At 62.5% G+C, this 57,671-nt stretch carries 50 protein-coding genes (2 of these 50 cut by a window edge); 32 read left to right on the plus strand and 18 right to left on the minus strand.

Going from position 1 to position 57,671, the window contains the following annotated elements; genetic code table 11:
• Window positions 1–126 carry the end of a Crp/Fnr family transcriptional regulator gene (locus QY049_RS26460; protein ID WP_194481528.1) on the plus strand. The gene continues 603 nt to the left of window position 1, outside the view, so 126 of the gene's 729 nt are visible here — the last part of the coding sequence; its start codon lies off the left edge, out of view; its stop codon occupies window positions 124–126.
• 55 nt (window positions 127–181) lie between these two features.
• On the opposite strand, the gene QY049_RS26465 is transcribed toward QY049_RS26460, so the two are convergent.
• The 4 genes from QY049_RS26465 to QY049_RS26480 all read right to left on the minus strand — a co-directional run bounded on the left by QY049_RS26465 (window position 182) and on the right by QY049_RS26480 (window position 3,894).
• Window positions 182–1,471 (minus strand): TRAP transporter large permease, encoded by a 1,290-nt coding sequence (locus QY049_RS26465; RefSeq protein WP_194481530.1) that lies wholly within the window; start codon window positions 1,469–1,471, stop codon window positions 182–184.
• 16 nt (window positions 1,472–1,487) lie between these two features.
• Window positions 1,488–2,003 (minus strand): TRAP transporter small permease, encoded by a 516-nt coding sequence (locus QY049_RS26470; RefSeq protein ID WP_194481532.1) that lies wholly within the window; start codon window positions 2,001–2,003, stop codon window positions 1,488–1,490.
• An 88-nt stretch (window positions 2,004–2,091) separates the two neighbouring features.
• On the minus strand, window positions 2,092–3,096 hold the full coding sequence (locus QY049_RS26475) for a TRAP transporter substrate-binding protein (RefSeq protein ID WP_301270132.1): 1,005 nt from the start codon (window positions 3,094–3,096) through the stop codon (window positions 2,092–2,094).
• A 57-nt stretch (window positions 3,097–3,153) separates the two neighbouring features.
• The gene (locus tag QY049_RS26480; protein WP_301270133.1) at window positions 3,154–3,894 is read right to left on the minus strand and encodes a GntR family transcriptional regulator; all 741 of its coding nucleotides are present in this window, start codon (window positions 3,892–3,894) and stop codon (window positions 3,154–3,156) included.
• Between the two features lie 373 nt (window positions 3,895–4,267).
• Between QY049_RS26480 and QY049_RS26485 the strand changes: the two genes are divergently transcribed.
• Window positions 4,268–5,074, plus strand: coding sequence for an SDR family NAD(P)-dependent oxidoreductase (locus QY049_RS26485; protein ID WP_301270134.1), 807 nt, complete (start codon window positions 4,268–4,270; stop codon window positions 5,072–5,074).
• A 6-nt stretch (window positions 5,075–5,080) separates the two neighbouring features.
• On the opposite strand, the gene QY049_RS26490 is transcribed toward QY049_RS26485, so the two are convergent.
• From QY049_RS26490 to QY049_RS26505, 4 genes are read right to left on the minus strand one after another with little or no spacing between them, the layout of a single operon-like run.
• Window positions 5,081–5,779, minus strand: coding sequence for a substrate-binding domain-containing protein (locus QY049_RS26490; protein ID WP_301270135.1), 699 nt, complete (start codon window positions 5,777–5,779; stop codon window positions 5,081–5,083).
• On the minus strand, window positions 5,776–7,905 hold the full coding sequence (locus QY049_RS26495; RefSeq protein WP_301270136.1) for a molybdopterin cofactor-binding domain-containing protein: 2,130 nt from the start codon (window positions 7,903–7,905) through the stop codon (window positions 5,776–5,778). Before QY049_RS26495 ends, QY049_RS26490 begins: the two co-directional genes overlap by 4 nt.
• Window positions 7,902–8,372 (minus strand): (2Fe-2S)-binding protein, encoded by a 471-nt coding sequence (locus QY049_RS26500; protein WP_301270137.1) that lies wholly within the window; start codon window positions 8,370–8,372, stop codon window positions 7,902–7,904. The genes QY049_RS26495 and QY049_RS26500 overlap by 4 nt, the downstream gene beginning before the upstream one ends.
• Before the next feature lie 13 nt (window positions 8,373–8,385).
• Window positions 8,386–9,360: a tripartite tricarboxylate transporter substrate binding protein gene (locus QY049_RS26505; RefSeq protein ID WP_194481544.1), complete on the minus strand. Its 975-nt coding sequence runs from the start codon at window positions 9,358–9,360 to the stop codon at window positions 8,386–8,388.
• Window positions 9,361–9,593: 233 nt separating this feature from the next.
• Between QY049_RS26505 and QY049_RS26510 the strand changes: the two genes are divergently transcribed.
• The 8 genes from QY049_RS26510 to QY049_RS26545 all read left to right on the plus strand — a co-directional run bounded on the left by QY049_RS26510 (window position 9,594) and on the right by QY049_RS26545 (window position 18,290).
• Window positions 9,594–11,684 carry a molybdopterin oxidoreductase family protein gene (locus tag QY049_RS26510; RefSeq protein WP_301270138.1) on the plus strand — a complete coding sequence of 697 codons (2,091 nt, stop codon included), beginning with the start codon at window positions 9,594–9,596 and terminating at the stop codon, window positions 11,682–11,684.
• A gap of 132 nt (window positions 11,685–11,816) precedes the next feature.
• The gene (locus tag QY049_RS26515) at window positions 11,817–12,599 is read left to right on the plus strand and encodes an enoyl-CoA hydratase/isomerase family protein (RefSeq protein ID WP_258766094.1); all 783 of its coding nucleotides are present in this window, start codon (window positions 11,817–11,819) and stop codon (window positions 12,597–12,599) included.
• A 387-nt stretch (window positions 12,600–12,986) separates the two neighbouring features.
• Window positions 12,987–13,622, plus strand: coding sequence for a hypothetical protein (locus QY049_RS26520; protein WP_301270139.1), 636 nt, complete (start codon window positions 12,987–12,989; stop codon window positions 13,620–13,622).
• Between the two features lie 84 nt (window positions 13,623–13,706).
• Entirely contained in the window at window positions 13,707–14,132 is a 426-nt protein-coding gene (locus tag QY049_RS26525) for a hypothetical protein (RefSeq protein ID WP_301270140.1), read from the plus strand.
• Window positions 14,133–14,527: 395 nt separating this feature from the next.
• A complete protein-coding gene (locus QY049_RS26530) occupies window positions 14,528–15,388 on the plus strand; it encodes a hypothetical protein (protein WP_301270141.1) in 861 nt (286 codons plus the stop codon).
• A 119-nt stretch (window positions 15,389–15,507) separates the two neighbouring features.
• The gene (locus tag QY049_RS26535) at window positions 15,508–16,323 is read left to right on the plus strand and encodes a hypothetical protein (RefSeq protein ID WP_301270142.1); all 816 of its coding nucleotides are present in this window, start codon (window positions 15,508–15,510) and stop codon (window positions 16,321–16,323) included.
• A 255-nt stretch (window positions 16,324–16,578) separates the two neighbouring features.
• Window positions 16,579–16,992 (plus strand): hypothetical protein, encoded by a 414-nt coding sequence (locus tag QY049_RS26540; protein WP_301270143.1) that lies wholly within the window; start codon window positions 16,579–16,581, stop codon window positions 16,990–16,992.
• Complete coding sequence (locus QY049_RS26545; RefSeq protein WP_301270144.1) at window positions 16,992–18,290, plus strand: hypothetical protein; 1,299 nt, start codon at window positions 16,992–16,994, stop codon at window positions 18,288–18,290. Before QY049_RS26540 ends, QY049_RS26545 begins: the two co-directional genes overlap by 1 nt.
• A gap of 131 nt (window positions 18,291–18,421) precedes the next feature.
• On the opposite strand, the gene QY049_RS26550 is transcribed toward QY049_RS26545, so the two are convergent.
• The 5 genes from QY049_RS26550 to QY049_RS26570 form a co-directional block, all read right to left on the minus strand.
• Entirely contained in the window at window positions 18,422–19,978 is a 1,557-nt protein-coding gene (locus tag QY049_RS26550) for an AAA family ATPase (protein WP_301270145.1), read from the minus strand.
• Window positions 19,979–20,139: 161 nt separating this feature from the next.
• Entirely contained in the window at window positions 20,140–21,102 is a 963-nt protein-coding gene (locus tag QY049_RS26555; protein WP_301270146.1) for a hypothetical protein, read from the minus strand.
• Between the two features lie 110 nt (window positions 21,103–21,212).
• Complete coding sequence (locus QY049_RS26560) at window positions 21,213–21,383, minus strand: hypothetical protein (protein WP_301270147.1); 171 nt, start codon at window positions 21,381–21,383, stop codon at window positions 21,213–21,215.
• 506 nt (window positions 21,384–21,889) lie between these two features.
• Window positions 21,890–22,318, minus strand: a complete 429-nt coding sequence (locus tag QY049_RS26565) for a heme-binding protein (protein ID WP_194481568.1) — start codon at window positions 22,316–22,318, stop codon at window positions 21,890–21,892.
• Window positions 22,311–25,316: an FAD-binding and (Fe-S)-binding domain-containing protein gene (locus tag QY049_RS26570; protein WP_301270148.1), complete on the minus strand. Its 3,006-nt coding sequence runs from the start codon at window positions 25,314–25,316 to the stop codon at window positions 22,311–22,313. The genes QY049_RS26565 and QY049_RS26570 overlap by 8 nt, the downstream gene beginning before the upstream one ends.
• A gap of 203 nt (window positions 25,317–25,519) precedes the next feature.
• Between QY049_RS26570 and QY049_RS26575 the strand changes: the two genes are divergently transcribed.
• From QY049_RS26575 to QY049_RS26600, 6 genes are all read left to right on the plus strand, one after another.
• Window positions 25,520–26,719 (plus strand): alanine--glyoxylate aminotransferase family protein, encoded by a 1,200-nt coding sequence (locus tag QY049_RS26575; RefSeq protein WP_194481571.1) that lies wholly within the window; start codon window positions 25,520–25,522, stop codon window positions 26,717–26,719.
• Between the two features lie 25 nt (window positions 26,720–26,744).
• Window positions 26,745–27,542, plus strand: a complete 798-nt coding sequence (locus QY049_RS26580; RefSeq protein WP_301270149.1) for an enoyl-CoA hydratase/isomerase family protein — start codon at window positions 26,745–26,747, stop codon at window positions 27,540–27,542.
• 2,071 nt (window positions 27,543–29,613) lie between these two features.
• Window positions 29,614–30,600: a tripartite tricarboxylate transporter substrate binding protein gene (locus tag QY049_RS26585; protein ID WP_301270150.1), complete on the plus strand. Its 987-nt coding sequence runs from the start codon at window positions 29,614–29,616 to the stop codon at window positions 30,598–30,600.
• 172 nt (window positions 30,601–30,772) lie between these two features.
• Window positions 30,773–31,315, plus strand: a complete 543-nt coding sequence (locus QY049_RS26590; protein WP_301270151.1) for a tripartite tricarboxylate transporter TctB family protein — start codon at window positions 30,773–30,775, stop codon at window positions 31,313–31,315.
• A gap of 11 nt (window positions 31,316–31,326) precedes the next feature.
• Window positions 31,327–32,844: a tripartite tricarboxylate transporter permease gene (locus tag QY049_RS26595; protein ID WP_301270152.1), complete on the plus strand. Its 1,518-nt coding sequence runs from the start codon at window positions 31,327–31,329 to the stop codon at window positions 32,842–32,844.
• A gap of 168 nt (window positions 32,845–33,012) precedes the next feature.
• Window positions 33,013–33,840, plus strand: coding sequence for an outer membrane protein (locus QY049_RS26600; protein WP_258766113.1), 828 nt, complete (start codon window positions 33,013–33,015; stop codon window positions 33,838–33,840).
• Window positions 33,841–33,937: 97 nt separating this feature from the next.
• On the opposite strand, the gene QY049_RS26605 is transcribed toward QY049_RS26600, so the two are convergent.
• Together QY049_RS26605 and QY049_RS26610 are read right to left on the minus strand one after the other, a co-directional pair.
• Entirely contained in the window at window positions 33,938–35,131 is a 1,194-nt protein-coding gene (locus tag QY049_RS26605) for a CaiB/BaiF CoA-transferase family protein (RefSeq protein ID WP_301270153.1), read from the minus strand.
• Window positions 35,132–35,256: 125 nt separating this feature from the next.
• Window positions 35,257–35,604 carry a hypothetical protein gene (locus QY049_RS26610; protein WP_367401201.1) on the minus strand — a complete coding sequence of 116 codons (348 nt, stop codon included), beginning with the start codon at window positions 35,602–35,604 and terminating at the stop codon, window positions 35,257–35,259.
• 154 nt (window positions 35,605–35,758) lie between these two features.
• Between QY049_RS26610 and QY049_RS26615 the strand changes: the two genes are divergently transcribed.
• A complete protein-coding gene (locus QY049_RS26615) occupies window positions 35,759–38,296 on the plus strand; it encodes a matrixin family metalloprotease (protein ID WP_301270154.1) in 2,538 nt (845 codons plus the stop codon).
• A gap of 23 nt (window positions 38,297–38,319) precedes the next feature.
• Here the strand turns inward: QY049_RS26615 and QY049_RS26620 are convergent, their stop codons facing one another.
• Window positions 38,320–39,867, minus strand: a complete 1,548-nt coding sequence (locus QY049_RS26620; RefSeq protein ID WP_301270155.1) for a hypothetical protein — start codon at window positions 39,865–39,867, stop codon at window positions 38,320–38,322.
• A gap of 258 nt (window positions 39,868–40,125) precedes the next feature.
• On the opposite strand from QY049_RS26620, the gene rfbF reads away from it, so the two are divergent.
• From rfbF to QY049_RS26645, 5 genes are read left to right on the plus strand one after another with little or no spacing between them, the layout of a single operon-like run.
• Window positions 40,126–40,896, plus strand: coding sequence for a glucose-1-phosphate cytidylyltransferase (gene rfbF, locus QY049_RS26625; protein ID WP_301270156.1), 771 nt, complete (start codon window positions 40,126–40,128; stop codon window positions 40,894–40,896).
• Window positions 40,893–41,972 carry a CDP-glucose 4,6-dehydratase gene (gene rfbG, locus QY049_RS26630; RefSeq protein ID WP_301270157.1) on the plus strand — a complete coding sequence of 360 codons (1,080 nt, stop codon included), beginning with the start codon at window positions 40,893–40,895 and terminating at the stop codon, window positions 41,970–41,972. The genes rfbF and rfbG overlap by 4 nt, the downstream gene beginning before the upstream one ends.
• Window positions 41,973–42,025: 53 nt before the next feature.
• Window positions 42,026–43,387, plus strand: coding sequence for a lipopolysaccharide biosynthesis protein RfbH (gene rfbH / locus QY049_RS26635; protein WP_301270158.1), 1,362 nt, complete (start codon window positions 42,026–42,028; stop codon window positions 43,385–43,387).
• A gap of 13 nt (window positions 43,388–43,400) precedes the next feature.
• Complete coding sequence (locus tag QY049_RS26640) at window positions 43,401–45,158, plus strand: thiamine pyrophosphate-binding protein (protein WP_301270159.1); 1,758 nt, start codon at window positions 43,401–43,403, stop codon at window positions 45,156–45,158.
• Window positions 45,159–45,175: 17 nt separating this feature from the next.
• Window positions 45,176–46,084: an NAD(P)-dependent oxidoreductase gene (locus QY049_RS26645; protein WP_301270160.1), complete on the plus strand. Its 909-nt coding sequence runs from the start codon at window positions 45,176–45,178 to the stop codon at window positions 46,082–46,084.
• A 15-nt stretch (window positions 46,085–46,099) separates the two neighbouring features.
• Here the strand turns inward: QY049_RS26645 and QY049_RS26650 are convergent, their stop codons facing one another.
• Together QY049_RS26650 and QY049_RS26655 are read right to left on the minus strand one after the other, a co-directional pair.
• Window positions 46,100–47,053: a glycosyltransferase family 2 protein gene (locus tag QY049_RS26650; RefSeq protein WP_301270161.1), complete on the minus strand. Its 954-nt coding sequence runs from the start codon at window positions 47,051–47,053 to the stop codon at window positions 46,100–46,102.
• 162 nt (window positions 47,054–47,215) lie between these two features.
• Window positions 47,216–48,466 carry an acyltransferase gene (locus QY049_RS26655; protein WP_301270162.1) on the minus strand — a complete coding sequence of 417 codons (1,251 nt, stop codon included), beginning with the start codon at window positions 48,464–48,466 and terminating at the stop codon, window positions 47,216–47,218.
• Between the two features lie 208 nt (window positions 48,467–48,674).
• Here QY049_RS26655 and QY049_RS26660 point away from each other — a divergent pair, with 208 nt between their 5' ends.
• From QY049_RS26660 to QY049_RS26705, 10 genes are all read left to right on the plus strand, one after another.
• Window positions 48,675–49,736: a Gfo/Idh/MocA family protein gene (locus tag QY049_RS26660; protein ID WP_301270163.1), complete on the plus strand. Its 1,062-nt coding sequence runs from the start codon at window positions 48,675–48,677 to the stop codon at window positions 49,734–49,736.
• Window positions 49,733–50,197, plus strand: coding sequence for an acyltransferase (locus tag QY049_RS26665; protein WP_301270164.1), 465 nt, complete (start codon window positions 49,733–49,735; stop codon window positions 50,195–50,197). The genes QY049_RS26660 and QY049_RS26665 overlap by 4 nt, the downstream gene beginning before the upstream one ends.
• 28 nt (window positions 50,198–50,225) lie before the next feature.
• Entirely contained in the window at window positions 50,226–51,332 is a 1,107-nt protein-coding gene (locus QY049_RS26670) for a DegT/DnrJ/EryC1/StrS aminotransferase family protein (RefSeq protein WP_301270165.1), read from the plus strand.
• Window positions 51,319–52,737, plus strand: a complete 1,419-nt coding sequence (locus tag QY049_RS26675) for an oligosaccharide flippase family protein (protein WP_301270166.1) — start codon at window positions 51,319–51,321, stop codon at window positions 52,735–52,737. The genes QY049_RS26670 and QY049_RS26675 overlap by 14 nt, the downstream gene beginning before the upstream one ends.
• Window positions 52,734–53,351, plus strand: a complete 618-nt coding sequence (gene hisH, locus QY049_RS26680) for an imidazole glycerol phosphate synthase subunit HisH (protein WP_301270167.1) — start codon at window positions 52,734–52,736, stop codon at window positions 53,349–53,351. Before QY049_RS26675 ends, hisH begins: the two co-directional genes overlap by 4 nt.
• Window positions 53,348–54,130 carry a HisA/HisF-related TIM barrel protein gene (locus QY049_RS26685; protein ID WP_301270168.1) on the plus strand — a complete coding sequence of 261 codons (783 nt, stop codon included), beginning with the start codon at window positions 53,348–53,350 and terminating at the stop codon, window positions 54,128–54,130. The genes hisH and QY049_RS26685 overlap by 4 nt, the downstream gene beginning before the upstream one ends.
• Window positions 54,117–55,247, plus strand: coding sequence for an N-acetyl sugar amidotransferase (locus QY049_RS26690; RefSeq protein ID WP_301270179.1), 1,131 nt, complete (start codon window positions 54,117–54,119; stop codon window positions 55,245–55,247). Before QY049_RS26685 ends, QY049_RS26690 begins: the two co-directional genes overlap by 14 nt.
• Window positions 55,244–56,608: a hypothetical protein gene (locus QY049_RS26695; protein ID WP_301270169.1), complete on the plus strand. Its 1,365-nt coding sequence runs from the start codon at window positions 55,244–55,246 to the stop codon at window positions 56,606–56,608. The genes QY049_RS26690 and QY049_RS26695 overlap by 4 nt, the downstream gene beginning before the upstream one ends.
• A complete protein-coding gene (locus QY049_RS26700) occupies window positions 56,608–57,201 on the plus strand; it encodes a DapH/DapD/GlmU-related protein (protein WP_301270170.1) in 594 nt (197 codons plus the stop codon). The genes QY049_RS26695 and QY049_RS26700 overlap by 1 nt, the downstream gene beginning before the upstream one ends.
• Window positions 57,202–57,428: 227 nt before the next feature.
• Window positions 57,429–57,671, plus strand: partial view of a glycosyltransferase gene (locus tag QY049_RS26705; protein ID WP_301270171.1) — the start only. It continues 600 nt past the right edge of the window; the window shows 243 of its 843 coding nt (coding positions 1–243); it begins with the start codon at window positions 57,429–57,431; its stop codon lies beyond the right edge, outside the window.

Raw genomic sequence — 57,671 nt, forward strand, 5'->3', positions numbered from 1 at the left:
AGCATCAACAAGCAATTGCGTGCCTGGGCCGGCCGTAACTGGGTGCGGCTCGAGCACGGCGCCATCGTCGTGCTCGACACCGATGCGCTGCGCGAACTCGCCGAGAGCGGCCTCGACGGCGAGTGATCCTGCCGGTCTGCTCCAGGGGCGCGCCGACGACGTCAAGCCGGCGCGGCCCGCTTCAGTGCAGGATGTGACGCGGCAGCCAGAGCGAGATTTCAGGCAGGTAGGTGACGAGCATCAGCACGAACAGCATGACGCCGTAGAACGGCCAGATCTTGCGCATGACTTCTTCCAACGAGACCTTGCCGACGGCGCAGCCGACGAACAGGATCGCGCCGACCGGCGGATGGCACAGGCCGATGCCGAGGTTGAGCAGCATGATCATGCCGAAGTGGACGGGATCGACGCCGAAATTCTGCATCACCGGCAGCAGGATCGGCGTCGCGATCAGGATCGACGGCGCCATGTCGAGCAGCGTGCCGAGCAGCAGCAGCAGGACGTTGAGCAGCAACAGGATGACGTATTTGTTGCTGGAGATCGACAGGAAGAACGCCGTCATCTTTGCCGGCATCTGCGTCAGCGCCATGATGTAGCCGACCGCGGAGGCACAGGCGATCAGCGTCATCACCATCGCGACGGTGCGCAAGGTCCGGTGCAGCAACACCGGCAGATCGCGCCATTTGTAGTCGCGGTAGACGAACATGGTGACGAAGAACGCCCAGATGCAGGCGACCGCGCCGGCTTCGATCGCGGTGAAGATGCCGCCCAGAATGCCGCCGAGGATGATGACGAGCGTGATCAGGCCCCAGGCCGCATCGATCGTGATCTTGATGGCTTCCTTGGCCGGCACGGTGCGGCCCTGCGGGTGACCTTCACGATAGGCAATCACCAGGCACAGCATGATCAGCGAGAATCCGATCAGCAGCCCCGGGAAAACGCCTGCCATGAACAGCGCGCTGATCGAGATGGTGCCGCCGGTGGCGAGCGAATAGAGCACGGCGTTGTGGCTCGGCGGCACCAGCAGCGCCTGTACCGAGGAGGAAATGGTGAGGTTGGTCGCGAACACGCGCGGATAGCCGTTCTTCTCCATCTGCGGGATCATCACGGAGCCGATCGCAGAGGTGTCGGCCACTGCCGAGCCGGAGATGCCGCTGAGGAAGGTCGTCGCCAGCACGTTGACGATGGAGAGGCCGCCGCGCAGGCGCGTCAAGCCGACCAGCACGTCGGCAAAGGCGACCAGCCGCCGCGCCATGCCGCCTTCCGCCATGATCGCGCCGGCGAGCACGAAGAACGGGATCGTCAGCATCGCAACCTTGCTGACGCCGTCCGAGATCTTAAGCATCAACGCTTCCAGGGGAATGCCGACCGACAGCGCGCCGGCGATGGCCGCCATCGCCAGCGAATAGGCGATCGGCATCCCGATCAGGAAGCATGCGATCATCGTGCCGAGGAGGATGAAGATGTCCATGGCGATAACTCCCGGCTCACTCGAAGGGGGCGGTTTCGGAGTGCTTGCCGATCGGGTCGGGTGGCACGCCGAGGAAGATCCGTTCGATCACGAACAGGAGCAGACAGACGCCGCCGATCGGAATCGGCAGGTAGGTGACGCCGACCGACAGCGAGGGGAAGTCGGCAATGCTGTTGTGCCAGGTCACTTCGACAAGGCGCTCGCCCCAGATCACCATGAACAGCGCGATCAGCGCCATCAGCAGCTGGACCAGGATGTCGGTTGCCCGCTGCAGCGGCGGCGGAAGCTTCTTCGCGAAATAGGCGACGCTCATGTGCAGGTTGAGCCGGTAGCCGGCGGCGGCGCCGATGAAGGTCAGCACGATCGTCAGCAACACCGCCATCGGCTCCGGCCAGGAAGCCGCACTGTTGAGCACGTAGCGCGTGAACACCGCCCACGGAATCACCGCGGAGATCAAGACCAGTGCGGTGCAGCCGACGAGCACGCACAATAGATAGAGGAAGTCCATCGCTCGGCGAAACAGTGCGGCCATCCGCGTTTCCTGCCCTGTCAGTGGTTCGGATTGTCGAGGCCAAAGCGCGATGAGTGATCGCCGCGCTTTGGCTCCGGTTTGAACAGGCTCAGAGCGCCTGGATGCGCTGGATCATGGCCTGGTACTTCGGGCCATACTTGTCCCAGACCGGCTTGACCGCATCCTGGAATGGCTTCTTGTCGGCGATCTCGACGATCTGGCAGCCGGCGGCCTTGGCCTTCTCCATCGCGGTCGTCTCGTACTTCTTCCAGAGCTCGCGCTCCTCGAGCTGGGCTTCGCGGGCGAACTTCTTGATCAGCGCCTGGTCGTCGGCGGAGAGCGCGGTCCAGGACCGCTTGGAGAAGCAGAGGATCTCCGGAATGATCAGGTGCTCGGTCAGCGAGTAGTATTTCGCGGCGGTGTAGTGGTTGCTGAACACGTAGCTGGGCGGGTTGTTCTCGGCACCGTCGATCACGCCGGTCTGCAGCGACGAGAACACCTGGTCATAGCCCATGGCGATGCCGTTGCCGCCGAGCGCATTGACCATGTCGATGAAGATCGGATTGCCGATCACGCGAAGCTTCAGGCCATGAACGTCGGCGATCGACTTGATCGGGTGCTTGGTGTTGTAGAAGCTGCGCGCGCCGGAATCCATCCAGCACAGACCGACGAGATTGGCGTTCGGGCTCGCGGTAATCTTGTCGAGCAGCTCCTGGCCGACCTCGCCGTCCATCATCTTCCAGGACTGCGCGATGTTCTTGAACAGGAACGGCATGTTGACGACGTTGATCTCGTCGACAATCGGGCCGACCGCGCCGGCGCTGACGCGCAGCATCTGGATCGCGCCGATCTGGGTCTGCTCGATCGTTTCCTTCTCGGCGCCGAGTTGCGCGGAGGGGTAGGTCTGGATCGAGAGCCTGCCCTGAGTTGCCTCGGCGAGCTTCTTGCCCATGTTCTCGACGGCGGCAACCGTCGGATAGCCGACCGGCTGCACGTCGGCGGCCTTGAACACGGCCTTGGTCTGGGCGCGGGCCGACGAGATCGGAGCGAGTGTGGCAGCTCCAAGTCCTGCGCCAAGTCCGGCGCTCAATTTGATGAAATCACGTCGTAGCATGGTCGTCCTCCCTCATTAACTTCTTTCGGTGTGTGTCGTTGTTGACCGGAGATCCGGTCATTCCGTGCTGGCGAAAAACTCCGGATTGGTATGTTGCGTCTCCGAGATGTCGCGGAGCAGCCGGTCGAGATGCCGCTCCATCGCAATCCCTGCACGTTGCGGATCGTGCGCCTCGATCGCCGCGACGATCGGTTCATGCTCGGCGATCACCTGCGTCATGCGCCCGGCGACCGGCAGCGTCAGTTGGCGATAGCGATCGACATGCATCTTCACGTGCAGGATCAGCGTCCAGATTCCGGGATGTCTGGCGACGTCGGCGATGGTCGCGTGGAACAGCTCGTCGGCCTGGTGAAACGCAGTACGGTCTCCGGCTTCATCCGCTTCGCGCTGACGTTCCACGATCGAGTGCAATTGCAGGATCTGACTCGTCGTCGCGCGTTCGGCGGCGAGCCGCGCCGTCGTTTCTTCCAGCGCCTTGCGGATGATGATGGCCTCGGGCAGGGCGGCGAGCGGGATGCGCGACACGAAGATTCCCGATTGCGGAAAAACGTCGAGCAGGCCCTCGTCGGAGAGCTTGAGGATCGCTTCGCGCACCGGCGTGCGGCTGACGCCGTAGCTGAGCGCGATCTCGGACTCCGAAATCGCTTCGCCGGGCCGGCGTCGCATCGTCACCAACTCGCTGCGTAGCTCGCTATAGATGCGCGACGAGGCCGTCGCGCGCTGCGGTGGCTTGCCGCGGCGAGTGCCGGTCATGGCGGAAGCCGCGGCTTCAGTTTTCTTCGTCGAGCGGGCGGTCATGCGTGCTCTGTGAATTGATATATTAGTATACGGAGCGAGCTGCGAGAAGATCAACTAGGAGATTGGGAGGGGGGTCTCTGCTGCGTTGCAGCAAGAAACGGCCGTTCTCGAACCGAAAGCCGAGCGCGAGATTTCTCTTGCGACCATGACGGATATGTCCGCGCCCAAGCGCCCCTCCCTTGAATCCATTTCCCCGTCCGCCTTCCTAAGGGCGCGCGGAGCGCGGAGTCCAAGTTGAAGCGAGCATCGATCGATGCCGTTTTTGGATTGATGCGTCGGCTGCCGGGTGTACGAACGTTGCGCCCGGACCTCTCGTGTCCGGTCGTTTGGCGCGCAACGAGCAGCTTGGCTGCAACAAGAAAAGGATGTGACCGTGACCGACTATCGCAAGCTCTTCGATCTGACCGGCAAGACGGCCGTGGTGCTCGGTGCCGCATCGGGCATCGGCAAATCGTCGGCCGAGGCGCTGGCCGGGCTCGGCGCCCGCGTCGTCTGCGCCGATCGCGCGCTTGAGGCGGCAGAGGCGACAGCCGCGGGCATCCGCGACGAGGGCGGCTGGGCTGAATCTGCCGCGTGCGATGCTTCGAGCGCTGCGGACGTCAATGCGCTCGCAAAAATCGTGATGGAGAAATTCTCGCGGCTCGACATTGCGGTGACCACGCCCGGGCTCAACATCCGCAAGACCATCCTCGACTACACCGAGGAGGATCTCGACCGCGTCCTGAACCTCAACGTCAAGGGCGCGGTCTGGTTCTTCCAGGCGTTCGGCCGCATCATGGTCGGGCAGAAGGGCGGCAGCATCATCGCCTGCTCTTCGGTGCGTGCGGTGACCATCGAACCGGGCCTTGGCGTCTATGGCTCGACCAAGGCGGCGATCGGTCTCCTGGTGAAGGGCTTTGCCTCCGAGGTCGGCCATGCCGGGGTGCGCGTCAATGCGATCGCGCCGAGCATCGTGGAGACGGCGCTGACCAGTCCGTTCAAGCAGCGTCCCGATATCTTCAATCTCTATGCAGGTCACACCGTGTTCAACCGCTGGAGCAGTGCCGACGAGGTCGCGACGGCAGTCGCCTATCTCGCTTCGGATGCCGCCAGCTATGTCAGCGGCAGCACGTTGTTCGTCGATGGCGGCTGGACCGGGGTCGATGGTCCGCCAACCGGCCTGACCCAGCTGCACAAGTAAGCCCATCTAGCTCGCAAAGCCCATGCGCTGGCGCAGGTCCCTTTGATCTGCGCCCGTCAGCAGCGCGATCAGCGCCGCCGCTTCCTTCGGATGCGCGGCCTGCGTGGCGACGCCGGCCGTGTACATCGTCACCAATTCGCATCCCGGCGGCAGCGAACCCGATAGCGCGATGCCGTCGGTCGCGATGATCTCGGTCGCCTGCGTGCATCCGATCGGCCGCGTCGCGGTGGATGCCGCCAGTTCGCGCATCGCCGTCGCACCGTTCGGAAAGATTTTCAGGCGCGAGGTGACCTCATGGGTGATGCCGAGCTGATCCAGCACTCTTGCGACGTGCTGGCCTGCGGTCGAGGCCTTGGTGTCAGGGACGTAGATGGCGTCCGCGGATCGCAGGACTTCGCGCAGATCGGCTTCCGTCTTCACGCTCACCTTGGGATCGCGGTTGCGGACGGCCAATGCAGTCTCGACCCGGCCGATGTCCACAATCGAGGAGGGGACGACGAGCTTTTCCGCGGCGAGCTTTGCAAGGAGGGTCTGCGTCAGGATCACGAGATCAGCCGGCGTGCTCGTGCGCAGCTTGTCCGCCATCGCACCGACCGCGCCGAACTCCCCGTCGATACCGAAGCCGGTCTGCGCCTTGAAGGCCTCGCTGAGACCGCGCACCAATCCTTGCGCCGCGCCGCCGCTCAAGATGTTCACTGCCGTCACGATGCAAGCTCCATGGCTGCGATGATTTTGTCCCGCGTGATCGGCAAGTCGCGGATTCGCACACCAAGGCAGTCATGAACCGCATTCGCGATCGCCGCCGTCACCGGGCCGTGCGCGGCTTCGCCGGCGCCGACCGGCTCGATCTCGGGCCGCTGGATGATCTCGACATCCACAGCCGGCACCTCGCTGAAGGTGAGGATCGGATAGTCCGTCCACGAGGTCGAGGTGATGTGCGTCCGGTCGAAGCGGACGCGCTCCTTCAGCACCCAGCTCGTCGCCTGGATCGCACCACCCTCGATCTGGTTGATCACGCCGTCCGGATTGATGGCCTCGCCGACGTCGACCGCAAGCGTCAGGCGCTTCACACTGATGTCGTCGGCGCCCTCGATCTCGGCGATGGCGGCGCAATAGGCGCCGGTGTTCTTGTAACGGGCGAATCCGACGCCGTGTCCGATGCCAGATCGTCTCTCAGGCTTCCAGCCCGCGCGTCGCGCCACGGCGCGGATCACGTCCTTCGCTCGTTCGTCGCGGAGGTTCCGCAAGCGGAACGCTATCGGGTCTTCGCCGCGCAAGGTCGCAATCTCGTCGAGCAGCGATTCGATCGCGAACACGTTGCCTTGCGCACCGAGGGTCCGCAGTGCCGAGGTGCGTACCGGCATGGTGAGCAGGCGATGGCTCGTGATGGTCCAGGCCGGGAGATCGTAGAGCGGAACGGAGTTGCGGTCGCCACCGCCGCCATTGGCGGCCGGCGGATTCGTCGAGATCATGCGGGGGTAGGGATTTGCGATCTCGCTCGCCGCCAGCAGCGCCGGCTGTGCGGCGCGCCCTGGCCGCGCGGCATGGCCGTTGCTCCAGATCGCATGACGCCAGCCGACAATCTCGTTGTCCGCATCGAGATCGGCCGCGATTTCGATCGCCATCGCAGCACCGAACGGCGCGTGAGACATCTCGTCTTGGCGCGACCATTGCACCCGCACCGGCCGCCCGCCGGCGGCCTTGGCGAGCAGTACGGCATCGAGCGCGACATCATCGGCGGCATTGTGCCCATAGCAGCCCGCGCCTTCCATGTGCTCGACGACGATGTCGTCGGCCGGCAGCTTGAGCACGATCGCGAGATCGGCGCGCAGCAGATAGATGCCCTGGCTGTGCGTCCAGACATGGACGCGGTCGCCGTCCCATTGCGCCATCGCACAGGACGGCGCGATCGAGGCATGTGCGACATAGGGGCGGGTGAATTGCCGGCGGAGCGTGCGCGCAGGCTTTGCCGCGGGCGCTGTCCTGGTGTCGATGATCGTCGTCTCGACCGGCTGGCTTCGCAGGAAGGCGGCCAGATCGTTTTCATCCGGCAGCGGCTCTCCGGCCGACCATGTCGCGCCCTGGCGCAGTGCTTTAAGTGCCGCTTCCGCCGCGGCCTCGGTGGCGGCAACGACGCCGGCAAAGCCAGCGTCGCGGACGATCGCAATCAGCCCCGAGACGGCGCGTGCGGACGCTTCGTCGATCGCAATCAGCCTCGCGCCTGAAATCTCCGGCCTCAGCACGCGTCCGTGCAGCAGCTTCGGCAGCGCGCAGTCATGAATGAACCGCTGCCGCGCAAACACCTTGTCGGGAATGTCGATGCGCTGGGTCGAATGCCCGGCTACGCTGCGCTTGGCGGCGGACTTGGCGACATTGAGCGCCGTCGCATCGTGGTTGAGCGAAACATCGTCCGCCAGTTCCCAATAGCTGGTCCTGACATTGCCTGGACCTGAGATTGTGCCGTCCTGGACATTGAGCAGTGCCGCATCGACGCCGAGACGCTCCGAGGCCGCTGCGAGGAAGCGCTGGCGCACCTCCGCACAGACGTGGCGCAGCGCGCGGCCGGATTGCTGGATCGAGAGGCTGCCGGAGGTGACGCCCTCGTTCGGGCTTGCCACGGTCGAGGCGCGGATCATCTCGATGCGGCCGATCTCGACATCGAGCTCGTCCGCCGCGATCTGCGCCAGTGCCGTGACGATGCCCTGGCCGATCTCGACCTTGCCGGGCGAGATGGCCAGGCGGCCATCGCCCGTGAATCTCACCCAGGACGACAGTCTTGGATTGGCGGCCAGGCTGACCGGCAGTTTCGGGGCAGGGGACGGTGCACTCATCGCGTCGTCATCTCCGATGCCGCCCGGAGCACGGCGCGGACCATGCGGTTATGCGATCCGCAGCGGCAAAGGTTGCGATCGAGTGCCGCTCTGACCTCCATCTCCGTCGGCGACGGATTGCGCTTGAGCAGCGCTGCAGCGCTGATCAGGATTCCCGAGACGCAATAGCCGCATTGCAGCGCCTGTTCTGAGACGAAAGCACGTTGCAGCGGATGCGGTTGCTCGGCCGTGCCAAGGCCCTCCAGTGTAACGACATCCTTGTCTGCCACCGACCACATCGGCATGTCGCACGAGGCCATCGCGCGCCCGTCGACCATCACGCGGCAGGCGCCGCACTCGCCGGCGCAGCAGCCGAAATGCGCACCTGTGACACCGAGGCGGCCGCGAAGCACATCGAGCAGCGTCTGATCCGGATCGGCATCCAGAGAAATCGCCGTGCCGTTGAGTTGGAACTGAACGGTCGGCATGACCGGCGCGGCCTCAGGACTTGCTGAACTTCTTGACGACATCGGCCCATTTCACAATGTCGCCGCGCAGGAACCTGTCGAACTCCTCCGACGTCATCGACATGGGTACCGCACCCTGCTCGGTCCAGAGCTTGACGATGTCGGGCCGCTTCACCAGCGCGTTCACGGCCGAATTGAGCTTGTCGATGACCGGCTTTGGCGTGCCCGCAGGGGCCATCAGGCCGAGCCAGATCGTCGCTTCGTATCCGGGAACGCCGGCCTCGCCTGCAGTCGGCACGTTCGGCAGCACCGCGGAGCGTTGCTTGCCGGTGGTCGCGAGCGCGCGAACCTGGTTTTCGCCGATGTTCGGCGCCATCGCCGGCACCGCATCGATCATCATCTGCACTTGGCCGCCGATCACGCCGCTGCGCGCCTCGCCGCTGTTGCGGTAGGGGACGTGGACGAGGTCGATGCCCGCCATCGCTTTGAACAGCTCGCCTGCCATGTGATACGGCGTGCCCTGGCCGGAGGAGGCGTAGTTCAGCTTGCCCGGTTGCGCCTTGGCGAGCGCGATGAACTCGGCAAGCGTCTTCGCGGGGACCTGCGGGTTCACCACGATGACGAGATCGGAATAATTCACCGGCGCGATCGGTGCGAGGTCGCGCATCAGATCGTACTTGCGCTGCTCCGGCGTCAGTAGCGATTCATTCGCGGTCTGGGTGTTGGACATCATCAGCAATGTGTAGCCGTCGGCCGGCGATTTCGCGGCTTCGACCGTGCCGATCACGCCGCCGGCGCCGGTGCGGTTCTCGACCACGAAGGGCTGGCCAAAGCGCTCCTGAAGCGCCTGGCCGATCAAACGGGCCGCGACGTCGGCCGGCCCGCCGGCGCCGAAGGGAACGACGATGCGGACCGCATGCGCGGGATAATCCTGTGCCGTGGACGGGCTCGCGGAGAATGCAGCAAGCAGGCCGGCGGCCAGCGCCAGCAGAATTTGTCGGGCCGTCACACCCACCTCCCTGGACTCGTTTTGTTTGATGGCACTGTAGCGGCAGCCGGAGCGGGCTGTCGACGCCTCACAAAGTCGATTTCATCAGGAATATCTGGCGCTTTTCGGTGTGGCAGCGCGGCATTTCGCGCTCGCGGGAGGAACGGGCCACACGTACGGCTTGAGCATTATGCATGGGCACTGCCGGATAAATGCCCTCGGCTCAACGGTATTTTGATGTTACCAAATTGGTCATGAACCAGCACGCCAAGATCGAGATCCGCCACTCCACCTGTCCGCATGATTGCCCGTCGGCCTGCGCGCTCGATGTCGAGGTGGTCGAAGGGCGCAGCATCGGCCGCGTTCGCGGTTCGAAAAAGCAGACCTATACGGCCGGCGTGGTTTGCGCCAAGGTCGCTCGCTATGCCGAACGCATCCATCATCCGGAAAGGGTGACGTTTCCGATGCGCCGGATCGGACCCAAGGGCTCCGGGCAGTTTGCGCGGATCACCTGGGACGAGGCGCTGGACGAGATCGCCGATCGCTTCAACCAGGCGGAGCGCGAGTTCGGCGCGGAATCGATCTGGCCCTACTACTATGCCGGCACGATGGGCCTGGTGATGCGCGACGGTCTCAACCGTCTCACCCATGTGAAGAAATATTCGCGCTTCTATCAGACCATCTGCGCCAACGTCGGGCGCATCGGCTTTGCGATCGGCACCGGCAGGATCGCCGGCGTCGACCCTCGCGAGATGGCGCTGTCCGATCTCGTCGTGATCTGGGGCACCAATCCCGTCAACACGCAGGTCAACGTGATGACGCATGCCGCGCGTGCACGGAAGGAGCGTGGCGCCAGGATCGCGGCCGTCGACATCTACGACAACGAGACCATGAAGCAGGCGGACATCAAGATCCTGCTGCGGCCGGGCACCGACGGCGCGTTCGCCTGCGGCGTGATGCATGTGCTGTTCCGCGACGGCTACGCCGACCGCGCCTATATGGACAAGTACACCGACTGCCCGAACGAACTCGAGGCGCACCTGAAGACGCGTACGCCGGAATGGGCTTCCGCCATCTGCGGCGTGCCGGTGGCGGAGATCGAGGCCTTTGCCAAAGCCGTCGGCGAGACCAAACGGACGTTCTTCCGCCTCGGCTACGGTTTCACACGCTCGCGCAACGGTGCGACACAGATGCACGCGGCGAACTGCATTCCCGCGGTGACCGGCGCCTGGCAACATGAAGGCGGCGGTGCCTTCTTCAACAATTATGCGCTGTGGCACTTCGACGAATCCGTCATCGAAGGCCATGACGCGATCGACAAGACGGTCCGCGCGCTCGACCAGTCGCAGGTCGGCCGCATCCTCACCGGCGATGCCGAGGCCCTGCTCGGCAAGGGCCCGGTCAAGGCGATGCTGATCCAGAACACCAATCCGATGACGGTGGCGCCGGAGCAGGCGCTGGTGCGGCAGGGCTTCGCGCGCGAGGATCTGTTCGTCGCGGTGCATGAGCAGTTCATGACCGAGACGGCACAGATGGCCGACATCGTGCTGCCGGCGACGATGTTCATGGAGCATGACGATCTCTATTACGGCGGTGGCCACCAGCACATTTCCGTCGGTCCCAAGCTGATCGACCCGCCTGGCGAATGCCGCTCCAACCACCAGCTGTTGCAAGCGCTGGCGCCGCGGCTTGGCGCGAAGCATCCGGGCTTCGAGATGACGCCGCGCGAGTTGATCGACACGACCTTGAGACTGAGCGACCACGGCGACATCGCCGGGCTCGAGGCCGACATCTGGCGCGATCTGCAGCCGGACTTCCGCACCTCGCACTATCTCGATGGCTTCGCGCATCCAGACGGGAAATTCCATTTCAAAGCCGATTGGGCGCATCCGCCGTTCGGCCAGACCATGGGCGATTTCGACAAGATGCCGTCATTGCCGGATCATTGGGCGGTGATCGAGCACGCCGATCAGATCCATCCGTTCCGCCTCGCGACCAGCCCCTCGCGCAGCTTCCTCAACACCACCTTCAACGAAACCCCGTCCTCGCAGGCACGCGAGGGCAAAGCGAGCGTGATGATCCATCCGCTGGATGCCGCCGCGCTCGACATCGCCGATGGCGACGCGGTGACGCTCGGCAACATCAGGGGCGAGACCACGCTGATCGCGGTGCTGTTCGAGGGCGTACGGCGCGGCGTGGTGATCGCCGAGTCCGTGCATCCGAACAGAAATCATATCGGCGGTCGCGGCATCAACATGCTGACAGGCGCCGATACCATCGCTCCCATCGGTGGCGCTGCGTTCCACGACAACAAGGTCTGGATCAGGAAAGCGGCCGCGGCTTGAGCCGCGCTCGCGTTGTGTTTTCCTGCAAATTTGTGTCGAGGCGCTAAAGCCGCGCCTTCTGACAGATTGCCCTTGCACCTCGCGCCGAAGCTGCCGCAAATGGCGGCAGACCGGGAGCAAGGATTGAGCCGCATGACCGACAGCACAGGCGTCATCACGGATAAGCGCGGCCAGGCGTTCTGGATCACCATCAACCGGCCGGAGAAGCGCAACGCGCTGAACGGCGACGTCATCGCCGGCATCGCGCGCGGCTATCGCGACGCGCATGACGACAAGGACGTTCGCGTCATCGTGCTGACCGGCGCGGGCGACAAGGCGTTTTGCGCCGGCGCGGACTTGCAGAATTCCGGTGCGGCGTTCGCGATGGATCATTCCAGGCCCAATGTCGATTATGCCGATCTGCTGCGCCTTTCGCAGAACGCGACCAAGCCCGCGATCGCGCGTGTCGGCGGCGTCTGCATGGCCGGCGGCATGGGCCTGTTGTGCATGACCGATATGGCGGTCGCAGCGGATCATGTCATCTTCGGCCTTCCGGAGGTGAAGGTCGGCGTGTTTCCGATGCAGGTGCTGAGCCTGTTGCAGCAGATCGCGCCGCGGCGCCTGATCAACGAATGGGCGCTCACCGGTGAGCCGTTCGACGCGAAGGCGGCAAAGGACGCAGGCCTTTTGAATTACGTCGTGCCGACAGCCGAACTCGACGCCAAGGTCGACTGGCTGATCGGCCGCATCGTCGACAAATCTCCGACTGCGATCCGCCGCGGCAAATACGCCATGCGCGCGATCGCCGCGATGTCCTTCGACGAGAGCATCGCCTACACCGAAAGCCAGATCGCATTGCTGGCGATGACCGAGGATGCCAAGGAAGGGCTGAAGGCGTTCGGCGAGAAGCGCAAGCCGGTCTGGACGGGAAGGTAAGAGCGCCCGACGTCGCCTCCTCGGACTACGCGTGCCCGCGATAGCGGCCGCGCAGCTCCGAGCCAGAGAGGGCGAGCGAGCCGAAGGGAGACGCTAATCTTCGGCGATCTGCCTAAATTTTAAACATTTTAACTTTGTGCCTGTTTGCTAATCTGAATTGCGGCCCCGGAGACGGTCCAACCGACTGTGGGCGTATGGACGGCACACACGACGGACCGGGCGGACCATGATGTCGTTGGGGCATTCCAAAAGCGAAAACTTTTCGCATTTGGATTTTTCCCAAACCGTGCCAAGTTGCCATCATTCGGAAAAGATTGACGTTTTTCCGTTTTCGTGTACCGTGGTTCCGGATACATTCAAGCGAGAGAGCGTTGGAGCGGCGCGACCATGATGGGCGGCGAGCAGTTCGACTATGGCCAAATTGAACCCGAGGTGCGGGACAGGCTGGAGGAACTCGCGGGTGTCATCCTGGAGGGCGAGAAGCGGCTGACATGCAGCGCCTTGGTGATCGGCGCCGCGCTGGTCGAAGCCAAGCAGCATTTTGCACACGGTATATTCGCGAGGTGGTGTCGTGTGGTGTTGAAAATCGAGCCGCGGACGGCGCAACTGCGTATGAATGCCGCGCATCTGTTCCAGCGCCACGGCGATGACGTGTGCCTGCTGCCGTTGACCGCCGCGCAGTATCTGGGCGCTGCATCCGTGGACGAGGCTACGGTGCTCGAAGTGCTCGCGCGTGTGCGGCGCGGGGAGCGGGTGACGGTCAAGTGGGTCGAGCAAACGATCCGCCGCGACAAGGGGGTCTCCGCCAAAATGGAGACCGACGAGGCTCAGTCGGCCCAGATCGCGGCGATGATCACGGCGACGTTGGACCTCCGCGGTTGCCGGCTCTTGCACGCCTTTCTCGAGGAGCGGCCGTCGGCTCGTCAGTTCATGGCGGATCTTGCCGACCGTGCAGCCACGAAGATTCGCACGAGCCGCGGCGCACGGGTGACGCCCGTCATGCTCAGCCTGCCCGCACCCTGATCGGGCATTCCAACGTCGTGACGTGCGACATTCAAACGAGCCGGACGACCTGTTTTTCGTTCATCATGTGAGAGCAACGGCGCGATGATCCTCGACGAATTGCTGCAACCGATCGTTGATGCGCTGGCCGCGACCGAGCTGGGCGCTCCGAAAACGCAAGCCGTGATCGACCGGCATATCAAGACGTTCGACGGGATGTTGGAGCTTGGCTTGACCTACAAGCAGATCGCTGAGGGTCTGAACGTCCGCGGAGCGCGGGGGCGCACCGGGGCCAAATTCACCGAGCGATCGCTCTACACCTTCATCAGCCGCGCCAGGGCGAGGAAGGATCGCCCGCCTGCGGCAGAAACAAAGCGGCCGTCCGCTCGAGCAACCGATTTCGGCCGGCCGTCGCCGCCGAGCGCGGCGCAGAATTCGCCGATACTCGACCGGTTCAGGGAATGCATCGAGCAGGCCCGGGCCCACGCCGCCATGGACGAGCTCCTGTTCCGTCGCGGAAAGTCGCGGTAGCGGGCATGCTTGCCGAGGAGGACCGCACCGAGGTTCAGAGGTTATTGCGCCGGGTCCGCCGTCCTACCGTCGACGTCGCGGTTCAGGTCCACGTTCTCGAGCAGGCCGCATCTTCCTTTCGACGCCGAAGTGCGCGGCGCAGATCGTCGGCTCGTATCGGAGAGGTCATCCTGCAATTGTCCGCGCTCGTGAACGCGGCACACCAAGCGGCTCGCACCGGCGCGTGCTCGATTCCGTCGGAGATATTGCCCGAGACGTTCGACGCGCTGGTCGGGCGCTATCCATTCTCGAACGTCGACATGGCGCCGGTCACGGGCGAGACGTTGAAGAATACGGGCGGTCGCGCGGGTTTTGTCCGGACGGCGGTGATATCGGCGCCCGTCGAGCCGCATGTTGTGAATGCGGCGCTGCGCCAGTTCCCGGGTCGACCGCATCTGGTGGCGGTCAGGTCGACAGCCTTTCCGTTTGACGCGGCGCAGAACTACTTCTTCGAGGGGTTGGAAAGGCCGACTGCGGACGATCTGAGGAGGCGGCTCGAGGATTTTATCGTTGGAATGGCGGATGTCGCGCCTGGTTTTCTCGAACATGTGCGCGATCGCGTGTGTCTGGCGACGCGAGATCCGGAACGGCAGAACCGGGGACGGCGAACGCTCTACGACTGGGCCGAGCCGTCGCCCGAAGCCCGTCTGGTGTGGGACGTGCTCGAGGCGGTCCTGCAGCCGATGACGGAGCGGCCGAAGGCGGCGGTTCAGGAGGTCATCGTTAGGATCGTCGATCTGCTGGCGGGGTCGATCGTCGCAGACGGCATCCGGTCCGACGTCATTTCGGCGGTGTCGACGATCTGGGTCGCCAGCTGCCAGCACCATATCGTTGCAAGGCGTCTGTCGGGATTGCTTGACGATGCGCCACGGCAGCCGCGGACGCCGCGCCGCCTGCGTCGGCGCGGCTTCTGGATCGCCTGCCATGGCGCCGTGCGCGACTCGGCCGCCGAACTCTGGCGCCGTGCGTGCATGGGCGACCATCGCCACGTCGCCCAGCTCGGCGGCGCTTCCAAGCCCTTCGATGCGACGTCAGCCTCGCTCGCCGTCGACATCGGCAACCCGCCGAAAGGCCGCGCTACTGGACTCCCGGTGCCGACCCTCGATCTCGCCGCCGCGGCCACCGCCGGGACGACTTTTCGATTTCTCCGCAGCCTTGCAAAATCCTGCGCGGTTCGGCTCTGCCCGCAAGCCGAGCCCGACGTCCTCAGACGATAGATATCGCTTCTTCGACGGGTGGCGACAATCTACGACATTTTCGACGCAGGGTTCGTGGGAGCCTTGTTCGTCGAGCCGTGGCCTATTCAGCTGCTCATCGATAGAGGAGAAGTGGCTGGATGCCCGGTTGGTACTGCATCGTCATCTTGTCCGCCATTGGCGGCCAGGGAAAGAGCCTGTTTTCCGAGCTCGTGGCGCTGATCTGGCGCTCGCTCGGATGCCAGGTTCGGGTCTTTTCCGCGGACGTTCAGCAGCGGTTGGCAACCAAGCTCGGAAGCTGCGTCACCACGATCGACACCGATCTGCTCGACGCACCCGACGATCCCCTTGCCCTGTTGCGGGCATTTTCGCCGCTGTCTCTCGCCATCGACCAGGCGGCGAAGAGCGGCAGCAGCATCGTGCTGGACACGGCGGCCACGTGGGACAAGCCGGTCGTCCGTTTCCTGCGCGACATGGGGCTCGATAAGGTGGTTGCCGAGGGCGGGGGGCAGATGATCGTCGCGCTTGTGACGACCTCAAATCGGGACGCCATGCGCGCATTGGCGACGACCACCGGCGTAGTACGCGCTGCGCTGCCGCTCGCCCGCCCGGTGTGGGTGCTGAACGAACGGGTCGGTACCGTGTTCCCGGCGGATTTCGACCCGGGCATCATCGGCCTGGAGCCGGAGCAGTTCGACGAGATGCGTGCGGGCGTGTCGGAGATCGTGCTGCCGCGCCTCGATGATCGCCTGTGGCAGCCCGTGGACCGTGCAGGACTGAACCTCGTCGATTTCGTGACCGCCGATCCGGCGAAACTCGCCGTGTTGTGGGGTGATGCCGCGGGCCGTCCGCTCGACCGGCTCTCGGCGGCGGCGGTGCAGCGGCGCATCGCGAGCTGGATCGCCAACATGATGGAGGAGGCCACGCGGACCCTCAGGTTTCCCCGGGCCGATTAGGCTCGCACCGCACTTTGCGCGAGCCGAGCAGCGCGGGAACGAGGCGGCTCGCAGGCTAATCCGGCGCCTGGCCCGGTCTAGCAGCCATCATAGTTTGATCCGCGACCTTCCATGGGAGTTCCAATTGTTGACACGAGCCGAACGCGAGCAAGTCCTCAGACTGCGGGCCCAAATCCGTCGGAGCCGGATCGGCCCGTGCGAGCGCAGGCTGCGGCAGATCGGCCGCTGGATCGACGCCGTCTGGAGCAAACTCGCGTGAACGGGGACAGCTCCAAGCAGGGCCGCACAGAGCCGTTGGCGACGCATCCAGAGATTGGCTGTAATACGCCAGAGGCGACCAGCGCCCCCGTTTCCGTACGCATGCCGAAGGATCTCAAGGACGACGCCATCGAGCGTGCGGCCTCGAGGGGGATCGATCTCGGTCAATACATCAGGGATCTGATGCAAACCGATCTGTACGAAGCCCGTCCGCGCAGGAGGCGCGCCAAATACGACGGAATACGACAAAAGCTCGCGGAAATCCACGCAGCCATCATTGGCTGCGCGAACGAGGTCAAGCGGAGCGGCACACGGGTCGCGGATACCGAACATGATGGGGAGATGATCACCTTGCTGCGGGATGCCGTATCCGCGTTGCTGCTGCTCGCCCGCTCGATCGGGCCGCGGTGATGATCGCGCGCGCCTTTTCATATCGAGCTTCATTGACGGACGCCCGCCGTCTCGATGCGCACCTCTGGAAGGCGAAGGACCAGCGTCCGGAGCTGCTGGAGATGCGCAATCTTTGCGTCGATCGGACCATCGACGGCATGCAAGTCATGGCGTGCCTGACGGCGGCGTCCCGCGCCAAGATCGCGTTCTGGCATCTCTATATTTCGCCCCGGCGCACGCTGACGGCCGCCGAAGCGACGCAGGTCGTCGACCTCGTCGTAACGGAACTGAAGGCCAATGGTCACCCGGTGCTGGTGTTCGCGCACAACGACAAGCCTCGGGCGGGCGGCGGGGGGGCAAATCATCTGCACGTCGTGATTGGTCACGTCTCGCCGACAACTTTTCGCGCACTCGACATGCGCCACCATGCGCCGCGACTGCATAAAGTCATGGCGCTCGCAGCCTATCTGATCGAGGGGGAGGCCGTCCCGAGCCCTTGGCAAAAATCGATAATCGAGGCGCTGCGCGCCGACGGCAACGATCACGTCGCCGACTGGCTGGTCGACGAGCTCGGGAGCATGCCGGTCATCAATGCGCCGCGCATGACCGATTCCATGCGTCGATCCGCTCAGGCGGTCGGCTTTCCCCTGATCGGGTTTCAGTCGGGGCTGGAGCGACTATGGAACAGCCCAGCGACGGAAGCGGAAATTGCCGCGTTCCTGGCTCGGAACGGCGTGACGGCACGACGCGGAATTGCGGCGAATGTTGTCGCGTTCCACCATGAAAAGCTGTACGTCGGATCGCTGCACCGCATTCTCAGGCAAGGCGCCTCGATCGTCCATCAAGAAGCGCAGCGCCGGATCCCCCGATTGCTCGACGCCGACGAAAGCATCGTACCCGATGCTGCTCCATTGCGCGCTATGCCCGAGTTCCAGAAGCCGACGGCTTCCGAGCGGCGTGCCCGCCTCAATTTGCAGAAAAGGATCGATGCGATCGAGGGGCCGCTGGCCCGTTTGAAGACGGAACGCCTATCCCTGATCTACCGGCCGGGCCATGCCAGCCCGCACGAGCAGAAGTCCCAGGACGAGATCGCCATCCGCATCCATCGTCTTGCCCGGGCTGAGACCATTCTGGAGAATGCGATTTCGCTGCTGTGGCAGGATGCGGGGTGGATGGCGAGACCGGAGCTTGAACTGATGCAGGCCGCCGAGAAGATCGTCGCCTCGGCGGCGGAGGACATTCCGCCCGATCGGTCGGACGTTGAAATCGTGCTGCGCGAGGGAGACGAACAGGCGCCCGCTCCGGGCTGGAGCCCCTAATCGCGGAACTTCCTCCCGGTTGAGAGGCTTCGAAAGCGTCGTCAAGGCGCAGGCTACGAACCGGAGAGGTTTCGATGGCGACGCCCGAGGCCTCTGCGCGCCGGTCGGACCCGGCGTTCGAGGGAGATCGTTCAATGGCGGCTTGCCTGGCCCTCGCGTTGGCGCAGCACGATCTCGACGAGGCGGCGGAGCCGCCGCACCGATCCGCCGCGCCAATGCTGCGCGATGGCGGATGTTTCGGCCGGGCTCAGGCCATCGATCCAGCGCTGGTCCAGCCCCTGGTCGCGCAGGATGTCGGTGACCACCGCGGGCAGTAGAGCCTGAAGGTCGGCCTCTGTCGGCTTGGGGAAGTCCACCTGGCGGAAGCGATCGAGCAAAGGGGAGGGCAGATTGTCGATGAAATTAGCCGTCGCAACGTAGCAAACGTGCCGCAGGTCCACGGTGGTTTGAAGCGCGGGGTCCGGATATTGCCGTGCCGAGTCGATCTCAAGGAACCCGAGAAGGCAGTCGAACAGGCGGCCATGGTCTCTTCCGATCGCGGCCTTGTCGATCTCATCGAGCAGGATCAGCACGTTGGCGTGCCCGGCGCGGGCGATCGCCAGAAGCGGATGGCATGGCTGCGCGGTCGACCATCTGCGGTCGGTCCCGGAGAAGGCTGCGCCATCGGCGCCGCTGGAGTCCGTCCGCCACAAGCCGATGCCGAGAAGCTGCTGCAGCCGTTGCGCGAACCGGGTCTTGCCGCCCCCGGGCGGCCCCACCATCAGCAACGGGCGGAAGCCGACGGTGGGACGGCCGACCAGGTCGGACAACACGAAATCGACGACATCGGCCGCGTAGCCGAATTCCGCCATCAACTGATAACGCACCTCCGCAAGCGGCGGCGTCTTGATCAGTGGCAAGGGCACGTCGATCAAGGCCTTGAGCGGCGTGATGATCTCCTTGAATTTGTGGCCGGCCATGGTGACCGGATCCGTCCGCACCACGACGACATGGCCTTCGGGAACGGGCAGGGGCGGCATAGCCGTATCAGTGTCGCTGCGCGCGGCCTTCCGCTCGTCGGCTTCGCGCAGACGCTCGCGCGAGCGGGCAAATGCCTTCTCCTCGGCTTCAGTGATCCTGCGCCGGGCCATTCGGGCGCCGAGCATCGCCGCCGCCAGGATTGCCGGCGTCTGGAAGGCGCCTACCACCTCGTGCGCGCAGACGGGAAGCGCCGCCCAGCCATAGACCACCGCCTCGACCTCGGCGGCGAGCTTGAAGGGGATGGACTGCGGAAGCTTGCGAAAGGCTGCAGCAAGCGCGCCCGCGACACGGCGGTGCTCCTCACCTAACGCCCTGTCGCGGGGTAGCGCGAGCGAGATCAGCCGGACGCAATCGGCAAGGCTCCGGCACTCCGACTTGTCTTCGCGGACCGCCCGGTGGTCGAGCTCAGCGGCAAGCGCGCATCCGCTGGCGGCATCGGGCGTGTCGATCCAGGTCGCGGTCATGGCGATGCCGGGGCAGACGGTCTCGATCTCGGCGGCGAGGCGGTGATAGACGGACTGGTCGGCGCGCGAGGCCAGCACGGCGTAGCGCAGCACGCGTGGCAAGCCGGCGGTGTCTTGCTCGCCGGATGCGGAATCCTCGGCCGCGCCTTCGATGAGATTCTCGTCGAGGTCGCTCAACGGCAGGTCATCCAGATCATCGACCATGAGGTTGCTCGGCTCGCGTCGACGCCGAAAGCACGGCGGCGGCCGGTCCTGTTAATTTACGGATCGCTCTTGCCGCCGCGGACGCGGGCAGGCCCCGCCGAAGCGATCGACGAACATAGACGCCGCAGGAAACTTTCTGCGGCGTCCGATCGCGCTCGGGTCTAGAGCTGCATCAACGGGCGCTGCGTCGGATCGACCGGCCGCCACTTCGAGCTGTCGACATGCGCGCCGCACACCGACTTGGCCGCGGTCGCCATCGAGGCGAAGGCGATGTCGACGGTGATACGCATGCGATCGACGGCACCGGGGATCGGCGTCAGCACGCCGGCCTCGAACAGGGCGGCGCGACGAGCCCGGGTCATCGGGCTCGCGCTCGGATTCGTGGCGATGCGGAAATCCGAGCCGGCCGCCACGACGAAACGGTCGTTGGCCGGATAGCCGCGCGCCCAGATCGTGTCATCATAGCGCAGCTCGAACTCCGCGCCGCCCGGCGGCAGGTGCACGTCGATCTCCATTGGGCCGCTCTCGGCGTCGTCGGTCGTCTCCGGCGACAGCGCCGGCGCGTCCACCTGCGGGATGCCGCCCGGGGCGGGTTCGAACGCGGTCACGCCGGCATCGAACAGCAGGCGCTTGGCGTCTTCGAGCATGCGTTCGTACAAGGGCAGTTCGAGCGGATCGATCTCGGGCATCCGCGGCGGGCAGCCGGCGACCACCTTCATGACGCCGCAGCGATCGGCCGCATGCGTCAGCCAGAACTGCAGGTAGGCCGCGGTCTCTTTCGTGAAGCGCACCTCCTTCGAGGTCCCGCGCACCACCGCCATCAGGCGGGCCCACGCCTTCTGCGGATCGGCGAGGTGTTCGCCGACGCGCCGGCTGAAGCAGTTCGTTTCGCCGAGATAGATCGGAGCGCTGCCGTCGGCAGCGTCGCCGGTCATGGCGTAGAACGCCGGGCAGGCGAGCTCGCTCGCCACGAGCTTGGAGGCGAGGCTCATGGGAAACACCAGCACCTTGACGTGAGCGGCGCGGTCGATGACCTCGCGAACATCGGCAACACCGCCATAAGGGCGGTGCACATGGCTCGTGGTGCGCGTGCTGACGGGCGGCTTGTCCTTGAAGTACGACATGTTGAAGATCTCCTGTTCGTTCGATTGTCCGTCGAGATCCGAACGACCGGCCGTCCCGGCATTTCACATGCCAAGAAGCTGTGCCGTTCGGAAAGCTCGCTGGAGCGGGGCTAGTGGATCGCGATCGACGACAGCGAAAGCTCGCCGTCCGTGCGCATCGGGTTGTCCGGCGAGCCCACGAGCTGCGGGCGCGCGAGGCGAGACGGGACAGCCATTTGGGAGACAGGAAGATCAAAAGCGAAAAGCGCCGACGAATCGGCAATATACTGACGGATAGCCATCGGTAGACTCCTCTTTAGTCTGCTGTGGTTAGGTCGCCGTCCGATCTGGTACATCGGCGGCGGCCGCCCTTGCGGTCATCGCTCGGGCGAGACAAACATAGAACAAATTGTGGCCGTGCGCCACCTCGAAATATCGTTAATTTCCGCGGAATCCCGTCCCTGGGATCTACGCCTCACCAATTTGTGCGGCCAAGCCCTCGCCAATGTGCAAGCCGAAGCGACGACTGCAGGCATGACAGTCGCCTTATGGATGATGTGCTGCGGGGCGTCCTGGCACGCAGTTGGGTCGCGATCATCCCGAACGAATGGTCTGATCGGCTAGTCTAGCCGCCTCGCGCTTTCAATAGCTTAGACTGCCAGTGCAACGACCCGGATCAGTTGACCGCCTGGTCGCCGATGCAGCAGAAGCGCTTCGGTCTCTTCGCCCAAGCGATGGGGGGAGGTGCAGTCGCAATATCCCACGGGCGACATTTTAGGGTGCGCAGCGCTCAAGTGGAGCGACATCGCTATCCCGCGTTGGCCTTCAGGCGAGCGGCCTGGATACCAGCGACCGCGCACGCCTCGTCATTGTCCGAGGTGTCGCCGGAGACGCCGACGGCGCCGAGCAGGGTGGTGCCGTCCATGATCAGCACGCCGCCGGGGACCGGGACCAGCGCGCCCTTGGCGATGGTGTTCACGGCGTCGATGAAATAGGCCTGCTCCTGCGCCCGCTGATACAGCGCACGCGAGCCCATGCCCATCGCAAGGGCGCCGTAGGCCTTGCCGTGGGCGATCTCGGCGCGCATCAGGCTGGTGCCGTCCTGCGCGGCCGCGATCTTGAGCACGCCGCGTGCGTCCAGGATGGTGACGACCAGCGGCTTCAGCTTCAGCTCGGCGGATTTGGCGAAGGCGGCGTCGAGGATCTTTCGGGCGGTGTCGAGCGTGAGGTCAGCCATGACCGGGTTCCTTTGCAGGTGGAGAAGCGGGTTTGGTTTCGGCGCGGTCGAGGCTCATCGCCAGCACACGGGCGACGTGAAGCGCCTCGCGCTGCGCGCCGTCGTGGATCTGGTGGCGGCATGAGGTGCCGTCTGCGACGACCAGCGTGGACTGGTCGGCGCGGCGTATGGCGGGCAGCAACGACAACTCGGCCATCTCGATCGAGGCGTCATAGGTCTCAGTGCCATAGCCGAACGCGCCGGCCATGCCGCAACAGCTCGATTCGATCGTCTCGACCTCGAGGCCGGGCACGAGGCGCAGCACCTGCTCGATCGGCCTGAAGGCGCCGAAGGATTTTTGATGGCAATGGCCGTGGACGATAGCCTTTTCAGTGACGGTGCCGAGCAGCAATTGCAGCCGGCCGGCCTCGGCCTCGCGCACCAGGAATTCCTCGAAGGTGAGCGCGTGCGCGCCGACGGCCTTGGCGTCGCCGTCCTGGCGCAGCGAGGCGAGCTCGTCGCGCAGTGTCAAGAGGCAGCTCGGCTCGAGGCCGACGATCGGCACGCCGCGGGCGGCGAAGGGCGCGAAGGCGGCGACGAGACGGTCGAGCTCGGACCTGGCTTCATCGACGAGCCCGGCAGACAGGAAGGTGCGGCCGCAGCACAGCGGGCGGCTGCCGCTCGCGGGTCTGGGCAGGTGCACGCGATAGCCGCCGGCCGCGAGCACGCGCAGCGCGGCTTCGAGGTTTTCGCGCTCGTAGATGCGATTGAAGGTGTCGGCGAACAGCACGACCTCGCGGCCGGTCTCCGGACCGACCGCTTCGGCCGGCGGCACGAACACGTCGCGCCGGAAAGCGGGCAGGGCGCGGCGCGCGCTGATGCCGGCAATGCGCTCGAACAGCTTTCGCAGCAGCGGGCTATGGTTGCGCAAGTTCGCGAGCGGCGCGAAGCGCGAGGCGAGGCCGGCATAGCGCGGCAGATACCCGACCAGGCGGTCGCGCGGCGTCAGGCCGTGCGAGGCCGCGCGTGCCGCCAGCACCTCGATCTTCATCTTGGCCATGTCGACGCCGGTTGGGCATTCGTGGCGGCAGGCCTTGCAGGAGACGCAGAGCTTGAGGGTGTCCATCATCTCGTCGGAGGACAGTGCATCAGGGCCGAGCTGGCCCGAGATCGCCAGCCGCAGCGTGTTGGCGCGGCCTCGCGTGACGTCCTTCTCGTTGCGGGTGGCGCGATAGGACGGGCACATCACGCCGCCCTCGAGCTTGCGGCAGGCGCCATTGTTGTTGCACATCTCGACCGCGCCCTGGAAACCGCCGCCGGCGCCGGGCCAGGCCGACCAGTCGAGCCTGGTCTTCAACTCGGTGACGCGATAGTCCGGCTTGAAGCGGAACAGCGAGCGGTCGTCCATCCTGGGCGCGTCGACGATCTTGCCCGGATTGAGCACGCCAGCGGGATCGAAGCGCCTCTTCACCTCGCGGAAGTCGGCGATGAGGCGCTCGCCGAACATGCTCTCGTGGAATTCGGAGCGCACCAGGCCGTCGCCATGCTCGCCGGAATGCGAGCCCTTGTACTCGCGCACCAGCGCGAAGGCCTCCTCCGCGATGGCGCGCATCGCCTTGACGTCTTTTTCGAGCTTGAGGTTCAGCACGGGGCGGACATGCAGGCAGCCTTCGGAGGCGTGCGCATACATCGTGCCGCTGGTGCCGTGCTTGGCAAACACCTCGTTCAGGCGCTGTGTGTAATCGGCGAGATGCGGCAGCGGCACGGCGCAGTCCTCGACGAAGGAGACCGGCTTGCCCTCCTGCTTCATCGACATCATCACGTTCAGGCCGGCCGCGCGGAAATCGGCGATGCCGCTCTGCAGTGCCGGCTCCGCTATCTCGACCACGCCGCCCCATTTGCGCGGCTCGTTGTTCCAGCCGAAGCCGAGATCGCCCATCAGCTCGCCGAGCTGCTTCAGGCGTCGCAGATTGTCCGCCTGGTCCTCCTCGGCGAATTCGACCACCAGCACGGCATCCGGATCGCCCTTGATCGCCGCATCGATGATCGGCCGGAACATCGCGATGTCGCGGCCGAGCGCGATCATGTTGCGATCGACCAGCTCGACCGCGATCGGCTTCAGCTTGACCAGGTGCTGAGCCGCATCCATGGCCTCGTAGAAGCTGCCGAAATGGCAGACGCCGAGCGCCTTGTTGCGGATCACGGGCCACAGCTTCAGCTCGACCTTGGTGGTGAACGCAAGCGTGCCTTCGGAGCCGACCAAGAGATGCGCCATGTTGTTGCGTGCATTGCGCGGCACCAGCGCATCGAGATTGTAGCCGCCGACGCGGCGCTGCACCTTGGGGAAGCGCGCGGCGATCTCGTCGGCCTCTCGAGCGCCGAGATCGAGCATGTCGCGGAACAGGGTGCGCATGGCGCCGGCGTCGAGTTCGGAGAGATCGCGCGATACCTCGCCAAAGCGGCTCAGCGTGCCGTCGGCAAGCGAAGCCTCCAGCGACAGCGTGTTGTCGCGCATGGTGCCGTAGCGAAGCGAGCGGCCGCCGCAGGAATTGTTGCCGGCCATGCCGCCGATGGTGGCGCGCGAGGCCGTGGAGACGTCGACCGGAAACCACAGGCCGTGTTTTTTGAGCTGGCGGTTGAGGTCGTCGAGCACGATGCCCGGCTCGACCACGCAGGTACGGCCTTCGACGTCGAGCGACAGCATCCTGTTGAGGTGTTTCGACAGATCGACCACGAGCCCGTCATTGACGGTCTGGCCGCATTGCGAAGTGCCGCCGCCGCGCGGGGTGACCTTCACGCCCTCGTCGCGGGCAATCGCCAGGGCCAGCAAGGCCTCGTCCATGGTTCTGGGGACGACCACGCCTGACGGCATGATCTGGTAGAACGAGGCGTCGGTGGCGTAGCGGCCGCGGCTGAAACCGTCGAACAGGACGTCGCCGGTAATTTCCCGGGCCAGGCGTGCCGACAGGCGTTGTTTTTGGGCCGATTCTTGTGGTTTTCCGGCCACTTCCGCTGCCATGGTCCGCTCTCGTCTGTTCGCGGGCACCGTCTTGCCTACTGCCACCGCCGTTTGCAAGGCGAGCGATGCTTCCTGTGCATTGACGGCCCTCCTTAGGCGAGGGACAAGCCGGTCGAATAGTGATATGCGAACGGCTCGCTGAGGCGCCCTATGGGGCTGCCGTGCTCAAGGCAATACAGACTCGAAGACCGGGAAGGACGCCGATGACCGTGCACACTGGAAGGCATTTTCTACAGATTCCAGGACCGACCAACGTGCCCGACCGGGTGCTACGGGCGATGGACATGCCGACCCTCGACCATCGCGGTGCGGAGTTCGCCGAGCTCGGTTTTGCCGCGCTTGCCGCGATGCAGCGAGTGTTCCGCACCAAGCAGCCCGTCATCATCTTCCCCTCGTCCGGCACCGGCGCCTGGGAAGCGGCGATGGTCAACGTGCTCAAGCCCGGCGACAAGGTGTTGATGTGCGAGACCGGACAGTTCGCGGTGCTGTGGCGCGGCATCGCCGACAAGTTCAAGCTCGACGTCGACTTCATTCCGAGCGACTGGCGCCATGGGGCCGATCTCGCCGAGATCGAGAAGCGTTTGAGCGCCGACAAGCAGCATGCGATCAAGGCGGTCTGCGTCGTCCATAACGAGACTTCGACCGGCTGCGTGACGCCGCCTTTGGAGGTTCGCAAGCTGCTCGATCGCGTCAAGCATCCGGCGCTGCTGATGGTCGACACCATCTCCGGCCTGGGCTCGATGGAGTATGAGCACGACGCCTGGGGCATCGACGTTTCGGTCGCGGGTTCGCAGAAGGGCCTGATGCTGCCGCCGGGCCTCGGCTTCAACGCCGTGTCGGAAAAGGCGCTCAGCGTTGCCAAGGCCAACGAGGGCATGCGCTCCTATTGGGACTGGCAGGAGGTCATCTCCTTCAACAAGCTCGGCACGTTCCCCTACACCCCGGCCACCAATCTGCTGATGGGCCTGCGTGAGGCCGTCAAGATGCTGGAAGAGGAAGGCCTCGAGAACGTCTGGTCCCGCCACAAGCGCCACAGCGCAGCGACGCGCGCCGCGGCCAAGGTCTGGGGCCTCGAGACGCAGTGCGTCGATCCGGCGGCGCATTCGCCGGCGCTGACCGGCGTGCGCGTGCCTGACGGCCACGACGCCGACGCCTTCCGCAAGGTGGTGCTGGAGAACTTCGACATGTCGCTCGGCACCGGCCTCAACAAGGTCAAGGGCAAGGTGTTCCGCATCGGCCATATCGGCCATTTCAACGATCTGATGCTGATGGGCACGCTCGCCGGCGTCGAGATGGGCCTGGATCTTGCAAAGATTCCGCACCGGAGCGGCGGTGTGCTGGCGGCGATGGACGTTCTGAAGGGACGCGATGCGGTGCCGATGACCAAGGCTCAGGTGGCCTGAACTAGCTTGGAAGGTGAAAAGCGCGATGAACGCACCGACGACTGCCAACGAAGACCTGCTCTACTCCGTCACGGACGGCATCGCGCGGATCACCTTCAACCGGCCCCAGGCACGCAACGCCATGACCTTCGCCATGTATGACCGCATGGCGGAGATCTGTCAGGAGATCAACGCCGATCGTTCGATCAAGGCGCTGATCCTCACCGGCGCCGGCGACAAGGCGTTCGCCTCCGGCACCGACATTTCTCAATTCCGCGCCTTCAAGACCGCGCAGGATGCGCTCGACTACGAGGCGCGGATCGATCGCGTGCTCGGCACGCTCGAGCAGTGCCGCGTGCCCGTGATCGCGGCCATCGCGGGCGCCTGCACCGGCGGTGGCGCCGGCATCGCCGCCTGCTGCGACCTTCGCATCGGCACCGAGACCACGCGGATGGGCTTTCCGATCGCGCGCACGCTCGGCAACTGCCTCTCGATGTCGAACATCAGCCGCGTCGTCTCGCTGGTCGGCCCCGCCCGCACCAAGGATCTGATCTTCAGGGCGCGCCTGGTCGAGGCGCAGGAAGCGCTGTCGCTCGGCTTGCTCACCGAAATCGTGCCCGATGTCGAGACGCTTCAGCGCCGCGCCGACGAGACTGCAAGGCTCGTCGCGAGCCACGCGCCGCTGACGCTGGAGACGACCAAGGAGGCGGTGCGCCGCATCCGTCCCACGTTGTCGCGTGAACAGGGCGAGGATCTCATCCTCAAAGCCTATATGAGCGAAGATTTCCGCGAGGGCATGGACGCCTTCCTCAATAAGCGCGCGCCGAACTGGAAGGGCAAATAACTCTCGGAAGTAGTCGGTCCCTACATTCGACTGTCAGGCGTCCACCGGCGGGCCAGTCGGATCAGCAATTGCGCCGCATCACCCCTTGGGACTTCGGGGCAGTCGATAACCCAGAGAACCTGCGCCTCTCGCTTCGACGGCGCAGCTCTGGTGAACACCTTTACTGTGTCGGTTGGTTTCCGACCAAGACCAGCGCGTCACTGGAACAAATGTTCACGCTATTGCGGCGACACGATCCGGCTTGCGCTCCATCGCGTCCAATGTTGAAAAGAATTGCGTTAGCCTTGTACGTCGACAGCGACACGCGAGTCACAAAGCCGATGCCGGTGACGTTGCCCGTGACAACGCTCCTGCTCATCAGCACAGCTGATGGAGTGCCCTCTGATGGAACGCCAATTCCAGAATTATTGAGAACGCTCGTTCGATCAGCCATGCTCGATTGATTGAAGTTTCTTGCGGCGCGATGGACCAAAGACCATTGCCGCTGTTTGCGCTAACCATGGTGTCACGTGCAGTCGTATGGACCGCGCCAGTTCCTTCACTGCCATCTACTTAATGCCGAAACCATTTGTTCTGTCTAAACTCGATTTGGCGACGCCCTCGATTTGCCGACGCCCTCATTGTGTTGGCGTCGGTGTTTTGCGCTCCGACGAACGTTCCGCCGCCGGTCGAGCCAATTTTGTTACCTGAAATCAAGGTGTTGGACACGGAGTTCGAGTCAACGCCACTAGGGAACGCCATCGAGAGCAGGCTGCTGCCCGTCAATCGTTCCTGACCAAGGCCGAAACCACGTGAAGCGCCGCCATCGGTCGCGGTGCGGGCTGGTTGGACAGCGGTGGGTGGCTCGTGAAGCGCCGTCGTCGACTCACGGAGCGCGATCGGCAGCGGCCGATGACGCTACCGCCGGCGGCTGAAGCGTTGAGCAGATGTGCCAGCCGGCTCACGCTGGCGGGCCGTTTAATACTGCCAAAGCGCCACCACGGTCGTAGATAACTTCGCATCGTTTTGACTTACGTCCGCCCCCCGGATCGCCGCCTCGCTCTTTGCGGAAGTTGTCAATCCATCCGGGGGCAGAGGCGGCGATCACTAGGGCGTCGAGCCTTCGGGGCTTGCGGCGCGATCCCAATCGTGCATCCTATTCGGTAACAAACTGATGACGCGGTCGCTCGATCATGCCGCTGCTGACGATCGAAGCACCGGCAATGAGTTATGCGGGGTTGGTCGCCGCGCTTCGCTCGGGTTTCTGCGCATCGCAGCTTCTCACAAGGTCAAGACCTGAGGCAGCGACCTTGGCTCGCCGCATCGGTCGCGGGCTGCTTCCTTTTTGGCACACGGCAAGGCATGGCCACATACAGTTCTTGCCCTTTGTGAGTTCGCGGTTTCGGGGCCTCTGCTGCTTTGCTGGACGAACAAGGGCATAGCGTGTGTCCGAACGCGAGGTGCTGCGCAGTTGCGACTTGCAGACAAACCGCGCGGGCTAATACGCGTCGAAAAGCAACCGGATCAGGAAACACAAAATCCGCTGCGAGAAGCCTGACGGGTGACGGTTAGATCTCCGCCCAGTCCCGGGGAGCATCTGTCGGACGTGTCCCCGTCCTGGCTGCCCGCTGATCGAAGCCCGACGACCCTGCCTGCGGTCGGCAGCGACAATGCACTGCCGCTCCTGAATCTTATTGCTTCCATGACACCAATGACGGGAAGCAAACTTGAGCGAAGCAACTGAAACAGCTAATGAAAATTTCTGGTTGACGGAACTTCGGATATCAGCGGATCTATCTTGCCGTCGCCGCTTTGCCTAGCGGCTGTGGCGGTGCGGTGCTGGCGCCGCCTTCGGCGCTTGCCCAGCGTTTTCGCGAAGCCGACAATCGATGCCGCGATACTTGTTGCCTGTGCCCATATGCGGACCTGCCGCCCGCTGCCAATGCGTTGGAATCCCCAAGACGCGTCCGGTACTGCTCTTTTTAACGTGCGTGATAGCGAATAACTTGAACTCGGCCGGATTTGTCAGCACAATGCGGGCTGAATTCACGTCTGAATTTTCAATTACAAGAAGAAGTTGGGGAAGACGCGCGTGGAACATCGAATCAAGGCCGCAATCACCTTGGCGGCTGCGCTTTGGGGTGCGCCGGCCGTCGCCGGCTGGGAACCGACGAAACCCGTCGAGATAGTGGTGGCGGCGGGCGCGGGGGGCGCTTCCGATCAGATGGCCCGGATGATGCAGGCCGCGATTCAGAAGAACAATCTGATGAAGCAGCCCATGGTCGTCTCGCTCAAGGGCGGTGCGTCCGGCGCTGAAGCGCTGATGTATATGAAATCCAGCGAGGGTGATCCGAACAAGGTTTTGATCGCCTATTCGCTGATCTACATGCTGCCGCTCTCGGCCAAGATCCCGTTCAACTGGCGCGAGCTGACGCCGGTTTCGGTGATCGCGCTCGACCAGTTCGTGCTGTGGGACAACAGCACCGGCCCGAAGACGGTGAAGGAATTCGTCGCGGCCGCGAAGGCCGCAAGCTCGCCGTTCAAGATGGGCGGCACCGGCTCCAGGCGCGAGGATCACGTGCTGACGGTCTTCCTCGAGCAGAAGACCGGCGCGAAATTCTCCTATCTGCCATACAAGTCCGGCGGCGAGGCCGCGACGCAGCTCGTCGGAAACCACACCGAATCCAACGTCAACAACCCGAGCGAGAATCTCGAAGTCTGGCGCGCCGGCCAGGTGCGTCCACTCTGCGTGTTCGACAAGGAGCGCATCTCCTACACCAGCAAGGTGACGGACGCGCAGTCTTGGGCCGACATCCCGACCTGCAAGGAAGAGGGCATCGACGTCCAGTACCTGATGCTGCGTGCGATGTTCCTGCCCGGCAAGGTGACGCCGGAGCAGCAGGCGTTCTATGTCGAGCTGTTCCACAAGGTGACGCAGACCGCCGAATACAAGGAGTACATGGAAAAGCAGGCGCTGAAGCCGATCTTCCTCACTGGCAAGGACATGGTGGAATTCCTCGAAGAGGACGATGCCCAGAACAAGTCGCTGATGACGGAAGCCGGCTTCGTCGCGAAGTAACTCGGTCACCTCGCCCCGCGTGCGGGGGAGAGGTCGGATTGCGTCGAAGATGCAATCCGGGTGAGGAGAGCTCTCCGCGAGTTTAACCCTCTCCGTTCACTTGGAGATCCCCCTCACCCTAACCCTCTCCCCGCAGCCGGGGAGAGGGGATTGGCTACAGCTTCGCTCACTCATGTCCCAAACCGATCTTGAAATCGCCGTCGACGATCCGACCGCGCCTGAAGACGACTCCCCCTCCGTCACGAGCACCCGTACGGTCGAAATCATCGTCTGCCTGCTGCTGCTCGCGCTCGCCGCCACCCTCGGCTACGACAATTGGCGCACCGGTGCCTCCTGGGATTCAACCGGGCCCGAGGCGGGCTATTTCCCGTTTTATCTCTCTCTCGTCCTTGCCGGCGGCAGCCTCTATGGCTTGATCTCGGCGCTGCTTGCGCGCCGCGGAGCCGTCGAGACCTTCGTCACGCGCGCGCAGGCACGCCGCGTCATGGCGGTGTTCGTGCCGACGCTGCTGTTCTGCCTGGTGACGCAGTTCCTCGGCCTCTACGTCGCGAGCTTCCTCTTGATCTCGGGCTTCATGCGCCTGGTCGGCAAGATCGCGCTGTGGAAGTCGCTGCTCACCGCTTTGCTGTTCACGGCGATCATGTTCGTCACCTTCGATATCGCCTTCGATGTCATCATGCCGAAGGGGCCGCTGGAAGCGGCCTTCGGCTACTAGGCGGATCCGCGATGGAAGCCTTTGGTCTGCTGCTTCACGGCTTTGCCGTCCTGCTGACGTGGAAGACGCTCGTGCTGATGTTGGTGGGCTTGGTGCTCGGCATTTTCGTCGGCGTGCTGCCCGGCCTCGGCGGCCCCAACGGCGTTGCGATCCTTTTGCCGCTCACCTTCACGATGGACCCGACCTCGGCCATCGTGATGCTGTCCTGCATCTATTGGGGCGCGCTGTTCGGCGGCGCGATCACCTCGATCCTGTTCAACATCCCCGGAGAAGCCTGGTCGGTGGCAACCACCTTCGACGGCTATCCGATGGCCCAGCAGGGCAGGGCGGCAGAGGCGCTGACCGCGGCGTTCACGTCGTCCTTCATCGGCTCGCTGGTCGCGGTGCTGCTCATCACTTTCCTCGCGCCGATGATCTCGTCCTTTGCGCTGAAGTTCGGCCCGCCTGAGTTCTTCGCGGTGTATCTCCTGACCTTCTGCTCCTTCGTCGGATTGGGACGCGAAGCCAAGCACAAGACTGTCATCTCGATGTCGCTCGGCCTTCTGCTCGCCGGCGTCGGAATGGATACGGTTTCGGGCCAGCTGCGGATGACCTTTGGCTCGTCCGAGCTCCTGCGCGGGATCAACTTCCTCGTAGCCGTCATCGGCCTGTTCGGCATCAGCGAGATCCTGTTGACCATGGAGGAGCGGCTGGCGCTGCGCGGCCACGCGGCGAGCATTTCGCTGCGCGTGGTGCTCGGTGTCTGGAAGGATCTGCCGAGATATTGGGTGACGCTGCTGCGCTCCTCGTTCATCGGCTGCTGGCTCGGGATCACGCCGGGCGGCGCGATCGCGGCGTCCTTCATGGGTTACAATCTGGCAAAACGCTTTGCCAAGGATCCCGAGAGCTTCGGCAAGGGCCGCATCGAGGGCGTATTCGCGCCGGAGACGGCGGCGCACGCCTCCGGCACTTCGGCGCTGCTGCCGATGCTGGCGCTCGGCATCCCCGGCTCCGGAACGGCCGCGATTCTGCTCGGCGGGTTGATGGTGTGGGGGCTCAATCCCGGACCGCTACTGTTCGTCGAGCACAAGGATTTCGTCTGGGGCCTGATCGCCTCGATGTATCTCGGCAATGTCGTCGGCCTCGTGCTGGTGCTGACGACGGTACCGATCTTCGCCTCGATCCTGCGCGTGCCGTTCGCCGCGGTGGCGCCGATGATCGTGGTGTCCTGTGCCATCGGCGCCTACGCGATTCAGAACGCGATGTTCGACATCTGGCTGATGCTGGGCTTCGGCGTCGTCGGTTACGCCTTCAAGAAGATCGGCATTCCACTCGCGCCCTTCACTTTGGCGCTCGTGCTCGGCAACCGTGCCGAGGACGCCTTCCGCCTGTCGATGATCGGCTCGGGCGGCGATCTCAAGGTGTTCTGGTCGAACGGCCTGGTCGGCTCGATCACCACGCTGGCGATCGTGCTCCTGTTCTGGCCTGTGATCGACGGGTTGCTCGCTCGGGGCCGATGGATGCAGCGGACCAGGACGACATCGGGCTGACGCTATTGAACAATTCCCTTTGAAATCAATCACATGATAGATTCGTGGTGCTCCGGTGAGGGATGCCCCTTTTTCCCGATTATTTCCGGATGTTGCTGACTCGGCACAGTCCTTGGGCAGGGCACGGGGTATACTTTCGTCATAAAATTTGTCCGAAGAGGAATTGCCATGAAGCGGATTGTGATTGGAATGGCAGCGGCGATGTCGCTGTTCGCGACGGGTGCAGTCGCTGCCGACCTGGCGGCAAGACCCTATGTCAAGGCGCCGCCCGTTGCGGCGACGGTGTATGGTTGGACCGGGTTCTACATCGGCGGCAACGTCGGATATAGCTGGGGGCGCGCGCGCAATTCCGAGACCATTTCGAACCTAGCGACAGGCGCTGCTCTGGCCACCGGCACCGCAAGCAATGATGTAAACGGCGTCATCGGCGGTGGCCAGGTCGGCTATAACTGGCAAGTCCAGAGCTGGCTGGTTGGTCTCGAAGCCGACATCCAGGGCAGTGGTGAGAAGGGCTCGAGCAATTTCGTCTGCGTCGCGTGCGCCAACGACGGAACGAACATAACCTCGACCTTGACCCAGAAGCTGACTTGGTTTGGCACGGTCCGCGGCCGCGTCGGTGTCCTCGTAACCCCGAGCGTCCTGCTTTACGGAACCGGCGGTCTCGCCTACGGCGAGTTGCAGACTAGCGGAAGCATCACCGGCACGAACGTTAACGGCGTTCCGGTCACCGTAACATTCCCGGGGACGTCGTCGACAAGGGTTGGCTGGACCGCTGGTGTCGGCGTCGAAGGAAAGATCGCGCCAAACTGGACCGCGAAACTCGAATATCTCTACATGGATCTCGGATCGGTCAGCGCCGGCCCGATTGCGACAACCATTTTGGTTCCGGTTCGGACGGCCGGCGGCCTATCCTATTCGTCGGGCTTCACCGACAATATCCTCCGCGTCGGCGTGAACTACCAGTTCGGTGGCGGCCCGGTGGTCGCGAAATACTGAAAATCGACAGGCGCCGAATTGCAAAGCCCGGCCCTGTGCCGGGCTTTGTCGTTTCCAAGTGAGCATTCTTCAGATCGTCCGGACTATAGCGAAGTGCTCAAACCACCTTGGCGTCCCTGAGGTTCGCGATCTCGTCGGCACCAAAGCCGAACTCCTTCAGTATCTCGTCGGTCTGCTCGCCGAACTCCGGCGGCCGTGCCACCATCTTGCTTGGCGTTCGCGACAGCGTCACGGGCTGGCCGACCAGGCGGATGTGCCGCCCCTCGTCGTTGGGCACGTCCTGGGCGATGCCGAGATGCTTGACCTGCGCGTCTTCGAACATCTGGTCGATCGCGTAGATCGGCCCGCAGGGCACTCCGGCCTCGTTGAGCTCGCGGACCCAGGTCTCGGTCGACTTGGTCACGGTGCGCTTCTCGATTTCGGCGTTGAGCGCGTCGCGGTTCTTGGAGCGGGCCGGGGCCGTCGCATAATCGGGATGGCTATAGAGTTCCGGCGCGCCGATCGCCTGCGCGCAGCGCTCCCAGATCCGTCCTCCGGTCGTGGCGATATTGATGTAACCGTCAGAGGTCTTGAACACGCCGGTCGGGATGCTGGTCGGATGGTTGTTGCCAGCCTGCTTGGCGACTTCCTTTTCCATCAGCCAGCGCGCGGCCTGAAAGTCGAGCATGAATATCTGGGCCTGAAGGAGGGAGGTCTGCACCCACTGCCCCTTGCCGGAGACCTCGCGCTCGAGCAGTGCGGTGAGGATGCCCATGGCACAGAACAGGCCAGCAGTGAGATCGGCGACGGGGATACCGACCCGCATCGGGCCTTCGCCCGGCGCGCCCGTGATCGACATCAATCCGCCCATGCCCTGCGCGATTTGATCGAAGCCCGGCCGCTTGTGATAGGGCCCGTCCTGGCCGAAGCCGGAGATGCTGCCGTAGACGATACGCGGGTTGATCTCGCGCAAGCACTCATAGTCGATGCCGAGCTTCTTCTTCACGTCGGGGCGGAAGTTCTCGACCACCACGTCGGCCCTGGCGGCAAGGCGCTTCAATACGGCAAGCCCGCGTGCATCCTTCAGGTTCAGCGTCATCGCCCGCTTGTTGCGGTGCAAATTCTGGAAGTCGGCCCCCCGACGGGGTCCGCCCGGCTGCTCGCCGCCGGAATCCTCGGTCAGCGCGTCGATCTTGATCACCGTCGCACCCCAATCTGCGAGTTGGCGCACGCAGGTCGGTCCGGAGCGGACGCGGGTCAGATCGAGCACGGTGAAGCGCGACAGGGCTTCCGAGGCATGCGGAAAGGGCATTGTGAAAGGCTCCGGGATGGATTGCGGACTTACCATAGTGCCGAAAGAGCATGCGGCAAGTGCGCCCCGGCGCCGATGCGGCCAGCAAAATGCGATGCCTGGTGTGGTCCCGATCCCGGTGGAGATCAGCGGGACAATTGTTCCAGCTCAGCACGCGCCTTCTCGGCCAGCGGGTCGTCGCCATGGCGCGCGATGAAAAGCTCGAATGCCTCGGCTGTGCCTTTCTGGCGGGCGAGCTCGTATTCCTCGGCGACCGCGGCCGCAGGGGGGCGGGCCGGGGGTACCGAGGGCGTGTGCCGCGCGTTGCCGCCGTCGTCCGCGTTGGCTTCTCCGACCATAACAGGCAGCCCTCCGGATGGCAGATGATCCGGTCCTGATAGCGCCATCAGGGCGCCGGCCAGGCCCAGACAGATCAGCTGGCGTTTCATGGTTTCCTTGCAAATCAGGACAGGCACCCGGAACCGCTTCGTCATCCCGCTCCGTATGACTACGGGGTTTGATGCTTAACACGGCCATGCGGAAGAGGTCGCGTCGCGTCGCCCAATTTAAACCAAACGTAATCTCTCTGGCTAGAATCAGCGTCTGCCCCCCACCGGATCGAGCGGGCCGGCTGTTTCGGAGATTCCCTTGGCGACTTCTGTCAACGTCAGTGCCACCAGCAACGCCGATATCGACGGCTTGCTGGCAGGAACCAAATGGTCTGGCACGATCAGCTACAGCTTTCCCACGTCTGCCAGCACGTACGGGTCCTATTCCGGGGGCAACGGCGAACCGACAACGTCGGGCTTTTCGGCTGCGCCGACCCAGATGCAGGCGGCGATCAACTACGCGATCGCGCTGATCCAAGGCTACACCAACGCCAGCATCGCCTTTAACGGCAGCGGTAGCGCCGACATCATGATCGCGCAGTCGCCAGCCGCCAATCCGACCTCCTACGCCTATTACCCCGGCAATTACGCAGCCGGCGGCGACGTCTGGTTCGGCACGCAGTACGATTACACGCAGGCGAAGCTCGGCAATTACTATTTCACGACCGCGCTGCACGAGCTCGGCCATGCCCTGGGCCTCAAGCACAGCCAGGAAACCGGCGGGCCCGCCAATGTGGCGGTGCCGACCGTGCATGACGACAGCGAATACACCGTCATGAGCTATCGCAGCTATGTCGGCGGTCCGCTCACCGGCTACACCAACGAGCAGTACGGATATCCTGAGACCTATATGGCCAACGATATCCTCGCGCTGCAGACGCTGTATGGCGCGGACTACACCACGCAGAGTGGCGCTACCGTCTATACGTGGAGCCCGACGACGGGGCAGGAGTTCATCAACGGCGTCGGACAGCTTGCGGACGGCGGTGGCGTCGGCGGCTCCACCAACCGCATCTACGAGACGGTATGGGACGGCGGCGGCGTCGATACCTACGACCTGTCGAACTACACCACGAACCTGAGCATCAACCTCAATCCGGGCGCCTCGTCGGTGTTCTCCAGCACGCAGCTGGCCTACCTTGGCAACGGCCATTACGCGTCCGGCAACGTCTATAATGCCTATCTCTATAACGGCGACACGCGCTCGCTGATCGACAATGCGACCGGCGGTTCTGCCAACGATACCATCATCGGCAACGTCATTGCCAACGTTCTGAAGGGCGGCGCAGGCAACGATACGATCACGGGTGGCGGCGGCAACGACACCATCGACGGAGGTGCCGGCACAGACACGGCGGTGTATTCGGGCAACGAGGCCAATTACACCATCTCCTATAATTCATCGACGCAGACATTCACGCTGATCGATGAGCGCCCCGGTTCGCCGGACGGCACCGATACCGTAACGTCGGTGGAAAGCTTCCAGTTCGCCGACGGGGCGATTTCAGAGGAGGCGCTCCTAAGCCACCTCGCGCCCTTTGTAATCGAGTCCCTCGGGTCGACGAGTCTTGTTCAGGTTGGAAGCAACTATTTTTTCAACCCTGTTGGGGGTGGATCTGGTCCTGAATTCAGCTACGGGGGATCTCCCGTCACGCAAGGTCAATTTTCGTGGTCATTGATCGGGGTCGAGGCGATCACGGGTGGTTATGAGGTGGCCTGGAAGAGCGGGGCACAACTGACGGTCTGGTACACGGATAACAGCGGCAACTACACGTCAAACGCTGGAGTGCTTGCGGCAAACAGCACCGCTTTGCAGGCGTTCGAGACGAGCTTTCATCAAGATCTTAACGGTGACGGTATTACTGGCATTCCATCCAGTGGCACCGGAACGGTGATCGAGTCCTTCGGGTCGACGAGTCTTGTTCAGGTTGGAAGCAACTATTTTTTCGACCCTGTTGGGGGTGGATCTGGTCCTGAATTCAGCTACGGGGGGACTCCCGTCACGCAAGGTCAATTTTCGTGGTCATTGGTCGGGGTCGAGACGATCACGGGTGGTTATGAGGTGGCCTGGAAGAGCGGGGCACAACTGACGGTCTGGTACACGGATAACAGCGGCAACTACACGTCAAACGCTGGAGTGCTTGCGGCAAACAGCACGGCTTTGCAGGCGTTCGAGACGAGCTTTCATCAGGATCTCAACGGTGACGGTATTACTGGCACTCCATCCAGTGGCACCGGAACGGTGATCGAGTCCCTCGGGTCGACGAGTCTTGTTCAGGTTGGAAGCAACTATTTTTTCGACCCTGTTGGGGGTGGATCTGGTCCTGAATTCAGCTACGAGGGGACTCCCGTCACGCAAGGTCAATTTTCGTGGTCATTGGTCGGGGTCGAGACGATCACGGGTGGTTATGAGGTGGCCTGGAAGAGCGGGGCACAACTGACGGTCTGGTACACGGATAACAGCGGCAACTACACGTCAAACGTTGGAGTGCTTGCGGCAAACAGCACCGCTCTGCAGGCGTTCGAGACAAGCTTTCATCAGGACCTTAACGGCGACGGAGTTATTGGGTCTCCGGCGGCTTCCGCGAAGCCGAGTTCTGGAGCCGGTAATTTCGCGTTTGCCGAGTTTTCGATCCCAGCGAGTCCCGGCGCGATTGAAACTCCACGAGATTTGACGGGTGGACAGCTCTCCCTTTCACATGAGCTTCCCAAAGCGTCGTTTGTGATAAACGTCGAGCATGATACGCAGGGCTCCTACTTCGCTGATGTCCATCAAGGTGATTTCATTATCCGTTGATCCTCCGACGAAAACTAACGCGATCAGAAAGGCTTCAGGATCTGAATGATATCGCATTTGGAGTCCGTAGCTCTCTTGATATCTACATGAACCTCGAGACAGTTCGACTTGAGCTTCGCTGCCTCTTCGCCTGCGACCGGAGAGGCGCCGTACCTGGTTAATAGACTGATCGTGTAGTCGTGCTCGATCGGGGCAACTCCCGTAATGTCTGCGTAGACAGGGGTTCCCCACAATCTCAGCTTCAGATAAAGCGCAAGAGCGAGCGCCGGCTCCCATATCCCAGGTGTGGGGCCGCTTACAAAGAGCGCAGGATCGTGGCCCGCCAGTCGTTGCTCGACGAATTTGCGGCCGACGTCTCTGATAGCCTGATCCGCATCCGAATTGAACTGACGCCACAGCTCAACTGACGGCTTGACCGAACGGTGGAAGATTCCCTGGTTGCTTGCCAACAAAGAAATGACAATCGCCGAGGAGAGCATCGCCCCAACCGACGCATTGGTCTGAAGAGTCGGGATCGGCAACGTCGTCAGGCGTTGGCTCAACACTCCCACGACCAACGCGATAGCCAACGCCTGCATCAATACAAACGGGAATGCATAGCGCATCGAGAGTGCATCGAATCCGTCGACACCGGCAATTGGGTGAGTGAGAAAATACGTTGCAAGACGCGTTGGCTCTAGTGCAAGTACCAGGAGAAGAAGCGCGCAGAGCCTTCGGTTCACGTGCCCTCTCGTGAAGTCGGTCACCAAATGGAAAACCAGCAGACCGGTCGTAACTGCCCCGATGATCCGAAAGATTGGGTCGCGGCGCAAATACCTCAAATAATCCGAAAGAGCGCCCATGATGGTGAGTGCCGACGATGCTTCACGCACTGTCATCATCAGAAAGGAAAATACCGCGCAGGCGATCAGGCCGCAAAGTAACCCGAGGTTCACTAGTCGCTGCTCCCGTAGAAGAAGTCCGCAGGCAACAGCCAGGGCGGAAGCTTCCAGCAGGTAGAGCGAATTGACTTCCTTTAATATTGAAAACAGAAATGAAGTGATCGTGACGAGCCAAAGTAAGTATTTCTGCGGCTGGTCATCCGTTACGTACCTCCACGCGGCCCACACGATGAAGGCCGCGGCGCAGTTTCCCTGGAATTCGGTTGGACCAAGTCGCGGTATCAGGTCGCTCCAGCTCTCGTGACCCAAGTAGAGGAGCACGAACGCGACTGCGGACGACAAGCCAAGCGTCCGCAGGAATAGCGCGGCAATCAGCAAGGTCGTCCCGATGTTGGCTATGTATCTGAAAAGATACCACAGCCGCATGTTACCGCCCCATGCGTAGATTTCGATTGCCTTAAGCACATAGTAGCCGGGGCGAAATCGTGAGGTCTTGCCGGATTCCAGGAGTTCTCGATATTCAGGTGTCTGCGCGAGCCATGCCTCGAGGGAGCGCAATGTGACGGTGTTTTCGCCGTCGAGGGCAAATACGATATCATGGTCGTCGATCAGGCTTGGCTTCGCCTGATCGATCATGGGAAACATGATTTTCGCTAAAGAGGCCGCGAGCGCGAACGCGAGAATGAACATCGCGACTCGGCCTTTGTTCCCTAATCTTCTGGGTCTAAGCCTTTGTTGCTGATCGGGCGTGTCAAAGCGTGTGTTCATCCGGTGACGGCTTCCCTCAAGTGAGTGCAGCAACTAGCGTAGGAGCAGGATTTCGCTCTGTCGACACCGTCGGGAACGCCAAAAAATCAAGCTCTTTAACAGTTTTGACTGGCATCAGGCTGAATCCTGTTCTACTTGCAGTTGGACGTGTGCCGCAACGGGAAAAGGCGGGGTAATTGAATGAAGGCGGTTATCCTCGCCGGTGGCCTGGGCACACGCATTGCCGAGGAGACGACGACCCGGCCGAAGCCGATGGTCGAGATTGGCGGCCGGCCCATCCTCTGGCACATCATGAAGATCTACAGCCGTTACGGCTTCAATGACTTCGTGATCTGCCTTGGCTACAAGGGCTACATGATCAAGGAGTACTTCGCGAACTACTTCCTGCACATGTCCGACGTGACGTTCCATCTCGCCGAGAACCGGATGGAGGTGCACCGCGAAACCGCCGAGCCCTGGCGGGTCACGCTGGTCGACACTGGCGAGGATACGCAGACCGGCGGGCGGTTGAAGCGGGTGCTGCCTTACGTCGCCGACGAGCCGTTCTTCGCGCTGACCTATGGCGACGGCGTTGCCAATATCGACCTCGCGGCCGAGATTGCTTTTCACAAATCGCACGGCCGCAAGGCGACCGTTTCGGTGGTGCGCCCCGCCAAAAGGTTTGGCGCGGTCTCGATTGAAGGCGACAGGGTCGTCAATTTCGAGGAGAAGCCGATCGACGACGGCGGCTGGATCAACGGTGGATTCTTCCTGCTCTCGCCTGCGGTCGGCGATCTGATCGCAGGCGACAAGACGATCTGGGAGCGCGAGCCGATGGAGCAGCTCGCGCGCGGCGACGATCTGCGCGCCTACGTGCATCACGGCTTCTGGCATCCGATGGATTCCTTGCGCGATCGCAATTTCCTCGAGGAGGAGTGGGCCAACAACCGTGCCAAATGGAGGGTCTGGTGACCGATCCGGCGTTCTGGCACGGCAAGAAGGTCTTTCTCACCGGCCACACCGGCTTCAAGGGGGCGTGGGCCTCGCTACTGCTGCGCCAGTTCGGCGCCAACGTCTACGGCTATGCGCTGCCGCCGACGCATCAATCCGCGCTGTTCGTGACCGCGCGCATCGCCGACGACATCAGGCATCGAGAGGCCGATATCCGCGATCTCGCGACCTTGCGCGCTGCCCTGACGGAGGCAGAGCCCGATGTCATCGTTCATATGGCGGCGCAGGCGCTGGTGCGCCCCTCCTATGAGGAGCCGGTCGAGACCTTTGCCACCAACGTGATGGGGACCGTGCATGTCCTGGAGGCCGCGCGCCATCTGCGCTCGGTGCAGGCGATCCTGATCGTGACCAGCGACAAGTGCTACGAGAACAACGGTGCGGCCGCGGCCTTTCGTGAGGGCGATCGTCTGGGCGGCAACGACCCCTACAGCAACAGCAAGGCCTGCGCCGAGCTCGTGACGCATTCCTATCGCCACAGCTTCTTCAACACGCCGGGCGCACCGCGCGTGGCGACGGCGCGCGCCGGCAATGTGTTCGGCGGCGGCGACTGGGCGCGCGATCGCCTCGTGCCGGATGCGATGCAGGCCTTTATCGAGGGCCGCGCGCTACGCATCCGCAACCCGAATTCGGTGCGGCCCTGGCAGCACGCGCTCGACCCCGTGCTCGGCTATCTGACGTTGGTGGAGCGGCTGGCGGGCGATGACAGTTTTATCGGCGGCTGGAACTTCGGGCCCGACGCCGCAAGCGAGGTGCCGGTCAGCACGGTGGTCGATCATCTGATCACGCAATGGGGCGACGGCGCGCGCTGGAGCGCCGATGCCGGCCCACATCCGCACGAGGCTGCCTATCTCAGGCTCGATTGCGAACGGGCCCGCACGCGACTAAACTGGACGCCGCGGCTCGATCTGTCGCAGGGGCTGGCTCTCACCGTCGACTGGTACAAGGCGCTTCAGCGCGGTCAGGACCTTCGTCGCGTCTCGCTCGACCAGCTCGAACGCGTATTGCATGGCGCCGTCGCGAACGGTGCGGCACAGTAGGCATCCAAACCATCTCGCGGCCGGTTCGTCGCGGTCAAAGCCAAGTAGATCTCATGAAATTGACGCCAGCATCTGCCCGATCGGGTCAACGAAGCCCCGAACAAATCAGGGAATCGATCATGGAACTGGTGGAGGAGTACTCCGCCGTCGCACATGCATCGAAGCCGTTCGTCGCCGGGCAATCCTCGGTCCCCGTCTCGGGCCGGGTGTTCGATGCGAGCGACGTCAAATCGCTGGTCGATTCGGCGCTGGATTTCTGGCTGACCACCGGCCGCTTCAACGACGAGTTCCAGGAGAAGCTGGCGAAGCGCGTCGGCGCCCGCTACGCCCTGACGGTCAATTCGGGATCCTCGGCCAATCTCGTCGCCTTCTCGGCGCTGACCTCGCCCTTGCTCCGCGATCGGCAAGTGCCGCCCGGGAGCGAGGTGATCACCGCCGCGACCGGATTTCCGACGACCGTCAATCCCTCGATGACGCAGGGCATGGTGCCGGTGTTCGTCGACGTCGACATTCCCACCTACAACATCATTCCCGAGCTCGTCGAAGAGGCGATCACGCCGAACACGCGCGCGATCATGGTGGCGCACACGCTCGGCAATCCCTTCGATGTCGGCAAGATCGCCGAGATCGCCAAGCGACACAAATTGTGGCTGATCGAGGATTGTTGCGACGCGCTCGGTGCGACCTTTGCGGGGCGTCATGTCGGGACCTTCGGCGACATCGGTACGCTTAGCTTCTATCCGGCGCATCACATCACGATGGGCGAGGGCGGCGCCGTCTTCACCAGTCATCCGGCATTGCGCCGTGCGATGGAAACGTTCCGCGACTGGGGGCGCGACTGCTATTGCGAGCCGGGAAAAGACAACACCTGCCAGCGCCGGTTCGACTGGCAGCTCGGCGAGTTGCCGCACGGCTATGACCACAAATACATCTACAGCCATCTCGGCTTCAATCTGAAGATCACCGACATGCAGGCGGCGGTCGGCGTGTCGCAGCTCGACCATCTCGAAGGCTTCATTGCCGCGCGGCGCAAGAACTTCGATCTCTTGAAGAGCGGACTGAAGGAGCTCGAAGAGTTCTTTATCCTGCCGGAGCCGACGCCGAACAGCGAACCGTCCTGGTTCGGCTTCGTGCTGACGGTCCGCGAAGGCGCGCCGTTCAAGCGCGATGCGATCGTGCGGCACCTGAACGAGCGCGGCATCGGCACGCGTCTGCTGTTCGGCGGCAATCTGGTGCGGCAGCCTTACATGATCGGCCGCAACTTCCGCGTCCACGGATCGCTCGCCAACAGCGACACGATCATGAACCAGACCTTCTGGATCGGTGTCTATCCGGGGCTCGGCGACGAGCACATCGACTACGTCGTCGAGGTGATCCGCGATTTCTGCGCTGCCCAGACCCGCGGCGCCCAGTGACGGGAATGACGCGATGAATGGTGCCCAGTACATTGCCGAGTTTCTCGCGCGGGTTGGAAGCGACCGGGTCTTCCTGCTGACGGGCGGCGCCTGCGCGTTCATGATCGACGCTGTCGCGCAGCATCCGAAGCTCAGCTACACCTGTTTCCAGCATGAGCAGGGCGCGGCGATGGCCGCGGACGCACTGTGGCGCGTCAATCACAAGGTCGGCGTGACGCTCGCGACCTCGGGTCCGGGCGCGACCAACCTCATCACCGGCATCGCCACCTCGCATTTCGATTCCATTCCTTCGCTGCACATCACCGGCCAGGTGAACCAGCGCGAGAGCAGCGCATTCCACGGCGCGAATGTGCGCCAGGCCGGGTTCCAGGAAACCAGGATCGTGGAGATGGTGCGGCCGATCACCAAATACGCGGTGATGGTCAAGAGCGCAGCGGAGCTGCGCGAGGAGCTCGCCAAGGCCTATTCGATCGCGACCTCCGGACGGATGGGGCCGGTGCTGATCGACGTTCCCATGGACATTCAGCAGATCGAAGTCGGCGACGACATCCTGCTGCCGTCGAAGCTTTCCGAGGCGACGGACACGCCGGCGCAGGTGCTGGCGGATCTGAAGCGGACGCTTGCCGCGGCGAAGCGCCCGGTGGTGCTCTGGGGCGCCGGCGTCGGGCTTGCCGGCGTGGAGCATGATGTCGCGGGCTGGCTCGCGAAAAGCGGCCTGCCGTTCGTCTCGAGCTGGGCCGGGCTCAGCTATTTCGATCACGATCATCCAGGCTTCGTCGGCCAGATCGGCGTCTACGGCAATCGCGGCTCGAACTTCGTGCTGCAGAACGCCGATGCCGTGATCGTGCTCGGCAGCCGGCTCGACAACCGCCAGCGCTCCGGCAACACCAAGCAGTTCGCGACCGGCGCGACCGTCCATGTCGTCGACGTCGACAAGGAGGAGCTCGCCAAGTACCGCAACGACGGCTACCGCGTCAGCCATCTGGATTTTGCCGCGCTGCCGGAGGTGTTGCGCCAGCTCGATGTCGGCCCGCTCAGCAAGGAATGGAGCGACTACGTCGCCGGGATGAAGCAGCGCTATTACCACAAGGAGGTCTCGACCTCCGCCGCGCGGCTGAACTCGCTGTCGCCTTACGATGTGATCCGCCGAGTCAACGAGATCATCGCGGAGGACGCGATCGTCATCGGCGACACCGGTGCTGCGGTCTGCTGGCTCTACCAGGCGTTCAAGGTGAAGCGCCACACGCTGTTCAATCCGGGTGGCAACTCGCCGATGGGCTACGCGCTGCCGGCTGCGATCGGCGCCAAGATCGACCGGCCGGACCGGCAGGTGATTTCCTACAACGGTGATGGCGGCTTCCATCTCAACATCCAGGAACTGCACACCGTCAAGCACAACAATCTCGACATCGCGATCATCGTGATGAACAACGGCTCGTACGGGATCATCAAGCAGTTCCAGGACAGCTACATGCAGAGCCGCTATAGCGCCTCGCGCGACGGTCTGAGCTTCCCGGATTTCGGCGCGCTCGCGGCGGCCTATGGCCTGCGCTACGCCCGCATCGAGAGCCTCGATCAGATCGAGCCGGGCTTGTTCGAGGGCGGACCGATCGTGATCGACGTGATGCTGAGCGAGCATACGCTGATCGAGCCAAAGCTCGAGATGGGTCGCCCCATCAACGACCAGTTTCCCTATCTCGGCGAAAGCGAATATGCGGACGGCAACCGCTTCGTGGATTATCCGAGGCCGGCGTCGTTGCGCATCGTCTAGGGCGGCAGGTCGTTGCCATGCGCATATTCGTGACGGGCGCGACGGGCTTTCTGGGATCGTACACCGCCGAAGACCTCCTTGCGCAGGGACATGACGTGGCCGTGCTGCTGCGGCCTGGTACCAGGCCATGGCGCCTCGCTGCCATCCTGGACCGCCTCACCGTGATCGAGGGTACGCTGGACGATCTGCCCGCGCTCGGGGGCGGACTTTGTTCCTTTGCGCCCGATGCCGTCGTGCATATGGCGTGGCGCGGGGTGGGCAACGCCGAGCGCAACAGCAAGGACCAGGTGCACAACATCGCCGACACCGTGGAGATGGTCGACCTTGCTGCCGATGCGGGCGCGACGGTCTTCATCGGCGCGGGATCGCAGGCCGAATACGGTCCCTATGATCGCGCGATCGCCGAGAGCGACGTGTCGCGGCCGACGACGTTCTACGGCATCGCCAAGCTCGCCAGCGGGCTGATGGCCGAGCGGCGCTGTGCCGAGCGCAAGCTGCGCTTCGCCTGGCTGCGTATCTTCTCGGCCTATGGTCCGAGGGATGGCGAAGCCTGGCTGATCCCGACCCTGATCCGCACGCTGCGCGCCGGTGGACGCATGGCGCTGACCGCGTGTGAGCAGCGCTGGGGCTTCCTCCACGCCCGCGATGCCGCGGCCGGCGTTCGCCTGGTGCTTGAAAGCCCTGGAGCGCAAGGCATCTACAATCTCGGCAGCCCCGATGCACCGCAGCTTCGTGACACTGTGACGCGGCTGCACCAGCTGATCGGCACCGGTGAGCTCGGTCTTGGCGAAGTGCCGTATCGCTTCGATCAGGTCATGGTGCTTGCCGCGGACATGACGCGGCTGGAAACCCTGGGCTGGCGTCCTGCGGTCGGGCTCGACGAGGGACTGCGCGAAACGCTCGCCTGGCACGCGGCCGCCGAGTAGGCCGTAAAATAAGTCCTACGGCTGCGGCCCGTCGAAATTGATGCGCTCGCGTTCGAACACGACGGGTTTCTCGCGGACTTGGCCGTAGATTGCCAGAATGTATTCCCCGATCATACCCATGAAGAATAGCTGGACGCCGCCGAAAAAAAACATCGCGACAATCAGGGTGAGGATGCCGGGGTCTGCAAGACGCTGGTAGAGGATCAGGCCGAGCAGCAGATTGGCGACGGCATATCCGATGCTCAGGAACGAGAGAACGAAGCCCGCATACAGGCCGAAGCGCAGCGGGGCCGAGGTGAAGGAGACTAGACCGTTGAGGCCCTGGTCGATTAGCGCCGCGGCGCGATTTTTCGACAGTCCCTTCTTGCGCGCACGCCAGGTGTAGGGCACGCCGACGGCACGGCCGCCGCATTCGAACGTCATCATGCGCATGAACGGATAGCCGTCGCGCACCTGCCGCATCCGGTTGACCACCTTGCGGTCGACGAGCTGATAGTCGCCGACGCCGGGCGGCACCTTGATCTCGGAGAAGCGGGTGAGGAGCTGATAGTAGACGTTACGGATGCCGCGCATTAGCCGGCCTTCCTCGCGCACGGCGCGGATGCCGTAGACGATCTCGTTGCCCGCTTCCCACAGCTTGACGAAATCGGGCAGCAATTCCGGCGGGTCCTGGAGATCGGCGGGCATGAACAGAAGCACGGCGTCACCGCTTGAAGCCATTACGCCGTTGAAAGTGTTGCGCAGGGGGCCAAAATTTCGAGCGTTGACGATGATACGTACCGAGGGGTCGGCGGCGGCGATGCCTCGTAGGATTTCGACCGTGCGGTCGTCGGAGGCATTGTCGCAGAAGATGTGCTCGCGCTGATAACCCTCGAGCTTCTCATTGAACACCCGCCTGACTGCCTCGTGGCAGTCTTTGACATTGAGCTCTTCGTTGAAGCAAGGGGTCACAACGCTAATAGTCTTCACTTTACAATCTCAGGTAGCAAAAGTTGGAAACTCCTGAGGCGAACATAGATGGCTTCGCTTTGCTTGCCCAGCGCCAACTTCAACGGTTGTTGCTAGCCAATTGACTCCAGAAGATCAGGTTTCCACCGGTGGACGAAGCAACCGATACGCCACTGAAGTTCATCAGCGGGAATACTCAGTCGACGTGGGTGAATACTTGAGCCGGTGACCGAACGCCAAAAACTTGCTTTCGATGAGCAAGTGAGACGCCTTCGAGAACATCAGTGTGAGAATCATAGCCGCGACCAACAGAAACGCATCGGAGATGGACTTCAGTTCCTCTATCTTTCCTGCCGCTAAGAAAGCCACGCCAATGAACAACGGATGAAACAAATAAACAGTATACGATATCGTGCCCAATCCTCGCAAAATTCCCACTCGAAGTAAGTCACAGAACCTTGAACCGGGATTAGTCAAGATCGTCGCAAGGGTCAGTGAATATAGAACGGTTAGATACGTGTGGCCCCAGTAATACATTGTTGTTCCTGGACGCCAATGCATGGCAACAAGGAAGAAGGGAATGAATGCGGCAAATGCGACATTGGCGTTCCTAAGCGGCTGTCGAAAGGCGATCAACTTCTGCCGGAGAAGGTCGTCGCGATAGGCTATGGCAAGAATACCTCCGGCGCAAAGGCCATCCAACCGGAGGCAGGTTGCTACGTACGGTGCAAAGGCATTTTGCGGATAGAGTAGGAAGCAAGCCGCTCTAGCCAAAATTGAACTGATCCCGACGCAAATCAGCAGGTGGATTAGATATTTCCGAGGGATCAAATAAACGATGATCGGAAAAACAATATAGAATTGCTCTTCAATCGCGACTGACCATGTCACCGACGCGGCGCCAGGTCCCCAAGCGTTTATCTTGATGATGTACCAGTTTTGCGTAAAAGTGGCGAAGCTCCACCAGGGGATTTGGCTGCCGAAATAGTAATTTTCGTGCGAGATCGCTGTGAGGGTCCAAAAGACAACAAGCAACATTGTGTAAGGAGGCAGAATCCTCAGGGCGCGCCTTATAAAGAAAACGTGGAAGTAGTTGGCGGAATTCCTGCGATCTACCAGTATTCCAATAATCAGAAACCCCGATAAGACAAAGAATAGATCCACACCGGTTCGGCCAAAGATGAGTATCGCACTTACAATTTTCGAAAGGCTGGTGGCCTGGGAGAGGACGGCTCCAATGAAATGCCAGATTAGGACAAGAAGGACGGCAGTGCCCCTCAGACCATCAATCTCGGCAATCCGGATATCCGATCGCGCGACGGTTTCAAGGCTAGGGTCTTTGAGCAATAGGATGGGTCCGAGCAGGTTGGCGAGGATCTTCGACACATAACGTGGGAAGGAATTCCTCAGCGCTAATGCGCCCTTCGCCAACACGCGTCAAGCGCCAACCAACGTTCATGCTAATAGCCACCGCGAGTGTGCGCTATGTCCGTAAATATCTGATTCGATGAGAAGAATTTCGCGTAGGGAATCGGTCAGTTCCCTTGCGCTTGCTGACAAGATACTGCTAATAAAACCTCGATCGGGCTTGGGCGTTCGATCGAGGTCAGCATCCATCAAATTGATCGGGGATCTTGCAGGCATGATTAGAGTTGGCCTGCTTGGCTGTGGGCGCATAGCCAAGCGTCACGCTGATTTATTAGGGGGCGGGCACATCAAAGGTGCTGTTCTGGCCGCCGTGTGCGACGAATTACCCGACCGTGCAGATCAATTCTCTATTCGGTATGCGGTTCCAGCGTTTCACCACCTCGCGGATTTCCTCGAGCGGGCCGACGTGGATGTGGTTTCCATTCTGACGCCGAGTGGAATGCATGCCGCGCATGCCATCGATGCCGCGAAGGCCGGAAAGCATGTCGTGGTCGAAAAGCCGATGGCCCTGCGGCTTACGGACGCCGATGCGATGATCCAAGCCTGCGATGCAGCTGGCGTAAAGCTATTCGTGGTGAAGCAGAACCGCTTCAACGTTCCGGTGGTAAAGGCCCGAGAGGCCTTGCAGGCGGGCAGGTTCGGCAAGTTGATCCTCGGAACCGTGCGTGTGCGATGGTGTCGGGATCAGTCATATTACGATCAGGACAAATGGCGAGGAACCTGGGCTTACGACGGTGGAGTTCTTGCCAATCAGGCCAGCCATCACGTCGATATGCTCGAATGGTTTTTCGGCGACGTTGTCAGCGTGCATGGGCGAGCCGCTACGGCGCTCGCGAACATCGAGGCGGAGGACACGGCCGTTGCGACGTTAAAATTCCGCAACGGCGCGCTTGGGGTCATTGAGGCGACGACGGCCGTGCGACCAAAAGATTTGGAAGGTTCGCTTTCGATCCTGGGAGAGAAGGGAGCGGTGGAAATCGCAGGCTTCGCGGTTAACAACATTCGGCATTGGCAATTTCGTGACGAGTTGCCTTCAGACGCGGAGGTGATCGAAAGGTTTTCAGTCAATCCTCCTAACGTTTACGGATTCGGGCATCAGGCCTATTACGAGCATGTCGTCGATTGCTTGCGTAACCAGAGCCCAGCGTTGGTCGATGGGCTCGAAGGGCGCAAGAGCCTTGAGCTCATTTCGGCTCTGTACGAATCGATTGAGACCGGTAAGGAAGTCGAACTCCACTTCAATCCGAAGCGGTGCCGGTTGGGCGAAAGATCATGAACTCGCCAACCGTCAACGAGGTTGACGTCCGCGACGTGACGTTCGGATTGCGAGTCAAGATTGTCCAGCCATGCAACCTTTATGGCTGCGAGATCGGGGACGATTGTTTCATTGGGCCCTTCACGGAGATCCAGAAGACGGCCCGGATCGGGGCAAGGACGCGTGTGCAGTCGCACGCCTTTGTCTGTGAGCTGGTGACCATCGGCGAAGACTGCTTCATTGGTCATGGAGCCGTCTTCATCAACGATTCATTCTCGACGGGGGGGCCTGCTCGAGGCGACAGGGAGCTCTGGCGCGCGACTTCGATCGGTCATCGCGTGTCGATCGGTTCAAATGCTACCATCCTTCCCGTGCGGATTTGCGATGACGTGGTCGTCGGAGCTGGGGCGGTCGTGACCCGCGACATCACTGAGCCCGGCTTTTACGTGGGAAATCCCGCTCGAAAGCTCATCCGGAAATAAAGCAGATAGCTGTGACTGAGGGGACGCTATGAACGTACCGTTTGCGGATCTCAATCTTCAATATCAGACCATCAAGGATGAGATCGACAAGGCGATCGCTTCGGTCATTCGCGACAGCGCCTTCATCCGCGGGCCCTATGTCGATGCCTTCGAGCGGGAGTTTGCCGAAGCAATCGGCGTGGGCCACTGTGTTTCCTGCGCAAACGGCACCGACGCGCTCTACATCGCGATGCGCGCTCTCGGCGTCACGGCCGGAGCCGAAGTCATCACCACCGCGCATTCGTGGGTCAGCACGTCCTCCATGATCACCCATAGCGGCGCCGACGTGGTGTTCTGCGATACCGATGCACGTACCTTCACGATCGATCCGGTTGCGATCGAAAGCGCGATCACGCCGCGGACCGTGGGCATCATCCCGGTTCACCTCTACGGACAGCCCGCGGACATGGATGCCATCATGGCGATCGCCCGCAAGCACAAGCTTTGGGTTCTGGAGGACTGCGCGCAGGCCCATTTGGCGCGATATATGGGGCAGCAGGTCGGCACTTTCGGTGACGTCGCGACGTTCTCATTCTATCCCGGCAAGAATCTCGGCGCGATGGGGGACGCCGGCGCCATCGTGACCAAAGATGCCGCCCTTGCCAGCCGCATGGCCAAGATCGCGCGGCACGGCGGACTCACCAAGCATCAGCATGAGATCGAGGGAATCAACAGCCGGCTGGACGGGCTGCAGGCCGCGATCCTGTCGGCGAAGCTGCGGCACCTCTCCGACTGGACTAGGGCGCGCAGGGCGGCCGCCGCGATCTATGATGCCGGTCTGAACCAGATCGAGGACCTGATCGTTCCCTATACCGCGGCCGCGCGAGAGCACGTCTATCACCTGTATACGATTCAGCATCCTCGCCGCGATGAACTGGCCCGGTACCTGAACGCAAACGGCGTCCAGACGGCGGTTAACTATCCAACCGCCTTGCCGTTCCTTCAGAGCTACGAACGCCTGCATTTGCGACCGGAGCAGTTCCCGAACGCCCATCGCCATCAAAGCCGCATTCTCTCGTTGCCAATGTTCGCCGAGATCTCGCCTGAACAGCAGAGCGCTGTCATTGATCTGGTGGGGAAGTTTGGCCAGTCCTAAACCGTCCAATGGTCTGGGCAGATCCCTGATCGCGGCGGGATTGGGTCCCCTCGCGTCGCAGGCGTTCGCGATCGTGCTTCTGCCGGTGCTGTTTCGTCTGTACGCCCCCGCCGATTTCGGCGTTTGGGCGGCTATCCAGGCGGCGGCGGTCACCGCTGGCTCGCTGCTCTCCTTTCGCTTTGACCTCGGCCTCGTGATCGAGCGGGACCCCGTGGCCGCAAGCGATCTCTTTTTTGCGATCATAAGCGTCGTTTGTGCCGTGGCACTGGTGCTTGGTTTCCTCCTCGTCCTCTCGATGGGGGCTCTCCGGGAGTTCGGCGTTGGGCCACTCCCCGCGGCGCTGGGGTGGTGCTGGCTTGCTCTCGTCGGACTCGGGATCGCGTGCCAGGCTTGGTTGATGCGCGAAGGCGCGTTTGCTCAGATATCGACGGGGGCCGTGGTAAATGCGATCGTCGCCAATCTCGTCCAACTCGGCGGCGCTGTAAGCGGCGACGGGGTGTGGCTCGTGATCGGGAGCGTCGTCGGACAGGCAGCCGCGACGCTTTTCTATGCTCGCAGCGTGCGGCGCTCCGCCGGGGCCCCCCTGCGGCCGGTGAATGCGCGCGCAATGTTCGCCGCCCTGGCATCGAACAGGCGCTTCCTGCAGTTCTCGCTGCCTTTCACGGTGCTCTCCCTGCTGCGCGAGCGCGCGCCGATCTTCATCGCCGGCGCATTCGGGACGGCCGCACAGGTCGGCCTTTACAGCCAGGCCTGGAGATTGACGCATCTTCCGTCAGCATTCACGAGCGCTGCCTTGAGGCCGGTGTTCTTTCATCGCGCGGCGACCGAAGGCCTTGCCGCGCAAGGCCCGGCGATCGACCGGATCATGCGCTGGCTGCTCGTTGTCAGCAGCCCGTGGATTGCTCTGCTGGTGTTCGGAGGCGACACGCTGTTCGCCATCGTACTCGGGCCGCGATGGCAAGGTGTTGGCGGGCTCTCGGCGATCCTCGTGGGGCCTGCATCGCTTTTCATGATGACGAACTGGATGGACCGGCTTCTCGATTCGATCGGCCGCCAGGACCTCAATCTCAAGCTCGAAGCCGTCGCCGCCATCAGCTCGGTCGGCTGTCTGTGGGCCGTGCTTGCTTCCGGGCGCTCGCTGCCGGAGGCCGTGGCCCTGCAAAGCGTTGCGTTGACTCTCAGCTATCTTGCTGTCCTCTGGATTTGCTATGGTGCGGCCCGTTGGCCGACCCCCAGACTGCTGAAATCCTTTGCCGTCGCCGGCATCCTCGGCGCGGCAGTCTCTGCTGTCCTTGCAGTGCTTGGGCGCTTTCTCGAACCTGTTGCGGTGATTGCGTCGGGCGTCCTGCTTGCTGGTATGATAAGTGCCTTCGCGCTAGTGATGGCAAGGAGGGAATTGCGATGATTACGATCGTCGACTACGGAGTGGGGAATCCCGGCGCCCTCGTAAACATGTTGGAGTTCATCGGCTACGAGGCACGAATCACCAATCAACCCTCGGCCATCCTCGAAGCCAGTCACCTGTTGCTGCCGGGTGTCGGTGCGTTCGACGCCGCCATGCAGAGACTGCGCGATTCCAACCTAATTCCCGCGCTCGAAAGCGCGGCCCTTGTCCGGAAAATCCCGCTGCTCGGCGTCTGCCTTGGGATGCAGCTGCTCGGGCGTGGCAGCGAGGAGGGCTCCTCGGGAGGACTGGGCTGGGTTGCGGCGGCTTCGGTTCGGATGCGGTCGGATTCCGCTCTCAAGCTCAAGGTGCCGTTCATGGGATGGGCGGACATCGAGGTCATGCCGAATGCCAAGCTGTTTGCCGGTGAGGGGCATTTCCGCTTCTACTTCACACACAGCTATCGCATGGAATGCGACCATGCCGGCGACGTGGCGGCGACTTACCAGTTCGATCAGCCGGTCGTCTGCTCGGTGCAACACGATAATATTTACGGTGTGCAATTCCATCCCGAAAAGAGCCATCGGTTCGGCATGGCGCTGCTCCGCAACTTCGTCGAGAGAGCCGCAAGATGAGAGCCCGCGTCGTTCCGGTCCTGCTGCTCGATAGCCGCCGCCGCCTCGTCAAGACGCGCCGTTTCGGCGAGCCGGTCTATGTCGGCGATCCCTTCAACGTCATTCGCATCTTCAACGAAAAGGAGGTCGACGAGATTTGCGTGCTAGACATCAACGCGTCGGTCGAGCAAAGACGGCCGGATGTGGGCTTCATTCGCGAGATTGCGAGCGAGTGCTTCATGCCCATGAGTTACGGCGGCGGCGTGAGCTCGGTTGCGGACGTGTCGCCTATCTTCGCGGCCGGCGTCGAGAAGGTTGTTCTTGGTCGGGCCAGCACGCAGACGCACGTGATCCGGTCGATTGCCGATGAATTCGGATCCCAGGCCGTGACGGTTTGCGTCGATTGCAAGCGCACGCAAGAGGGATGGCGGACCGCGATCGACCGCGGTTGCGTCGTGACGGATCTCGACCCGATCAAGCTGGCGCAGATGGCTGAAGCCGCCGGCGCAGGCGAAATCCTCCTGCAAAACATCGATCGCGATGGCGAGCGCAGCGGTTACGATCTTGCACTCATCTCGGACGTGTCCAGGGCCGTCGAGCTCCCCCTGATGGCGGTGGGAGGTGCGGGCGAGCTCCGGCATCTGGCCGAAGGACTCCGTGCTGGTGCATCGGCCGTGGCCTCCGGCAGCACCTTCGTTTTCTATGGACGCCTGCGGGCAGTCCTCATCACGTATCCTTCTGCGGCTGATATCGAGCAGATGCGGGCGAACCTGCGAGAGGGTGCCGATGCTGCAGAGTAGCCGACGATATCAGGTCTGTTCGATCTGCGTAATGGACAACAACAATCCGGGGGTGACGTTCGACCAAACCGGTCAGTGCATCTGCTGTCGGGACGCCATCGCGCGCAAGCCGCATGAGTGGTGGCCCACCAAGGAGGGGCGCGCCAGGCTCGAGAAGACGGTCGAGAGCATCAAGCAGGAGATGGCAAGCAAACCCTACGATGTCATGATTGGGCTGAGCGGCGGCGTGGACAGCGCCTATCTCGCTCATTTTCTCAAGCGTGAGCTCAATCTGCGGATGCTCGCGGTTCATGTCGACGGTGGCTGGAATACGGAAGCGGCCGTCCGCAACATCGAGAAGATGGTCAGGCAACTCGACATCGATCTCTACACCTACGTGGTTGAGTGGGAGGAAATGCGCGATCTGCAACTGGCGTATCTGCGCGCGTCCGTGCTCAATCAGGACACGCCGCAAGACCACGCATTCTTCTCCACCCTCTACAGGCTCGCTCACCGCTACGGTCAGCGCTACTTCATGAACGGCGTCAACTTCAGCAGCGAGAGCATCCACATCCCTGATGGCGGATATCCAGCCATGGACGGGCGCAACGTCAGGGCCATTCACAAGGCGCATGGAACGGCCCCGCTGCGGACGTTTCCTCTCATGGGAACGCTCCAATACCTGTGGCTGGTGCGCGCCCGCGGACAGGTTCAGATCCTCAAGCCCCTGAACTACCTTCCCTACGACAAGGAAGCTGCAAAGTGCCTGCTGATGGATGAATACGGCTTTGTCGACTATGGCAGCAAGCACCAGGAGAGCCGCTTCACCAAGTTTTACCAGGAGATCTACCTGCCGACCCGCTATTCCTTCGACAAGCGGCGGCTGCACTATTCCGCGCTGATCGTTGCCCGGCAGATGACGCGAGACGAGGCGCTGGAGCAGCTTCAAAAGCCTCTGGTGACGAAGGAGCAGGCCGCTCGTGACAAGCGGTTTGTGGCCAAGAAGTTGGGAATAACGGTGAGCGAGCTTGAAAGGCTCGTTGCCCTGCCTCCCGTTTTGCACGAGAGCTTCGCAAACAATGCCCTGCTTTATCGGTTGAACCATTCCTTGAAGCGGCTTCGGGCAGGGAGGCGATGATGGTTATTGCGAGCTACGTGCTTGTGACGCTGGCGATCGCCTATGCCGCGCTGTATCTGCTTTTCCGATGCGAGGGGTTCGTCTCGGTATCGACCATGCTGATCAGCTTCCTGCTTCTGGTCTATGGCCCCGCCTATCTAGTCTACATGGTGTGGCGCCTGCCAATCTCGGCGGTGGACAGGGAGATATCACAGTCTGCACATTTTTCGGATGTCACAGTTGCCTTGAATCTCGCAATAGCCTTGATGTTTATCTCGGTTACAGCTGGAATCGAAATTGTCAATCGACTCATGCCGGCTGCGGTCCTGAGCACACGCGACGGACTAAGAAACTGGAGGGATAAGCCTCTGGCCAGCATTCCTTCGGGAGAGGTGTGGCTCTTGGGCATCAGCCTGTTGCTGTCAGCTTTCATGTTCTGGATCTCATATCGAGAGCATCATCTGCAGATACTGTTAGGCTACCTCTCAGTACCTGGTGACGAGTTTGCCAAAATCGTCTATCGCCAAAACCATGGTGGGAGCCACGTTTATCTCTACAATCTGGTGGCAGGCACTTTCGCGCCGATGATCATCGTTTGGGCTGGGTTGGTTGCGTGGGGGCGGCGCTCGTGGATGTTGGCCGCCGCCACCGCGCTGCTCCTCGCTGCTACGATATTGGGCAAGCTTGAGACGCTTAACAAGGCACCCATCGTACTGTTCATCCTGCAATTGTTGTTGGTCGGGTATCTTCTCTTCCGCAACAATCTTGATTGGCGCATAGGCCTTCTCGGAGTCGGGGTGGCCTTCTTAATCTTCATTCCAATATTTCTGATCGCAATTCCGGGCATGCGGCCAAGCGACGCGTTCGAGTTTTTCTACTATCGCGCTTTCGATTTCTCGAACGCTGCTCTGATGGAGTACTTCGGTGCGTTTCCCTGGCGGCTCGACCATATGTGGGGAGGTAATTTGCGCGTGCTCGCCGCGATCGTCGGCTGGAAATGGGAGCCGTCTTATGACCTCGTTGCAAGAGTATGGCGATCCGTTGATGGAACTCATACCACAGCGATGTTTATCGCCGATGCCTGGGCGGACTTTTCCTATTTTGGGGTGGTTATCTACTCACTCGTGGCCGGCGCCCTATGTAGATGGATCGATTTGTCGCTTTTGAGGGAAGGGAAGACGGCCATGACTCTGGCAGTCCTCGCGGCGTCGTTTATAGGCATTTACAATCTCATGATCTCAGCGTTGCCAACGTCCATTTTGACTGGCGGGTTGGGTTTGCCGATCGCGGTGGCCGTGATCCAACACCTCGAACGCTATCGATGGCGAACGATTGTGGACGGTGGTTCATTGGAAGCAATCGAGAGCAAGGAGAGGAGTTAATGCTGAACTCCCTTCCTGTCCGGGTCGCTGATATCTTCTTAGGCTGGAAAAGCTGGAGATCGGGGGCAGTTGCACTCGGAGACAGAACGTCGGTCGATTGGCGGCGGTTGCGTCGTGTCTCGGGCAATCGACTTCAGATTGGTGACGGCTCGATAGTTCACGCCAATATCATATTCGAAGCTCAGGGAGGCGAGGTCCGCATCGGCGACCGGAGTTATCTAGGCTTGTCGACTTTGATCTGCTTTCGGAGCGTCTCTATTGGAAACGACGTTCTGGTTTCTTGGGGGGCTACTATCGTCGATCATGATTCCCATAGCCTGGAATGGGATCTGCGTCGAAACGATGTGCGCGATTGGGCTCGGAATCGGAAGGACTGGACATACGTGCCCAACGCGTCTGTCGTGATATGCGACAAGGCTTGGATCGGATTTAATGTAACGATACTGAAGGGAGTGACGATCGGAGAAGGAGCTGTCATCGCAGCGTGCTCAGTCGTTACGCGCGATGTTCCACCCCGTGCTCTCGTTGCTGGAAATCCAGCCCGTATTGTTCGGATGCTGGACTCAGATAATAAGATCCAGTCGTCGCAATGAGGGTGTTTCAGAACAACGGACTATCGAGAGGCTTTCGCACTCATCGGCCAAAGCTGCGTGACGCTACGTTTACCCGACAAATCTCAAGCTTCCTGTACAGTCGGTTCGCAGCGTTGCACATTCTGCATCCTGTGCTCGAATGCGATCCGTTGGCATTCTACACAAACGGGGATGATGACGACCTGCAGAATGCTTGGGCACGCGAGCGCGGCCTTCGGACAGATGACTTGGCCGAGATCTTGTTGGCACAGATCGAAGAACATAAGGCTGAAGTTTTCTATAACCTGGATCCCATGCTGTATGGTTCTGATTTCGTCAGAAGACTGCCGGGATGTGTAAGGCGCACTATCTGCTGGCGGGCGGCACCTTCCGGGAATGTGGATCTGACTGGATATGATCTTGTCATATGCAATTTTCCGTCGATTTTGAGGGACTGGGAGCGGAGGGGGTGCCGAACTGCCTATTTCGCG

The sequence above is a fragment of the Bradyrhizobium sp. WYCCWR 13022 genome, assembly GCF_030435535.1.
GTDB lineage: Bacteria > Pseudomonadota > Alphaproteobacteria > Rhizobiales > Xanthobacteraceae > Bradyrhizobium.

Excerpts from the sequence above, each read along its gene's own strand:
- QY049_RS26700 (WP_301270170.1), top strand. The coding sequence starts at position 56,608 with ATGCTGAACTCCCTTCCTGTCCGGGTCGCTGATATCTTCTTAGGCTGG.
- QY049_RS26620 (WP_301270155.1), bottom strand. The coding sequence starts at position 39,867 with ATGTTCATTCTCGCGTTCGCGCTCGCGGCCTCTTTAGCGAAAATCATG.
- QY049_RS26535 (WP_301270142.1), top strand. The coding sequence starts at position 15,508 with ATGCCCGGTTGGTACTGCATCGTCATCTTGTCCGCCATTGGCGGCCAG.
- QY049_RS26690 (WP_301270179.1), top strand. The coding sequence starts at position 54,117 with ATGCTGCAGAGTAGCCGACGATATCAGGTCTGTTCGATCTGCGTAATG.
- QY049_RS26640 (WP_301270159.1), top strand. The coding sequence starts at position 43,401 with ATGAATGGTGCCCAGTACATTGCCGAGTTTCTCGCGCGGGTTGGAAGC.
- QY049_RS26595 (WP_301270152.1), top strand. The coding sequence starts at position 31,327 with ATGGAAGCCTTTGGTCTGCTGCTTCACGGCTTTGCCGTCCTGCTGACG.
- QY049_RS26510 (WP_301270138.1), top strand. The coding sequence starts at position 9,594 with ATGAACCAGCACGCCAAGATCGAGATCCGCCACTCCACCTGTCCGCAT.
- QY049_RS26465 (WP_194481530.1), bottom strand. The coding sequence starts at position 1,471 with ATGGACATCTTCATCCTCCTCGGCACGATGATCGCATGCTTCCTGATC.
- QY049_RS26665 (WP_301270164.1), top strand. The coding sequence starts at position 49,733 with ATGAACTCGCCAACCGTCAACGAGGTTGACGTCCGCGACGTGACGTTC.
- QY049_RS26590 (WP_301270151.1), top strand. The coding sequence starts at position 30,773 with ATGTCCCAAACCGATCTTGAAATCGCCGTCGACGATCCGACCGCGCCT.
- QY049_RS26515 (WP_258766094.1), top strand. The coding sequence starts at position 11,817 with ATGACCGACAGCACAGGCGTCATCACGGATAAGCGCGGCCAGGCGTTC.
- QY049_RS26550 (WP_301270145.1), bottom strand. The coding sequence starts at position 19,978 with ATGGTCGATGATCTGGATGACCTGCCGTTGAGCGACCTCGACGAGAAT.
- QY049_RS26495 (WP_301270136.1), bottom strand. The coding sequence starts at position 7,905 with ATGAGTGCACCGTCCCCTGCCCCGAAACTGCCGGTCAGCCTGGCCGCC.
- QY049_RS26610 (WP_367401201.1), bottom strand. The coding sequence starts at position 35,604 with ATGACGAAGCGGTTCCGGGTGCCTGTCCTGATTTGCAAGGAAACCATG.
- QY049_RS26660 (WP_301270163.1), top strand. The coding sequence starts at position 48,675 with ATGATTAGAGTTGGCCTGCTTGGCTGTGGGCGCATAGCCAAGCGTCAC.
- QY049_RS26570 (WP_301270148.1), bottom strand. The coding sequence starts at position 25,316 with ATGGCAGCGGAAGTGGCCGGAAAACCACAAGAATCGGCCCAAAAACAA.
- QY049_RS26580 (WP_301270149.1), top strand. The coding sequence starts at position 26,745 with ATGAACGCACCGACGACTGCCAACGAAGACCTGCTCTACTCCGTCACG.
- QY049_RS26480 (WP_301270133.1), bottom strand. The coding sequence starts at position 3,894 with ATGACCGCCCGCTCGACGAAGAAAACTGAAGCCGCGGCTTCCGCCATG.
- QY049_RS26470 (WP_194481532.1), bottom strand. The coding sequence starts at position 2,003 with ATGGCCGCACTGTTTCGCCGAGCGATGGACTTCCTCTATCTATTGTGC.
- QY049_RS26500 (WP_301270137.1), bottom strand. The coding sequence starts at position 8,372 with ATGCCGACCGTTCAGTTCCAACTCAACGGCACGGCGATTTCTCTGGAT.
- QY049_RS26560 (WP_301270147.1), bottom strand. The coding sequence starts at position 21,383 with ATGGCTATCCGTCAGTATATTGCCGATTCGTCGGCGCTTTTCGCTTTT.
- QY049_RS26520 (WP_301270139.1), top strand. The coding sequence starts at position 12,987 with ATGATGGGCGGCGAGCAGTTCGACTATGGCCAAATTGAACCCGAGGTG.
- QY049_RS26565 (WP_194481568.1), bottom strand. The coding sequence starts at position 22,318 with ATGGCTGACCTCACGCTCGACACCGCCCGAAAGATCCTCGACGCCGCC.
- QY049_RS26545 (WP_301270144.1), top strand. The coding sequence starts at position 16,992 with ATGATCGCGCGCGCCTTTTCATATCGAGCTTCATTGACGGACGCCCGC.
- QY049_RS26555 (WP_301270146.1), bottom strand. The coding sequence starts at position 21,102 with ATGTCGTACTTCAAGGACAAGCCGCCCGTCAGCACGCGCACCACGAGC.
- QY049_RS26525 (WP_301270140.1), top strand. The coding sequence starts at position 13,707 with ATGATCCTCGACGAATTGCTGCAACCGATCGTTGATGCGCTGGCCGCG.
- QY049_RS26600 (WP_258766113.1), top strand. The coding sequence starts at position 33,013 with ATGAAGCGGATTGTGATTGGAATGGCAGCGGCGATGTCGCTGTTCGCG.
- rfbH (WP_301270158.1), top strand. The coding sequence starts at position 42,026 with ATGAAATTGACGCCAGCATCTGCCCGATCGGGTCAACGAAGCCCCGAA.
- QY049_RS26605 (WP_301270153.1), bottom strand. The coding sequence starts at position 35,131 with ATGCCCTTTCCGCATGCCTCGGAAGCCCTGTCGCGCTTCACCGTGCTC.
- QY049_RS26475 (WP_301270132.1), bottom strand. The coding sequence starts at position 3,096 with ATGCTACGACGTGATTTCATCAAATTGAGCGCCGGACTTGGCGCAGGA.
- QY049_RS26645 (WP_301270160.1), top strand. The coding sequence starts at position 45,176 with ATGCGCATATTCGTGACGGGCGCGACGGGCTTTCTGGGATCGTACACC.
- rfbF (WP_301270156.1), top strand. The coding sequence starts at position 40,126 with ATGAAGGCGGTTATCCTCGCCGGTGGCCTGGGCACACGCATTGCCGAG.
- QY049_RS26670 (WP_301270165.1), top strand. The coding sequence starts at position 50,226 with ATGAACGTACCGTTTGCGGATCTCAATCTTCAATATCAGACCATCAAG.
- QY049_RS26575 (WP_194481571.1), top strand. The coding sequence starts at position 25,520 with ATGACCGTGCACACTGGAAGGCATTTTCTACAGATTCCAGGACCGACC.
- QY049_RS26685 (WP_301270168.1), top strand. The coding sequence starts at position 53,348 with ATGAGAGCCCGCGTCGTTCCGGTCCTGCTGCTCGATAGCCGCCGCCGC.
- QY049_RS26695 (WP_301270169.1), top strand. The coding sequence starts at position 55,244 with ATGATGGTTATTGCGAGCTACGTGCTTGTGACGCTGGCGATCGCCTAT.
- hisH (WP_301270167.1), top strand. The coding sequence starts at position 52,734 with ATGATTACGATCGTCGACTACGGAGTGGGGAATCCCGGCGCCCTCGTA.